Genomic DNA, 57671 nt, shown 5'->3' on the forward strand with positions numbered 1-57671 from the left:
CAGTGACAGTCTTGATGGGCACATGATCTATTACGAGAACGAGGACGGACGCATCTGCATCCTGTTTCCCTATCTCGGCAAAGTTCTCGTCGGCTCGACGGATATCCGCGTCGACGATCCCGGCACCGTGCGCTGCGAGGCAGACGAACGGGACTACATTTTGCAATCGCTCGCTTTCGTGCTGCCAGAGATCAAAATACGTCCTGAGGAGATTGTCTTCCAGTTCGCAGGCGTGCGCCCGCTGCCAGCCAGCAACGACAGTTTTACGGGCCGTATCCCACGCGACCATTTCTGCACGGTGCTTGAAGGGCAGGATAACCGTCCTCCCGTACTCTGCATGATTGGCGGAAAATGGACAACTTTTCGCTCCTTTGGCGAAATGGCTGCTGACATGGCGTTGAAGCGGCTGGGGTTGTCGCGACGGATCGACACGACGGAACGTGCCATAGGCGGTGGACGCGCATTCCCGAAAGATCGTGCAATCTGGATCGAAAAATTGACTACCGCCACCAGACTTCCCGCAGACCGCGTTGAAATACTTTTCAAGCGCTACGGTACGGGTGCCACCGAAATCGCCCACTTTATCGCGGAGGGGTCGGATTATGCCTTGCCCAATGCCGCCTACAGCAGGCGGGAGCTTTCATATCTTATCCGTACCGAAGCGATCGAGCATCTCGATGACTTGCTTTTGCGGCGCACGACATTGGCGATTTCCGGCGAACTGTCTCTCGCCATGACCGAGGCCGTGCTTGATTTGCTGGCGACGGAGAAAAACTGGTCGCCAAAGTACCGCGACGCAGAGTTGATGCGATTTCTAACCCTCATGCGCGAGCGCCACGGCGTCGCCGCAGAAACCCTTTCCGCAAGGAACGAACAAAGGAGTGAATTATGCGAGAAAACCGCAAAGTCCGGATGAACCGGCTGTTCGGCAACGGTCGCTGTCTGGATGTGGCTGTCGACCACGGCGTGTGCAATGAGCCCTCTTTTCTCGACGGCTTGGAGAATATGCCAGCTGTCATCAAGGCATTGATCGACGCAAAGCCTGATGCCATCCAGATGAACTATGGTCAGGCCGATCTGCTGCAGGATGTTCCCGGCAAGGATAAACCGGCTCTGGTTATGCGTCTCGATATGGGCAATCCCTATAACCGCATTCGCCATCGCGACATGTGGGCTGTGCTGCAGAACGAGGCCGATCCGCTGATCGGAGCGTTGCAGATGGATGCGGCCTGCGTGGTGGTGAACCTCTTCATGCTGCCGGACGAGCCAGACCTCTTTCGTCAATGCGTGCAGAACATTTCCCGCGTCCGGGCAGATTGCGAAAAATACGGTATGCCGCTGATGATCGAACCGCTCGTCATGCAGCCAGTCACAGAGCGCGGCGGCTACATGGTCGATGGTGACGCCGACAAGATCGTGACGCTTACGCGGCTTGCCCGCGAAATGGGAGCTGACATCATCAAGGCAGATCCGACAACAAATGCAGAGGATTTCCATCGTGTCGTAGAGACGGCGCGCTGTCCGGTGCTGGTGCGTGGCGGCGGTAAGGAAGATCTCTCCGCAGTGTTTGCAAAATCTGCAGCCTTGATGCAGCAAGGTGCAATGGGCATGGTCTATGGACGCAACATATATCAGCATGCCAATCCAAGCGCCGTGGTGCGTGGGTTGATGGCGATTATTCATAAGAATGCGAGTGGCGAGGAGGCCTACTCGCTTTATCAGCAGGGCTGAGTTACTGGATTAGTTGGACCTTGGGAGGGGTTCTTCATGCAAAAATATCTGTTGGGGCTCGATGCGGGCAACACTGTCATCAAGGCGGTGGTTTTTGATCTTTCGGGACGGGAGCTCGCCCATGCAGGTGAAGAAGGACATAGCCGCATGCCACATCCCGGTCACGTCGAGCGTGACCTTGGCGAGCTCTGGTCCAATGCCAAGCGGGTTATTCGGGCTTGCCTTGATAAGGCGAGGATAACGGCGAGTGATATTGCCGCTATCGGCTGTGCCGGACACGGCAACGGGCTCTACGCGCTCGACCGGGAGGGAGATCCGCTCATAGGTATCCAGTCGCTCGACACCCGCGCGACCGGTCTCGTTGAAGAGTGGACGGCAAAAGGGGTGGGCGCAAAGACCTATCCGATAGCACGCCAGCGTCCATGGCCCTCCCAAACCCCGACGCTGCTTGCCTGGCTGAAGCGCTACCAGCCTGAACTGTTTGACCAGATAGGCACGGTATTTTTCTCCAAGGACTTCGTGGTCAATCGCTTGACGGGCAAACGTTTCAGCGAAGTTTCCGACATGTCGGGGGCGGGCTTGCTCGATCTTGCAACGCGCCGTTACGACAGTGCTTTGATGGAAGCTTACGGTTTGGGCGACTGTATGGATATCCTGCCACCGCTCATCGAAAGCGACAATATTGCAGGCAATGTAACTGAGGCTGTGGCGCGGGAGACCGGGCTTGCGGCGGGTACACCTGTTGTTGGAGGTCTCTTCGATGTCGTAGCTTCGGCGCTAGGTTCTGGTGTCTCACGCACAGGAAGTGCATCGATCATTGCGGGTACGTGGAGCATCAACCAGATTATTGTCGACGGCCCAGATCTCAAGGGGCCGGTCTTCATGACCTCTACTTTTGATCGCAGCCGTTACATGGCTATGGAAAACAGCGCTACCTCTGCGGCGAATCTTGAATGGCTGGTGCGGGAATTTTTTGAAGGAGACCATCATGCTGATGTCTCGCCATTTGATGTTTGTTGCAGTCTCGCCGCAGCCATCGAACCTGCAAGTGATGATCCGCTTTACCACCCTTATCTCTACGGAGCGCAACAGGACGGCCACGCCCGCGCAGGGTTTTACGGTATTGCGGGCTGGCATACGAAGGGGCATCTGATACGCGCTTTGCTTGAAGGCGTTGCCTTCGGTCATCGCCAGCATGTGGAAACCATCCGAAAAGCAGGCGCGACCTTCGAGGAGGCTGTGCTTTCCGGTGGCGGCTCACGCAGCCGTTTATGGCCCCAGATATTTGCCGATGTACTCGGCGTGCCAGTTTCTGTTGCCGTCTCACGAGAAACAGGCGCACTTGGCGCAGCCATTGCGGCGGGGACCGGTGTTGGGCTGTTCTTCGATTTCGCAGAAGGTGCCAATGCCATGGTGCGCACCGATCGGCATTACAAGCCGAACGCCGCGCTGGATGGACACTATAATCGCCGTTACGCGCTTTATGGAGACATCACAGCTGCAATGACGCCTCTATGGCGCCAGATACAGGCTAAACCGGTACAAAGCGTCCAGTTAGCGGAGACTGTTTAGTCAATCGTGAGTCAGGTGGGAATTGCCCAAGCTGCTTTACCCACCTCTTGGCTCGCCGAAACTGGTATAAATATCCGCTCTCGTCTGCGGCACAGCGGAAATGCCGCGTTTGCGTTTTGAAGCCACGGTCTGGTTAATCTGGACGGTGCCTCTCTCAAATGCCAGTGAACATCCCGCAAGATAGAGCAACCAGAGACGCGCTTTTGGATAACCGATTTCGGCAACGGCCTTGTCGAAATTGGAATAAAGTCGTTCGCACCATAACCGGCAGGTGCGGCCATAATGTTCGCGCAGATTTTCGACGTCGTGGACTTCGAACCCGCGCCCTTCGAGGTTTTCTACCGTCATCCCAAGATGATCGAGTTCCCCACCGGGGAAAATATACTTCACAAGCGCCTTATGTTCTGCACTTTTGCGTTTGAAGGATTTCTTGTCCTTCTTCATGCGCCGTGTGATTGCGTGGTGCATGTAAAGCCCACCGGGGCGCAGAAGCCGGTTCACGGCACTGAAATAGCTGTCGTAATTGGCGATACCAACATGCTCGAACATTCCAACAGACGAAATTTTGTCGAACTGCCCGTCAAGCTCTGCATAGGATTTGACGTGGATGGTGATCCTGTCTTCGAGACCTGCCTGCTTGATCCTCTCTCGGGCAAGTGCCGTTTGTGCCTCCGACAATGAAACGCCGGTTCCGATGACGCCAAAGTTTTGCACTGCATAGATCAGGAGGGCACCCCAACCGCAACCGATATCCAGAAGACGGTCACCTGGTTTCAATCGTAGTTTTCGGCAGATGAGTTCCAGCTTGTCCTTCTGGGCCTGATCGATATCATTGGCCCAGTCCGTGAAGTAGCCGCATGTGTAAACCATTCGCTCATCGAGGAATAAGCGATAGAACTCGTTGGACACATCGTAATGATGGGTAATTGCCTCCTTGCTCGACCCACTGACGAAAGGCTCCTTACCGTCAAGAACCTCGCGCGCATCGGTTTTGCCAGCGAGCAGAAGAGCCGGAAGATCCTTGAGTAGTTGCCATTTTGGCAGCTCTTTCAGCCTGTTCTTCACACTTCCATCGGTTTTGGCATTTGCGAGGTCGAAGATCGTACCATTGCTGATATCCACACGACCCGATGTCCAGATATCGATCAGAGAATCATAGTTGGGCTTGAGGAGAAGCTGTCGAACGATTGTCGGATCGTTGATTACCAATGATGGGCCATCGAATGCACCGATGCGCGTGCCGTCCCATAACTCCACGTTGAACTGTGGGCGCAGTGTTTCAACAACTGTCCGAATAATGCGAACGGACCTGGTTTCAACCGTCATGCCATGCCTCTCTATTGAGGTTTCAGAAGATAATCTTCCCGCGCTGACCCTAACCGAAGGCATCTGCGATTGCAGTCATAAAATCGTGACAGTTACTGCTATGCCTTCAACAGGAACAGCACCTGATATGCAGGATTGCTTGCGCGTTGCGTTTCGGTCAAAACAACGCCGTTGATTTACGATTCAGGAAAAGGAGCAGCCGATGGGTAAACGTTCGAATACAATTCGATGGCTTGTAATATTCTCGGCCATATCTTGTATTCTGAGTTTTCCAGCGGACTTGCACGCGCAACAGGCACCAGGTGCTGAGGTGTCGGCAGGGACTGAAGAGACATCGCATCATTCTGCACCGGCAACCGACACCTTTGGTCAGACCCAGTTCGTTCTGAGTGGCGATCCCGTTGTCCCCCCGCGCGATTATGCCAAAGGGCTGGAGATACCAAATCCTGATGAGTATGATCCTATCGAGTCCGGCACGATTTTTGACATCGTTTATTTGGGCGTCGCCGATGGCAGAATGTGTTTCGAGATTCGCGGTTATACCGCGACTGATCTGCAAAACCCGGATACGGGACAAACAGTCGATTTTCCGGTCGAGCAACAATCTATCGAAATCAGGAATATCCGGATTGACGTGGAGGCTGCCGAGTCGGGAAGCCTGATTTACAAGGCAAACAGGTTTTCTGAAACTTCAGGAAATTAGTTCTCTGATGTATCCCAACCTGGGTAGACGCCCGAACGTAAGTTGCCCCAGGTCGGATCAATGTCGTGATACTCGTGATAAAGTCTGATAATGATGGCAGTCACAAGGAAAACTGCGCATAAAGCCAGTATGATTTTAAAGAATAAGTCCGGCTTCAAGCTCTGCCTCGCCCATTGCTAAATGTAGCCCTCAGCGTTTTATATCCGTGCAGATCAATGTTTTCCGTTAACGGGTGCTGTCGAACGAAAATTTCGTTCAATGCGGCATTGTTGAGAAGTGCCTGCTATATTGAATTGTGAAACGATAGAAACAGCGGGTAACAGCTTGCGATTCGACGAGCCGAAATTTTTGCGCATTGAACCACGTGAAGAGGCAAACGGCATGGAATTTCCCCGTGATATTGAAGATGCGGCCAGAAATTTGTGGCTCGAAGTCTCAGAAGCGAACGAAAAAGTTGCACCCATCGATATAATCGCACTTGCTATCCTGAGGGAGAGGCAGCGATGTGCGACAATTGCGCTTTGCGTATTTGATGATGAAGAATGGTCGGATGAATACCGCATGGCAGGTGGATTGGCTGCGGATGCAATACTTGCAGGCAATAGCAATATTTCAGATTAAGCGGTGGCATCGCACGTGAAGCCTGTCGCATAAAGAAACGGAATGAAATGGTATTCGAACGTTTAGGGGCAGGGATTGCTGGCCTGCTGTCAATGACTTTGGTTGGATGCACGACATCGCCGCAGAATTATGCGTCTTCGCTTTCAATTCAGGATCCCAAATGGCAGTCGCCACAGTGCGAAGAAATTCGTGCGGAGGCCGCGAATTATGAGGCGAGAGAAAAGAAGGTTTCCGACCTGGCTCCCGGACTTCTCATCGGCCCGTATGGGCTGGGTATAGCGGCGGCAATAAAGGAGAATGACGAGAAGCGGCGAAAAGTGTTCGTTCGCGAGATGCACCTGCGCTGCTCAAGTTTGCCTCTTCCGAGAGAGCTCGAAAATACACAAAACGAAACGAACCAATCAAAACCAGCTGATACATTTCGATAGTTTGCGTACTTCTTCACATAATTCCGATCCGCAATAGCGACGTCAACAGCGAGTTAATGACGATGCCCGAATTTGTACCTGTCATCGCGTTGCATGGCGGCGCTGGAACCATTCTTAAAGCCAATATGACGCCAGAGAAGGAAGCAGCCTATCATGCCGGCCTGCGGGAATGCCTGCAGGCTGGACTGGATGTTTTGCGTAAAGGTGGCAAAGCACTCGATGCCGTGACGGCATCTGTGATTGCCTTGGAAGAAAATCCGCTTTTCAACGCCGGGCGTGGAGCCGTTTTCACGACGGATGAAACGCATGAGATGGATGCGGCCATCATGGATGGTGCAACGCGGGCATGCGGTGCCATCTCCGGAATTTGCGGGCCACGCAATCCTGTTCTGGCGGCACGTGCAGTCATGGAGCAGACCGAACACGTATTTTTCGCAGGCGAAGGGGCAAAGCGTTTTTGCGAAGCTGCCGGTCTGGAAATGATGGTGCCGGAATGGTTCTCGACGGAACAGCGTCGCAAGGCCTTGCACGACGAAATGGCACGTCGTCGCAGTGGTGTCGCCGACGATGGCGATCCTGCCCGCAAACATGGCACTGTCGGAGCAGTTGCACTGGATCGTTTCGGTCATCTGGCGGCAGCCACATCCACGGGCGGCATGACCGCCAAGACACCGGGACGCGTTGGCGACAGCCCGGTCATCGGTGCTGGAACCTGGGCGGATGACGAGACGGTAGCGCTTTCCGCCACAGGTCACGGAGAATATTTCATTCGCTGGGCGGTGGGTCACGAAGTGGATGCACGGATGCGCTGGGCAGGGCAATCGCTCAATGAAGCGGCTGGCGCGGTTGTCCGCGAGCTGGGTGAAATCGGTGGCTCTGGCGGTCTTGTTGCGGTGGATCGCAAAGGCAATGTCAGCCTGCCGTTCAACAGCCCAGGCATGTATCGTGCATGGTGCGGTTTGGACGGGGAGATAAATACGGGTATATATAGATAGGGTCGAAGCGCTTGCCTGTTTTTAACAGGGCTTGTTCAACAAGCGTCAGCTTTTCTATTCCATATTGGAATGGCAAGTCTAAAATTGCATTGGCCAAAGCCTAAATTTGCTGCCTATAAATTTCAAATAATAAAATTGACGGTCAAGGGAGATTACTCCTCGGCTTTTCTTCAAGCTCTTGAAAAAGCAAGAAGATTGGCTTCGGGTAACGATGGCTGGTGCGCCTTTCAAACGAGCGCGAAAATGGGGAAATGAATGACGGAAGCCAAGCGCGTTCTGGAGGGGAAGATTTACCCTTCTGACGAAAAGGCGCAGCTATTCAACAATATGGAGCCGCAAAGCAGTGCCAGTGGAGCGGCAAGTCTTGCGCAACCAGTGCAGGAATTTCGCTTGCCGGTCAGCGACCTGCATGAACTTTCCGTTTTGGAATATGGTAATCCAAAAGGGATCCCAGCTGTCTTTCTACATGGCGGTCCCGGTGCGGGTGTCTCGGCCAAGCAGATTGCCAGTTTCGATCTCAACACTTATCGTGTCATTACCTTCGATCAACGCGGTGCGGGCCGTTCCACCCCTATCGCGGAAATTGTTGAAAACACCACACAGCATCTGATCGCGGACATGGACACCCTGCGCAAAAAACTGGGTATCAAGCGCTGGCTTGTGGCCGGAGGCTCTTGGGGATCATGTCTTTCGCTTGCCTATGGAATAGCGCATCCGCAGCACTGTCTCGGGTTTCGGCTGCACGGAATATTTCTGTGCGGGCAGGAGGATGTTGACTGGTGGTTCCATGGCTGCCGTGCCATTTTCCCGGATCACTGGCAGGAATTCGCCGAATTCGTACAGGAAAGTGAGCGCGCCGACCTGCTCGCCGCCTACTATACGCGGCTAACGTCTGGGGATCCGGTACAAGAACAGACGGCGGCCCAGAGCCTGCGCGGATTTTCGGCGCGCACGCAGACCTTCGAACCGGACACGAACCACGTCTCCGAACTTCTGAAGCCGGAAGCGGCCTTGGCCGTATCACGCATTTTTACCCACTATTGCATCAACCGCGCTTTCTTGCCGGAGAATTATCTCATCGGGAGTATTGATCGTATTCGTCACCTGCCAGCCGAAATCGTGCAGGCGCGATACGATACGGTGACGCCGATGATGACGGCCTGGAAACTCAAGGAAGCCTGGCCGGAGGCCGGATTCACCATCGTCACACTTGCCAATCACCAGTCGACAATCGGCCCGATGGCTGATGCGCTAGCAGCTGCATCTGCCCGGCTGGCGCGGCAGTTGGTGTAATCCAATTCATCAATGCTTGGAATTGAGGACAATTCGATGTTCGATACAAGGACCGCCGATACATCGCTTTCGATGACGTACTACGTCGATATCTGCAAGGCGGTGAAGCCCGCCGTGTCGCCGGACGGTGAACTTCTGGTCTATCTCAGCGATGAAAGCGGTACGGCACAGGTTTGGGCGCGCTCGCTTGCAGGTGGCAAGCCACGCCAACTCACCAATCTGCCGGAACCGGTCGGCAATCTTGCCTTCAATCCCAAGAACCGTGATCTGCTGATCACCACAGACTGGGGTGGCGACGAACGTCACCAGCTGTGGCTGATCGAAGACGCCGAAGGTGAGCCGCGCCTCCTCACCACCGATACTACGGTGGTGCACGCCTGGGGCTGCTGGTCGCCGGATGGCACCCGGATCGCCTATAGCGCTAATTATCGCGACCGTTCGCACATGGATATTCATGTGATGACCGTTGCGACGGGCGAGACGAAATGCGTCTACGAGGGTATCGGCTGGCGCAGCCCGGCAGCTTTTGCGCCCGATGGCAAGTCGCTTCTGGTCAATGATTGCCAGCGTGCCATGACGGATCAGGACTTCTGCCGCCTCGATCTCGAAACAGGCGCCTATGAAAATATTCTGCCGCATGAAGGCCGGGCGCACTATCAGGCGCCGAAATTCTTCAAGGATGGCTCCGGTATTCTGTTGATTGCCGATCAGGAACGCGAATATCTCTCGGTCATGGTCAAGCCGCATGACGCGGCATGGCTGACCGAACTCGCCGCTTTTGAAGGGCAGGATGTTGAAGCGCTCGCAATCTCACCTGATCAGAACAGGATAGCACTCGTCCTGAACCGTCAGGGCTGGAATGATCTGGTTCTGATCGGTCGCGACGGAGCGGTGCTGAAACAGCTAGAGATGCCGGTTGTTGGGGTCGTTGCTTCGATTGCATGGACGCCCGATGGCATGTCGTTGATCATGCCTGTGGAAGGTGCTGCGACGTCGGGCGATATCTGGCGCTGCGATGTTGAAAGCGGTGTTTTTACACGCCTGACAGATGCGCCGAAAGCCAAGGTGAAATTACCGGCCTTTCTGGAACCAACGGTAACGAGCGTTGCAAGTTTCGACGGTCTGGACGTTCCGTATTTCGTCTACAAGCCGGAGCGTGCACCGGGTCGTGATGGTTATCCAGTTATGATCATTGTGCATGGCGGTCCTGAAGCCCAGTGGAGGCCGGATTTCCGGGCGGACATCCAGTACATGCTGGCACGGGGCATCATGGTCATCGCGCCGAATATTCGCGGCAGCACCGGTTATGGCCGCGACTACCAGCATCTCGACGACCGTGAACTACGCATGGACAGCGTCGCCGATCTCAAAGCGGTGCGCATGGCGGTCGCAGCACGTAGTGACGTAGATGAAAGTCGTATTGGCGTGTTTGGCCGGTCTTATGGTGGATTCATGGTCCTCTCGGCCATGACGGAATATCCCGACCTGTGGAAGCTTGGTGTCGAATATTACGGGATCGCCAATTTTCTCACTCTGCTGCAGACAACGGGACCGTGGCGCAAGGAACTGCGCGCCATCGAATATGGTGATGTCGAAACCATGCGGGATGAGCTGGAGCGGTTCTCGCCCATCAATCGCATAGGCAATATCGCCGCGCCATTGATGATCGCGCATGGTCTGGAAGACCCGCGTGTCACGCCGTGCGAAAGCGAGATGGTTTATTCGTGCCTGCGCGGCCTCGGCAAACCGATCGAATATCTGCGTGTACCGCATGAGGGCCATGGCTTCGCGCGTATCGAAAATCGGCGCCGCGTGTTTGGCGCGCTGGCCCGTTTCATTGACGAGAATCTTTAAGACATTGTTGGGAGAGAACACCGTGAAGAATGGTGAAGATATCTGGGATCTGGTGGACGCGAAGAAGGCTGATTTTGAAGCCTTGAGTGACCGCGTCTGGGGCATGCCGGAGATCGCTTATACCGAATATAAGTCCTGTGCCGAGCATACTGCAATGTTGAAGGAACAGGGGTTCCGTATTGCCGAGAACGTAGCGGGCATTCCCACCGCCGTGATGGGTGAAGCCGGGGATGGTGGACCGGTCATCGCAATCTTGGGTGAATACGATGCCCTTCCGGGCCTCAGCCAAGAAGCGGGTATTGCGGAACCCCGTCCGATCCCTGGCACGGGACATGGCCATGGTTGCGGCCACAATCTTCTGGGTTCCGCCGCCATTTTGGCTGCGACGGCGGTTAAGGACTGGCTGGAACAGACCGGCAAGAAGGGACGTGTACGCTATTACGGTTGCCCGGCGGAAGAAGGTGGGGCGGCGAAGTCGTTCATGGCGCGTGCTGGCGCTTTCGATGATGTCGACATTGCCATCTGCTGGCATCCGGCTTCGTTCACCCAGGTAGACGACGCGCAGTCGCTCGCCAATACGCGCATGGATTTCGAGTTTACCGGACGGGCCTCCCACGCCGCCGCGGCACCGCATCTGGGGCGCTCGGCTCTGGATGCGGTGGAGCTGATGAGCGTCGGTTGCAATTATTTACGTGAACACATCCCTTCTGATTGCCGTCTTCACTATGCCTATCTCAATGCGGGCGGTATCGCGCCGAATGTCGTTCAAGCCAAAGCCAAGGTGCGCTACGCCATCCGGGCAACCGATCTTCCGGGTATGTTCGCTCTCAACGACCGGGTGAAGAAGGTTGCAGAAGGCGCTGCGATGATGACGGAAACGACCGTCAACATCTCCATTATGAGCGCGGTGTCGAACTTGCTCGGTAATACGCCGCTGGAAATCGCGATGCATTCGAACATGGAACGTCTGGGCGGTGTGCCGTTTGACGATGTGGACCGTGCCTTCGCAGCCGAGATTCAGGCAACGCTTTCGAAGGAAGACATTGAAACCGATTACTTGCGCGTCGGCCAGCCGCTGGCAGCAAATGAACCTCTTTGCGACTACGTCTTGCCACGTGAACAGAAGGGCGTGCCGATGATCGGCTCCACCGATCTGGGCGATGTAAGCTGGGTCGTCCCGACCGTTCAGGCGCGCGTGGCAACACATGCGATCGGCTCGCCCGGTCATTCGTGGCAGATCACGGCACAAGGCAAGATGCCAGCCGCGCATAAGGGCATGGTCTACGCCGCCAAGGTGATGGCGGGCACTGCGCTTGATGTTCTTCAGAACGAGAAAACCCTGAACGACGCCAAGGCTGATCACAAGGCTCGTACGGCAACGACGCCCTATACCTGCCCGATCCCGTCAGACGTCAATCCGCCGCTCCAACCGCGTCCAGCAGACTGACTGGCTGAATAATTGCATTTCGTGCCGCGCGGACTCGCGCGGCACCTTTCGAAAATGCTCAACCATAAAAGGGGATAATAATGCAAAAACAAAAGACAACCATCTTGCGCCGTACCACAGCACTCGCACTTGTCGCCGGTATGAGTGCTGCGACGTTCCCTGCTGGGGCCGCGTCGCCACCGAACGCGCTTGTCATGGCGTGGAACATCGACGCTATCAGCACTTTTGACCCAGCACAGATCGGTGAGGCGGCTACCAACGAGATCATCCAGAATATCTGCGACCCAATGGTTGATTTCGATCCGGCTGACGAGACCAAGATCATGCCGCAACTCGCCAAAAGCTGGGACGTCTCGCAGGACGGTCTGCAGATCACGTTCCACATGCGCGATGACCTGAAGTTTGACAATGGCGACAAGGCGACGGCGGGCGATATGGCATGGTCGCTCCAGCGCGCAGTCAAGCTCGGTTTCGGCAATGCTGCGACACTGACGGAGTACGGTTTCACCAAGGAGAATGTGGATCAGACCATCTCGGCGCCAGATGACAACACGGTCGTTTTCAAGCTGGACAAGCCTTATCCGGTCAATCTCATTCTGGCGGCGATCGCCGCCAACCGGGTTGCCAGCCTTCTTAATCAGAAGGTGTTGATGGAGAACCAGGTCGATAATGACATGGGCAACAAATATCTGGCCACTCGGTCGGAATGCGTCGGCCCCTACAAGCTGGTGCGGTGGAACCCCGCCGAAGTGGTTATCCTTCAGGCGACCGACAATTACTGGGGAGAAGCACCGAAGCTTAAACAGGTGCTGATCCGCCATGTTTCAGAAGCGGGAACTCAACGGCTTCTGCTTGAAAAAGGTGACATAGACATTGCTCGAGATCTGACGCCGGAGGACCTGCGCGATCTCGAAGCCCAGCAAAAGGTGACCGCTTCACGCTCGCTAAAGCCTTCGCTGTTCTATTGGAATTTCAACAATGCCGATTCGATCTTCGCCAATGAAAAGGTGCGCCTCGCGATGCGCTATCTCATTGATTACGAGGGCCTCGGCAAGACGGTCATCAACAATGTCGGCGTGCCGCGTGCGAGCTTCGTGCAGCTAGGTGCTTTCGGTGCACTGGATGAGAAGGAAGGGCAGCCCTTCAAACTCGATGTGGAAAAGGCTCGTGAACTACTGAAGGAAGCCGGTTACGAGAAGGGCTTCGAGACGACGATGTTTATCAGTACTGCGCCTTATGCGGCTCCGATTGCCCAGAGCATTCAGGATGCCGCCACCAAGGTCGGCGTGAAGATCAAGATCGAACGCATGGCCAACGCGCAATTGTTCAGCCGCATTCGCGGTCGGGAGTTCCAGACGTCGCTGATGGGCTGGCAGACCACCGTTCCGGACGCGCATGGCAATGCTTCGCGTCAGATTTTCAATCCTGATAACCGGGCTGAGGCCAAGCAGACCATGTATCCGAGCTGGCGCGCGAGCTACTTCAACGAAGCCGTAAACAAGGAAGTCGACACGGCTTTGTTCGAGAAGGACGAGGCCAAACGCAAACAGATGTATATCGATCTGCAGAAGGAGATGATGGAGAAGGGGCCGCACGCCTTCATTTTCCAGATCTATAATGTCGCTGGCGTTAACAAGGCTATGAAGAACTGGAGCTGGAACGGCTTCCGCGTCTACTACGATCTGGCCGCGAAATAGCGAGAATAGCGTTCCCGGTGGCTTCCTCGTAGTCGCCGGGCGTTCTTCGCTTCGATGGATGACCGTGTGACCGCTTGTGGCTCGCAGTGCGATCCTGGCCCGGCATCCCGTTTTTCTCTTTTGGGAATTTGCAGATGACGACGCACGAAATCATGGAAGACGTGGAGGAGGCGGACCGCGACAGGGAAGCCGGTCCGGTGCTTCAGTTTCTCGCCGCCACAGTGCGCCTGATCATTTCAGTGGCGATTACGCTTCTGGGACTGGTCACACTGACCTTTTTCATCAGCCGCCTTTTGCCGCTCGATCCGGTTATTGCCATGCTGGGGGACAATGTTTCCCAAGAAGCCTATGACACGATGTATCGTAAGTTGGGTCTCGACCAGCCGTTGATCGTGCAATACGGCCTATACCTCAAGAATGCGCTTATGTTTGATTTTGGCAACGCGCTGACTTCCGGTCGTCCGGTACTGGAAGATATTGCACGCGTCTTCCCCGCCACCATCGAACTGGCGACCGTGGCCATCGCCATCGGTACCACGCTTGGTATTCCGCTTGGTGTTTTCTCGGCCATGTATCGCAATTCGCCGCTGGACCATGCTGTGCGTATGGTCAGTTTGCTTGGTTATTCTACGCCGAACTTCTGGCTCGGTTTGATGGCGCTGCTGATCTTCTACGCCACGTTGGGTTGGATCGGTGGGCCGGGGCGGATCGACTTCATCTACGAATATTCCGTCGAACCGACGACCGGATTCTTGCTTCTCGACAGCGCAATGCAGGGGCAGTGGGATGCTTTTTGGAACGCTGTAAGCCATATCATCATGCCGGCCCTGATCCTCGCTTTTGGTTCTATGGCTTATATCAGCCGCATGACGCGTGGCTTCATGATCGAGCAGCTCAATCAGGAATATATTATCACTGCGCGCGTCAAGGGGCTGTCCTGGGCGCGCACCGTTTGGGGTCATGCATTCCGCAATGTTGCGGTTCAGGTCGTGACGGTCGTGGCGCTATCCTATGCCTTTCTGCTGGAAGGCGCTGTGCTGACTGAAACGGTGTTCGCATGGCCGGGTTTTGGGCGCTACCTCACCAATGCGCTTCTGGCTGGTGACATGAACGCGGTGGTCGGCTGCACGCTGATTGTTGGCATCCTGTTCGTCGGTATCAACCTGATCAGCGATCTTCTGTATCGCGTTTTTGATCCTCGCACACGATAGGACACTGCCGATGAACACCCACACCAGCACATCGTCGGCCCAAACTTCCAATTCTCTGCGGGGTTGGCTGACTGCCCCCGTGCCTACTTCCGCTTTTCAGGCCAATATCCAGCAGTTACGCCGTTCCTGGTTCAAGCTGATGGCCAATACGTCCGCCGTGTTCGGTCTGGCCGTAATCGTACTTTTGGTACTGGTAGCTATTTTTGCGCCTCTAATCGCCACGCACGACATTGGTGCCAACAATCTCGCTAACCGGCTTCAACCACCGTCATGGGGGCATTTCTTTGGTACGGACGAACTGGGGCGCGATATTTTCAGCCGCCTTGTCTATGGCTCGCGCATCACGCTTTACATCGTGACGCTGACTGCTGTCATCGCTGCGCCTATTGGTCTCGTCGTTGGCACCACCGCAGGCTATATGGGCGGCTGGGTTGATACGGCACTGATGCGTATTGTCGATATCTTTCTTGCTTTTCCTAGTCTCGTGCTCGCGCTGTCCTTTGCTGCAGCGCTTGGGCCAGGCATCGAAAATGCCGTTATCGCCATTTCGCTCGCCGCATGGCCACCGATAGCCCGTCTTGCACGTGCCGAAACACTGACCATCCGCTCGTCTGACTATGTGGCCGTCATTCGTCTGCAGGGGGCTTCCACGATGCGGGTGATTACGAAACATGTCGTGCCGATGTGCATTCCGTCGGTGGTGATCCGCATTACGCTCAACATGTCTTCGATCATTCTGACGGCCGCCGGCCTTGGCTTTCTCGGTCTTGGCGCACAGCCGCCAAGCCCGGAATGGGGCGCGATGCTTTCCAGTGGTCGCGAATTCATGATGACTTCGTGGTGGCTTGCCGCTGTACCCGGCACTGCAATCTTGATCGCGAGCCTCGCCTTCAACTTGTTCGGCGACGGTTTGCGCGACGTTCTCGACCCCAGAAACGGATAAGATCAATGACAAAACCATTGCTTGAAGTTGACGATCTTTGGGTGTCGTTTCCCGGTGCCGATCACAACATCGATGTCGTTCGCGGCATCAGCTTTTCCATAGGGCGTGAAAAAGTCGGTATTGTAGGCGAATCCGGTTCCGGTAAGTCGATGACTGGGCGCTCGATCCTCAAGCTGACACCAAAGGCGGCACAAATCCGCGCCAAGAGCCTGCGTTTCGGCGAGATTGACCTGCTGTCAGCCAGCGAACGTCAGATGCGCGGTGTACGTGGCAACCGCATTTCGATGATCCTTCAGGACCCGAAATATTCGCTCAACCCGCTGATCCGTATCGGTGATCAGATCATGGAAGCCTATCGGCTACACCATCGGGTGAAATCGGCGGCGGCACGACAGAAGACAATTGCCATGCTGGAGGCCGTGCATATTCGCGATCCCGAGCGTGTCATGCGTCTGTTCCCGCATGAGATTTCCGGTGGCATGGGCCAGCGGGTGATGATCGCCATGATGCTGATCCCTGAACCGGACATGATTATTGCTGACGAACCGACCTCCGCGCTCGACGTGACTGTGCGGCGTCAGGTTTTGACTGTGCTCGATGAATTGGTCAGCCGTTCAGGTACTGGGTTGATGTTCATCAGCCATGACCTCAACCTGGTGGCGGACTTCTGCGACCGGGTACTGGTTATGTATGCGGGGCGCATCATGGAAGATCTGCCGGCCAAGGACCTACACAAGGCCCGCCATCCCTACACGCAGGCGCTTCTGGCAAGTCTTCCTCGGCTGGATCAGCCGGTCGATATGCTGAAGGTGCCCGAACGCGACAAAAGCTGGCTCACCGAGCCGACGCTGGTGGGAGAAAACTCATGACACATGCCGCCAACTCTCCATTTGTGGATGTTTCAGACCTTTCCATCAGCTTCGGCAAAGGGCGCAAGCGCGCCACTGTCGTCAGGAAGGTAAAGTTTCATATCGAGCGCGGCGAGGCTTATGGCCTGATCGGTGAATCCGGTTGTGGCAAGTCCACGATCCTGCGCGCTCTCGCAGGCCTCATCCCGCACCATCAAGGCAATTTCGTTTTTGATGAACAGAAGATGGGCGGCGAGCGCGACAAAGCGTTTTTCCGTCGTGTCCAGATGGTGTTTCAGGACCCTTATGCTTCGCTGCACCCGCGCAAGCAGGTGCACAAGGTGTTGGCAGAATCGCTTGCCATTCACGACATGGATCGCAAAGACGAGCGTATTCGTGACGTATTGCAGGCGGTCGGTCTCGGCCCAAGTTTCCTTTATCGCTATCCGCATGAATTGTCCGGTGGTCAGCGTCAGCGCGTCGCAATAGCGCGTGCGCTTATCATCGAACCGGATGTGCTGCTTCTCGATGAACCGACATCCGCGCTTGATGTTTCCGTGCAGGCGGAAATTCTCAATCTGCTCAAGGTACTGCGCCGCGAGCGCAATCTCACTTATCTCATGGTTTCGCATGACCTCGCCGTAGTGGCGCATATCTGCGAGCGTGTCGGGGTCATGCACAAGGGCATCATTCTGGAAGAACTGACGGCAGACGATCTTCGTCATTTGCGCGCCAAGGCTGAATATACGCAGGAATTCCTGCAGGCCAGCGTGGAAGCCGTCGCACATAATCAGGCTGGGGAAATACGGGTATGAACTATCATTCGGTGGCCAATCCTGGACAGGAATGGGAACGTTTGAAGAGTCCTGCTGCGGCGGGTTGGTCGGGAGCTGGACTTCGTGCTGTTGATGCTTGCGCGGACCAACAGGAAACCGATGCATTGATGGTCGTCCAAGGTAATAAGATCGTCCACACATATGGTGACATCACACACAAATATCTCTGCCATTCCATTCGCAAGAGCATCCTTGCTGCACTGATGGGGCAGGATGTGGCTGATGGCACCATCGACCTCAGTCTGACGCTGGAACAGCTAGGTATTGATGACAGTGAAGGCTTGAGCGAAGTCGAGAAGCAGGCGACGGTTTATGATCTCCTGACTGCGCGTTCCGGCGTCTATCATCCCGCGGGCTACGAGACGCCTTGGATGCGGATGATCAAGGAAAAGCGCCATTCCCATGCGCCAGGCACCTTCTGGTGTTACAACAACTGGGATTTCAATGCGCTCGGCACTATTTTCGCGCAGTTGACCGGCAAGACCGTACACCAGGCTTTCGATGAGCGTATCGCAAAACCGCTCGGGCTTGAAGATTTCAGACTGGATGGTGACAAGCCGGATGGCTGGCATGATCGCTTTACGGAAAGCCGGCATGCCGCCTACCCGTTCCGTCTGTCGACACGCGATCTGGCGCGCTTCGGCCAGCTTTATCTGCGCAATGGCCGCTGGAACGGTGTATCCGTTCTACCTGACGGGTGGGCGCAGGAATGTGTGATGCCTTACTCTCATGCTGGTGCACGTGGCGCTTATGGCTATATGTGGTGGCTGGAGCGAGACGGCGTGTTCTTCCCCGGTGTGGTGACACCGAAAGGCAGCTATGCAGGCTTCGGCGCTGGCGGCCATTTCTGCATCATATTGCCCGCGCTTGATATGGTGATCGTGCATCGCGTGGATACCGACATTGCTGGGCGCCAGCTCAATCGACACAAGTTCGGGCGTCTTTTGAAGCTCATTCTTGATGCTTTTCAGGGGTAACGTCATGCAGCAGAAGGAGATGACAGTCGCACTGGCGATTGCTTCGGCATGTGCAAAACCAGTGTTGAGTGCCAATGCGCGGGAACTGGCGCGCGATGCCATTTTAGATACCTTGGCCTGTATGGTGGCAGGCCGTGACGACGTCAGCACGAAAAGCGTTGTGAAAGCCTTTGCAGAATTCAGCGCTGGTGGAACTGCTTTGTTGGTTGCGGGAGGAACAGGCAGCCCGATGTTCGCTGCGCTGGTCAATGGTACAGCAGCGCATGCGCTCGATTTCGACGATAATTTCCTGCCCGGTATGAGCCATGCCTCGGCGGTGATCGTGCCCGCTATCCTGGCGCTGACCGATTTAGATGAAACCGCAGGGGGGCGTCTGATCGACGCCTATCTGGCAGGACTGCAGGCGCAGGCGCTGGTAGGCGAGGGCCTGGGACAGGCACATTACACAGCTGGCTGGCACGGAACCTCAACCGTGGGGAGTATTGGCACTGCTGTCGCCACGGCTCATATGCTCGGTCTCGACATCGACACGACCACACAGGCGATCACTATCGCTGCCAGTTTCGCATCCGGCACGAAAGGTCAGTTCGGCACGCTGATCAAGCCGTTTCATGCGGGCATGGCCGCACGCAATGCTGTTGAGGCTGTATTGCTCGCAAAAGCTGGAATGGAGGCACGGCACGATATTCTGGAAGGGGAGCAGGGTATTCGTGAGTTATTTGCAGGGGATCCACGTCTCGGTTGGGATATCGATGATATCCTCACCGATAAGGCGCATGTGATTGAAACGGCCGGTGTCATGCCGAAACGGCACCCTTGCTGTGGGTCAACCCATATGATCGTCGACTCATTGCTTGATCTTAAGGAAGAGCACGGGTTTGATGCCGAGGATGTTGTGGCTGTAGATACATTGGTTGGGATCGCGAACTATCGCAATCTCGCATATACGCAGCCGACCGACCAGATGCAGGCACGCTTCTCAATGCAATATTGCGTCGCACGCGCCTTGCGGCAGGGACATCTGGCACTTGCAGATTTCACCCCAGAGGCTGTGGTTGCTTTCCGGGACGATCCACTGCTCGATGTTATCGCCATGCAAAGTTATTCGATGGAGGAAGAACGGGTATCAGCGGAAAAGCTGCCGCATGTCGCAACCGTTACACTGAAAAACGGACGTGTTTTGCAGGCGTCGCGCAGCTTCGCTGTTGGTACTCTGCAGCAACCTTTCAGTGCCGATGACCGGACGCGGAAATTTCTGGATTGTTGTGCGGCGATTCCGGCCGCAGATAAGATCTTTTTGGATTTGCACGGTCTTGACGATGCGGCAAACCTGAAAGCTGCCGCGGCACTTTTTCCTCGGCCTTGATGTCTTAACTCGGCGCAAGACTTCCGGCGTCGTGGCCACTTTTCTGGGAAACCAGTTGTGAGGCGCGGCGCCAGAAGAGTTCCGCCTGTTTGTTCCTGAATTGGAGTGTTCGGTAAACACGGATTTCGATCAACAAATCGGTGTTTGTTTCACCGGCGCGGACCAGTACGCCGCGCTTCAATTCATCGTCGACAAGGCTTTCCGGTATCCATGCAACACCGTGTCCGGAGACCGCCATTGCCTTGAGCGCAACAGACATTCCGTTTTCGTAAACAGTGTTCAATTGGAAGCCATGTTTCTCAAACAGCCAGGGCAGAGCGAGAGAAAAGAACGAGTTGCCACGATAGCTGAGGAAGTCGATCGGTAGCGACTTTTCCTTCAGGCTATGCAGGGCCTGTCCATTCGGCGTGGGGGCAGAGACCGGAATGACCCTTTCGGTTCCTAATGATAGGAAGGGGTAGTTGCCAAGATCGTCCATCTGCGGAACAGCGGGATGCGCATAAGTCAGGAAGAAGTCGCAATGCCCGCTGACGAGTGTGGAGATATTACCGACGAACGATGAATGCGGATCGGCAAAACGGGCACGGAATGAAGCCCCAGAAGCTTCAATCTGTGCCATCCAATGCGGGAAGAATGTGAGCGACAACGTGTTGAGTGTTGCGAAAGAAATGATTTCCCACGTTGCGCTGTAGCCATCGCTGACACTCTTGCGAGCACTGAGCAACATTTCGAGAGCATCTTGTGCCCGCGGAAGAAAGCATTCTCCTGCCTTTGTCAGGCTTATTGGGTTGGATGACCGATCGACTAGTGGCAGACCAACCCAGTCTTCCAGTTGCTTGATGCGCTTGCTGAGAGCGGACTGCGTGATATTGCGGTCACCTGCAGCACGGGAGTAGCTCCTGTGTTCCGCGAGGCTGACGAAATCTTCCAGCCATTTTAGTTCCATAGTCTGTACCAATGCATCGGATAAGCGAAAATGATCCCGCCCTGATCTGTAACGCGATCCGGCTCGATTAAGTTAGAACCCATCCGATGTTCTTGATCAAACGATAATCTGACTGATAGTAATAAACAGATAGAATTACCCACCTGATTGCCTTTACATCGAGTCGCGTACGCGCTCCCATGCCTTGGTCAAATGGCGTCCCAATACTTCAGACAGTCGGGTCGCGTCGCGGGCTTCCAGCGCCTCGATCATTTCTCGGTGCTCAGATACAGCCGCCGCCCATTTCTCGGCGCCTTCGTGGCCGACGAAACGAATCCGTTTCAATCTCGTCTGCAGCATCTGGTGAATGTCAGCCAGCGTGGGGTTCTGGGCAAGGCGAACGATGGCGAGATGAATCTGCTGGTTCAGTTTGTAATATTGCAGTCGGTCAGCATGCTTGTAGCGTTCGATCATTTCATCGTGCAGCGAACGAACCTCGGCGATTTCCTTGTCGGTCGCAAGCTCGCAGGCGAGTTTCCCAGCAAGTTCTTCCAGAGTACGCAGGACGGTGAGCATGTCCCTGACATCAGCTGCACTGAACCGTTTCACAACAGCACCGCGGCTTGGAACAAGCTCGACGAGTCCCTCGCTGGCCAGATACTTGATCGCCTCACGCAACGGTGTCCGGGACACGCCGAGTTGTTCTCCGAGCTGGCCTTCATGCAGGCGCGTGCCTGGCTCCAGCTGCCCTTCGATAATCATGTCGCGCAGATGGTTGACGAGCATATCGTGCAAGGCAGTGCGGCGGAACGCTTGTGAGCCGTTGTCGGCTTGCCCGGTTTTCTGAATTTCGTCCATCGGCCTTTTTCTCAAAGAGTGGTTTCGAATCCTCATCGCACCAACTGAGGCGAAGATGGCTGGCCAGCTTTCAACCGTCAACATAAAATGCTGCATACAGAATACAAAATGCTTGCGTCGTACGGAGGGCTGTCCTATGAATGCTGTATACAGAATGCAGACGAGGAGGATGCTAATGACCGTTACTGGCGCTGAACCGAGCGTGATCGCGCTTGCAATGGGGGATCCAGCTGGTGTCAGTCCAGAGCTGACAGCCCGTCTGCTCGCTTTGCCGGATGTCAGAAAAGAAGCGCATATCATCGTCTTCGGTGATCGCCGCATTCTGGACGAAGGTGCGTATATCGCAGGTGTTAAACTTGATCTGCAGGATGCCAACCTCGAAAATGCACCTAACATGCCGGTCGGCAAACACGTCTTCGTTGACTTGAAGAATCTCGATCCGAAGGATGTTGTGCGTAGCGAAGCCACGCTGGTTGGCGGAACTTTCGCAACCCAGAACTTTCGTACCGCACTGAAATTTGCCGATGCTGGACATGCGCAGGCTGTTTGTTTTACGCCGTTCAACAAGCAGGCGATGCGGTTCGCTTATCCGGGTTACGACGACGAAATCCGCTTTGTTGCCGATGTGCTGAGCTTCACAGGCAAGGTGCGTGAGTTCAACGTTCTGGAGAAAGTCTGGAACGCGCGCGTGACGTCGCATATTCCGCTCAAGGATGTAGCCTCGACCCTGACTGTTGAAGGAATTCTCGCCGAGCTGGAACTGGCTTGGGCGTGCCTGAAGAAAGCGGGATACGACAATCCGAAGATTGCAGTGGCCGGGCTCAACCCACATGCCGGTGATGGCGGCAGCTTTGGCATGGAAGAAATCGACATTATTGAGCCTGCTGTAAGGGCAGCGAAGGCCAAGGGTTTCGACGTCGATGGCCCGTTTCCGGCTGACACAGTGTTCCTGCGTGCGCTGAAAGATGATTTTCAGGCGGTGCTGACCATGTATCACGATCAGGGTCAGATCGCGATGAAGCTGATGGGCTTCGACAAAGGTGTGACAATGATGGGCGGATTGCCATTCCCGCTTTGCACGCCGGCCCATGGAACAGCGTACGATATTGCTGGAAAGGGCATCGCCGACGTGGGAGCCACGCGCGAAGCGATCCTGCTCGCGGCACGAATGGCGAAAAGAGCAGCAGCACTTTCAGACGCTGCCTGATTTTTGTCATTTTGACACTATCGGCATGGGGGGAGGCCCATGCCGCTTAACTGGGAGGATAGACCATGAAGAAGTCTTTGCACATTGCCTGCCTGGCAGCAGGAGTGGCAATAATCGCATCATCCGCTCTGGCATTCGAGCCGACACGGCCGGTGGAGTTTGTCGTGACTGCAGGACCGGGCGGCGGCACAGATATTTTCGCGCGTACGATCCAGTCGATCATCGGCAAGTATGACCTGATGAGTGCGCCAATCGTCGTCACAAACAAGGGCAGCGCGGGCGGAGCAGAAGGTTTTGTCTACACTGCCGGCTATAAGGGCGATCCATACAAGCTCGCTTTCGGCACGAACAACGCCTATCTTTTGCCGGTGCGCGCAAAGGTTCCTTATAAATCGGCAGATCTGGTCCCAGTTTCGGCACTGGCTTCGGATGAATTCATTCTTTGGGTCAACGGAAAGTCTGAATTCAAGACAGCCGCAGAGTTCATCGCCAAGGCGAAAGATGATGCGGGCCTGAAGGTTGGCGGCAGCCAGTCCAAGGACGTTGACCAGATTTTGACATCCATGATCAACGATGCCACGGGCTCGAAACTCGGCTACATCCCGTTCAAAAGCGGTGGCGAAGCTGCCGTCCAGCTCGCGGGGGAGCACATTGCTGCCAACGTCAACAATCCCAGCGAGAATCTTGGCCAATGGCAGGCAGGCATGGTGAAGCCGCTTTGCGTTTTCAAGGGCGAAAAGCTCAAAGGTGACGGCAAGATTGCTGGCGATATGGGGTGGAGCGATATCCCAACCTGCAAGGAAGCGGGGATTACAATCGAAAATTACGCCATGCCGCGTACTGTATGGCTTCCTGCGGGCGTTGATCAGGACGTCGTTGATTACTATGCAGGCGTACTCAAGAAGGTTGCCGAAACACCTGAATGGGCGAAGTATCTTGCCGATAGTTCGCAATCTGCCGCCTATATGAGCGGTAATGAACTCTCATCCTTTATCAAGAACGATGAAACAGCGGTAACGGCCGTGCTGAAGCGTGAAGGCTGGCTTGCCAACTGACGTTTCGTGTATTTGTGCAGACGCCGCCGGCGTCTGCACCATTCATTGAAGGAGCTTATCCAATGAGTGACAAAGGCGAGGCCGGAATTTCCCGCTTCATCGTCGAGGCGAGCGTAGCTCTTTTGACGGGTGGGTTGGGAGCGGTGGTCTGTTATGGCTCACTACAGGCTGGTACAGGCTGGACGGAAATGGGCCCGGATGCAGGTTATTTTCCGTTCTACATCGGGCTACTGATCATGTTCGGAAGCACGGTCAATCTCGTTCTGGCATTTGTAAAACATCGTGGTAGCGGAGAAGTATTCGTTGAACTCTCTCGGTTGAAACCTGTTCTCGGTTTCGCCTTGCCGCTGGTTGCCTTCGCTGCCATATCGACGGTTCTCGGACTATATGTCGGTACCGCGCTCTACATCGCTGCAGCGATGATGTTTCAGGGGCGCTACAAATGGTGGGCTTCATTGCCAGCCGGTATTGCCGTTTCCCTCTTCTTTTTCGTCATTTTTGAAATCGGCTTCAAGGTTCCGCTCCTTAAAGGTCCGGTGGAGGCTTTCTTCGGCATTTATTGATACCGGAAAGTCCGATGTCTTGGGAGGAAAGACATGGAAAACTTCAGTCTCCTGATGGATGGCTTCGCCCACATACTCAGTTTCAATCATGTTTTGCTGATGATGCTGGGTGTAACGCTTGGAATTTTGGTTGGTGTCCTGCCGGGATTGGGTGCGCCCAATGGTGTTTCCCTGCTTTTGCCACTGACTTTTACAATGGACCCCATCTCCGCGATCATTCTGTTGTCCTGTATGTATTGGGGGGCATTGTTCGGTGGATCAACCACGTCCATTCTTTTCAATATTCCGGGCGAGCCTTCGTCCGTTGCCACCACTTTCGATGGATATCCGATGGCGAAGGCCGGACATGCGAGCCGCGCCCTGACGCTGGCATTCGTTTCGGCTGGCATCGGCGCGCTGGCTGGTGTGGTGATGATTACACTGCTCTCTAGTTGGGTTGCCAATTTCGCCCTGCGATTTTCATCGCCAGAGTATTTCGCTGTTTATTTTCTGGCTTTCGCCAGCTTTATATCCATGGGTGCTCAATCGCCCTTCAAGACGCTCGTTTCCATGATGATCGGTTTTGCCTTTGCCTCGGTGGGCATGGACACTATCTCCGGCAATTTGCGCCTGACATTTGAAATACCGGAACTCATCAAGGGTATCTCCTTTCTGATTGCAGTGATGGGCCTGTTCGGGATCGGCGAACTGTTGCTGACGACGGAGGAGGGGCTGCGCTTTGATGGCATCAAGGCACGGGTGCGTCTCGGTGAGATCGGGCGCACGCTACTGGAGATACCGCGTTACTGGTTCACGCTTGCACGCTCAACGCTGATCGGTATCTGGATGGGCATAACGCCCGCCGGACCAACGGCTGCATCCTTTATGAGCTATGGCGTGGCTCGTCGTTCTGCCCGCGATAAATCGAAGTTCGGCAAGGGGGACCCGCGCGGTATCGTGGCTCCGGAAACCGCTGACCATTCTGCCGGTACATCTGCGCTTCTCCCCATGCTGGCACTTGGTGTTCCGGGTTCGGCTACCGCTGCTGTGATGATGGGCGGCCTAATGATCTGGGGCCTCACTCCCGGCCCGACATTGTTCACGGATCGCCCGGATTTCGTCTGGGGTCTGATTGCATCCATGTATCTCGGCAATATTGTCGCCGTTATTCTGGTCATTGCGACCGTGCCGCTCTACGCATCTATTCTGCGCGTGCCGTTCTCGATCATCGGGCCGATCATTGTCGCGGTCATTTTCTCCGGCGCTTATCAGGTCGCCAACTCGATAACCGACGTCTGGCTGGTGATCGCATTTGGCGTGCTGGGCTATATCTTCAAGAAACTCGACTATCCGCTGGCACCGTTGGTTCTAGCCATGGTTCTCGGAGACAAGGCAGAAGATGCATTCCGTCAGTCGATGATGATGTCCAGCGGTCAGCTTTCGATATTCTGGTCGAATGGCCTGGTTGCATCGCTGATGACGCTCGGCGTCTTCCTGCTTGTTTCACCCGCCATCTTCTGGGGCATTGGCAAACTGCGTAGCCGGAAACCCGAAATTCCCTCCGGTAACGGCAACGTGGCCTGATGTCGATGGATCACGCAAAAGAACAGGAATGTAAGTTGCAACAGACGATTTCCAAATGGACACGCGAAACCTGGCCAATTGCAGCAGCGATGATCCAGTATCCCAATATGCTGCCGGACGGCAGTTCGGTGCAGGATCAGTCGGTGGAAGATTGGGCCCGCACTTTGTCCGATGTTGCGGATGCAGGGTTTACCGAACTTGATCCGACCGACAGCTGGCTGCGACTGGCTGACTTGTCATCGATTCGTCTCAGTGAATTTATGGCGGTCGTCAAATCGCTCGGCTTTACTATTCCTGCAATTTCGACGTCGCGACGCAGCGTGATCGACGCACAACACGGCGACGAATATCTGGCTTATGGTCACAGGGTCATCGACACCGCTAAGGAAATTGGCGCGAGCTGCGTTTCCTTCGGGCTTTTTGAACCGCTGACGGACGCTCAAAAACAGGCATTGTGGTTCTGGACGGTCGATGGTGCTAAGAACCCGGACGATCCGGCTGTGTGGAACAAGGCTGTTGAGCGAATTCGTGAACTCGGTCGCCATGCGGATGAGCTTGGTATAGAGCTGTCGCTTGAAATGTACGAAGATACCTATCTTGGCACTGCGGACAGTTCAGTCCGTTTCGTTGAGGAAGTTGGCCTCGACAATGTCGGGATCAATGCCGATCTTGGCAATCTCATCCGTCTGCACCGTCCGGTCGAACATTGGCAGAAGATGATGGAGAAGGTGGCGCCTTACGCAAAGTTCTGGCACGTCAAGAATTACACCCGTACGGAAGACCCAGCATCCGGTGTGACCGTCACGCATCCAGCTCCCCTTGAAAGCGGGATCATCAATTATCGCACAGCTATCAGGATGGCGCTGGATCACGGTTTTGCCAGCCCCTTCTTATGCGAACATTATGGTGGCGACGGGCTCTCCGTTTCGGCTACAAATCGTGACTACCTGCGCCGCATCCTGCCACGCGGCTAATGACCCAGACCAAGGACTGTTTCAATGACGACGATTTTCGACGCGCCGGAGGAGTTTGCCTCGACCGCTCTTGCCGGGTTTGCCAGTATCTATAACCGCTATGTTCGCCACGTGCGTGGCGGCGTTGTTCGTTCCACAAAGGTGCCTCAAGGTAAAGTTGCTGTGGTTGTCGGAGGTGGCTCGGGTCATTACCCGGCATTTGCTGGTTACGTCGGGCCGGGCTTGGCGGATGCAGCAGTTGCTGGTGACGTATTTGCTTCGCCTTCCACTGCGGCAGTGGCGCGCGTCTGCCGACAGGCGCACAAGGGCGGCGGTATTCTGCTGGGATTCGGCAATTACGCCGGAGACGTTCTTAATTTCGGCGTTGCTGCCGAACGCTTGCGTGCCGAAGGTATTGATGTCCGTATCGTACCCGTAACCGACGATGTGGCTAGCGCTCCGGCTGATATGCATGAGAAGCGGCGCGGCATTGCCGGAGATCTGGTTGTGTTCAAAATCGCGGGTGCCGCTGCCGAAGCCGGTCTGTCACTGGACGAAGTCGAACGGCTGTCACGCCACGCGAACGCGAACACTGTCTCCTTTGGCGTTGCCTTCAAAGGCTGCACCTTGCCGGGCGCACCGCACCCGCTCTTTACGGTACCGGAAGGCCAGATGGCGCTTGGTCTCGGCATTCACGGCGAACCGGGGATCAAGGAGGAGGCGATCCTGCCTGCCTCCGGTCTGGCAAGCCTGCTGGTGGAAAAACTTCTGGCGGAACGTCCAAAAGGAACGCAAAAAGTTGGCGTTATCCTGAATGGCCTCGGTGCGACCAAATACGAAGAACTGTTTGTCCTGTGGACGGCGATCGCATCGCTGCTGGAAAAAGCCGGTCTCGATACTGTAGCACCGGAAGCGGGTGAATTTGTCACCAGCCTTGATATGCAGGGCTGTTCACTGACCCTTCTTTGGCTCGATGACGAACTCGAGCGCTACTGGACCGCAGCTTGCGATACTCCGGTTCTACGTCGCGGCGAAGCGATCGCAGTCGAGCCTGCGAACAATGTCATTGCCAACGAGGATGCAGCCCCCGATTTTGCTAAGGCGGATGAAGCCGGGCGTGCCGGTGGCGTTTGCATTCAGGGAATTTTGCACGCCGTCGCAGACGTGTTGGTCGAGGCTGAAGAAGAACTGGGCCGCATCGATGCCTTCGCCGGCGACGGTGATCACGGTCAGGGCATGCGACGTGGCTCTGCAGCTGCAAAAGATGCAGCTGATCAGGCCGTCAAGGCTGGGGCCGGGACCGCAAGCGTATTGGCTGTTGCAGGCGATGCCTGGGCAGATCGGGCCGGAGGGACCTCCGGAGCTCTGTGGGGGCTTCTGTTGCGCTCGTGGAGCGCGGAGCTCTCCGATAATGGCAACATTGATGATGGTGCAGTCGTTCGCGGTGGCAGGCGCGCGCTTGATGCCGTAACAACCCTCGGCCGCGCGAAACCCGGCGACAAGACATTGGTGGATGCATTTGTGCCTTTCGTGGAAACGCTCGAAAACGCATTTGCATCGGGAAAACCACTTGCTGATGCATGGAAACAAGCCGCTGAAGTCGCCAAGGTGGCTGCGGAAGCGACAGCTCCGCTTACTCCGAAACTCGGTCGGGCAAGACCGTTGGCAGAAAAGAGCATTGGCCATCCCGACGCAGGCGCCATTTCACTGGCTCTGGTCGCAGAAATCGTCGGCAAGAAACTGAAAAGCTGAATTGTCAATCAGGCGGGCTGGTTCGAAGCCGGCCCACCTGACAGGCATTAAATGATTGTCTAAATAGCAATCAGGACGGGAGGATCTGGTAGAAATTATCAAGTTTTCCCGGCTTTGAGTGGGCTACCAGCATGACCAGTTTTTCCTGATCGAACACGCGAAACCAATCTTCCCATTCCACGACTTCAAGACCGCCAGCATCCAAGGGTCGTTCGACATCGGCGACGAATTCCGGTTCGAAAACAATTCGCAAAACGGGCACTGCATCGGGGTCTATGGAAGTGCTGACAAAAGCCGGGTTTCCATTGCGAGCGGCCACCCAGTCCCGAATGGCTTCATGCGTATCTAGGGTGATCGTTTCACTCATCGGGAGCATTCCTCTGGTTGCTATCATTAAGGGCATCTTTGGCTCGGCTGGCGGACGAGTCAAATGCAAGCTTTCGTAATGTGCCATGATATTCAGATAGGTCCGCCCAGGTTTCTGAAAAGACACTGCTCCGTTCACTTTCTTCATGAATCTGCAATCGGGGTGAAATCTTTCAGTCCATCCTGTTGACGACGGCTGTGCGTTCATTCATGTCGTAAACCGACTATCTGCTGTTACAGCTTGGAAATCCCCAAAATGACTGAACGTCTCTCTCTCGCACGCGACCGCATCAATGTTCTTCTACTGGAGGGCATCAATCAAACGGCCGTCGATTACTTCAAAGCTTCCGGTTACACCAATGTCACGCATCTGCCGAAGGCGCTGGATAAAGCCGATCTGATTGAAGCGATTTCGTCTGCGCATATCGTCGGAATTCGTTCGCGGACGCAGCTGACTGAAGAGATTTTTGCCGCGGCTAACCGCCTGATTGCAGTGGGTTGCTTCTCGGTTGGAACTAATCAGGTTGAATTGAAAGCTGCCCGCAAGCGCGGCATTCCGGTCTTCAACGCACCATTTTCGAATACCCGTTCGGTCGCAGAACTGGTGATTGGCGAAATCATCATGCTGATGCGCCGGATTTTCCCACGCTCCGTCTCCGCACATGCAGGCGGTTGGGACAAAACGGCAAACGGCAGCCGCGAAGTGCGCGGCAAGACGCTTGGTATCATCGGTTATGGCAATATCGGTTCGCAGGTCGGCAATCTGGCCGAAAGCCTCGGCATGACGGTGCGCTACTTCGATACTTCCGACAAGCTGCAATATGGTAATGTCAAACCGGCTGCGAGCCTCGATGAGCTGCTGAAGATTTCGGATGTCGTCAGCCTGCACGTGCCGTCCAACAAGTCGACTTCGAAGCTGATTACCGAAGCGAAACTGCGCAAGATGAAGAAGGAAGCCTTTCTCATCAACAATGCGCGCGGTACGGTTGTTGATCTGGAGGCTCTGGCGAAGGTTCTGCAGGAAGGTCACCTTGCAGGCGCTGCCATTGACGTGTTCCCGGTTGAACCAGCCTCCAACAACGACAGGTTTGTCTCCCCGATTCAGGGGCTGGAGAACGTCATTCTCACACCGCACATCGGCGGATCGACAGAAGAAGCGCAGGAACGTATCGGTTTGGAAGTCACCAGAAAACTGGTCGAATATTCTGATGTCGGTTCCACGCTGGGCGCTGTCAACTTCCCGCAAGTCCAACTGCCGCCGCGTCCCACAGGTACGCGCTTCATGCACGTGCATGAAAACCGCCCGGGCATCCTCAACAGCCTCGTGAATGTTTTCTCGACGCATAACATCAACATCGCCAGTCAGTTTCTGCAAACCGATGGCGAAGTGGGTTATCTTGTGATGGAAGCAGACGGCGTCGGTGAGGCCAGCGAAACGGTTCTGCAAGCCATTCGCGAAATTCCCGGCACGATCCGGGCCCGTCTGCTCTATTGAGTGTATTTCGCAGCGCCAACTATCTCTGGCGCTGCGATTTCTCAAAACGTTTGATGAGGCGGTCTCGACGCAATCGCGAGAGGCGCTGAATCCAGAAAATACCGTCGAGCTGGTCTATTTCGTGCTGATGGCAAACGGCGAGCAAGCCTTCCGATTCCTCGGTTTGCTCGGTGCCACTCAGGTCTTGATGGCGAATTTTGATGCGGGCGTGGCGCTCGACGTCGTCGACTACGCCCGGCATCGAAACGCTACCTTCCTGATGATGGATTTTTTCGTCCGAAGCCCAGACTATTTCCGGATTCACATAGAATTTCGGGCTTGGCTCGGTCGGTAGTTCTAAAACCACCAAACGTTTCGATATGCCGACATGTGGCGCGGTGATACCGATGCCCGGTGCTGCGCGCATTGTATCGAGAAGATCGGTGCCTAATTCCTGCAAAGCGCTGTCGAACAGGGTGATCGGCTCGGCAATAGCGCGCAGTCGTTTATCCGGATAGCATACAATCGGGCGAACAGTCATCGGACCTCACATTCTGCACGCGGATAGACCTCGTATCCGCACACGATCTTTTGGCCGATTTTCACTGTGACTTGCAAACACTATCGCAGGTGACCGTCACAATCCTCGCGCTATAACGAGACGCTGTACGTCGCTGGTGCCTTCGTAAATCTGGCACACGCGAACATCGCGATAAATGCGCTCAACCGGATAATCAGCAAGGTAACCGTAGCCGCCATGAATCTGGATCGCGGCGGAGCAGACCTGTTCTGCCATTTCGGAGGCGACGAGTTTGGCCATTGATGCTTCGGTCAAGCAGGGTTTGCCCGCCTCGCGCAGCGCAGCTGCATGGAGAACCATCTGACGGGCTGTCTCAATCTTCGTTGCCATGTCGGCGAGTCTGAAAGCGACGGCCTGATGCTCGATAATCGGCTTACCGAATGTAATGCGCTCTTTGGCGTAAGCGCATGCAGCTTCGAACGCTGCGCGAGCCATACCGACTGATTGTGCCGCAATGCCGATGCGTCCGCCTTCCAGATTGGCAAGCGCGATTTTGTAGCCCTGGCCCTCATCGCCCAGTCGGTTCTCTACTGGGATGCGCATGTTGGTGAAAGCGAGCGCACAGGTATCCGACGAATGCTGGCCGAGCTTGTGTTCCACGGAAACAACTTCGTAGCCCGGAGTATCGGTCGGCACGATGAAAGCCGAAATGCCTTTCTTGCCTGCCGATGGATCGGTGATGGCAAAAGCGATCACCACGCTGCCATTCTTGCCCGATGTGATGAACTGCTTGGAACCGTCGATCACGTAATGATCGCCGTCGCGGCGTGCACGGGTTTTAAGCGCAGACGCATCCGAGCCGGCCTGTGGTTCGGTCAACGCGAACCCGCCGATCCATTCACCGGCTGCCATCTTGGGCAAAAAACGCTTTTTCTGTTCTTCGGTGCCGAAACGCAGGATCGGAACGCAGCCGACGGATGAATGGACCGAAACGATGGTCGAACATGCCCCATCGCCCGCAGCAATCTCTTCCAGCGCCAGAGCGTAGGCAACCGTACCGAGATTGGAACCACCCCATTCTTCCGGCACCAACATTCCGAGAAAACCAAGCTCGCCCATTTCGGCGAGCTCCGCGCGTGGAAAAGCGTGCTCCCTGTCACGTGCGGCGGCACCCGGCGCGAGCCGTTCCTGCACGAACTGCCGGGCGGCATCGCGAATCTGCTCCTGCGTATCGCTCAAGAGCATCAGACGATCCTCTCGATACCAACCGCAGTCGCTTCGCCACCGCCCAGACAGATGCCAGCAACACCGCGCTTCAGACCATGGGTTTCAAGGGCTGAAAGCAGGGTGACAAGTATGCGCGCCCCTGACGCGCCGATGGGATGGCCAAGGGCGCAAGCGCCACCATGAATGTTGACTTTGTCGTGCGGTAGATCAAGATCACGCATGGCCGCCATGGTTACCACCGCAAAAGCTTCATTGATCTCAAAGAGATCGACATCTTTCAGGTTCCAGCCGATTTTCGCTGAAAGCTTGTTTATGGCGCCGATCGGGGCGGTCGGGTAGAGATTCGGCTTGTCGGCATGGGTCGCATGGCCGACCAGAACCGCACGTGGGGTGAGGCCGCGCTTTTCCGCTTCGGAAGCGCGCATGAGGACAAGGGCTGCCGCCCCGTCCGAAATCGAGGAGGAGTTGGCAGCCGTCACGGTGCCGGCGTCACGAAATGCCGGGCGAAGGGTGGGAATTTTGTCCAGTTTCGCCTTGCCGGGCTGCTCATCAATGGAAATTTCAACTTCACTACGTCCAGCTTTCACTGAAACGGGGGTAATTTCGGCGGCGAAAAGGCCGTTCGTGATAGCATTCTGCGCACGTGTCAGAGAGGCAATGGCGAACTCATCCTGAGCTTCGCGAGTAAACTGGTAGGCTTCCGCGCAGTCTTCGGCAAAGGTGCCCATCAGACGACCTTTGTCATAGGCATCTTCAAGCCCATCGAGGAACATATGGTCGATAATCTGGCCGTGTCCCATACGATACCCACCACGTGCCTTTGGCAGCAGATAGGGGGAGTTCGTCATGCTCTCCATGCCGCCGGACACGATGACATCGGCAGAACCTGCCAGCAGCAGATCGTGCGCCAGCATGGTTGCCTTCATGCCTGAGCCGCACATCTTGTTGACCGTCGTTGCGCCGGTGGAAACAGGTATCCCGGCCTTGATCGAAGCCTGACGCGCCGGAGCCTGTCCCTGACCCGCAGGCAGGACGCAGCCCATATAGACATCCTCTACTGCTTCTGGTGCAAGACCCGCGCCCGCAAGTGCGCCGCGAATGGCGGCGGCACCAAGATCGGTCGCCTGGGCGTTGGCAAAATCGCCCTGAAAGCCGCCCATGGGAGTACGCGAAGCACCGACAATGACAATAGGATCGCTGTTGGACATGATTGTTCCTCGTTACTTTGCTGCCATGCGAAGTGCGCCATCCAGACGGATGACTTCACCGTTGAGCATCTGGTTTTCCACGATGTGGCGGGCAAGAGCCGCATATTCGTCCGGGCGACCGAGGCGAGGCGGGAAAGGCACGGAAGCGCCGAGGGCATCCTGCACTTCCTGCGGCATGCCCGCCATCATCGGCGTGGCGAAAATTCCAGGCGCAATGGTCATGACGCGGATGCCATATCGCGCAAGCTCGCGCGCCACAGGCAAGGTCATGGCAGCAACGCCGCCCTTGGAAGCGGAATAGGCAGCTTGCCCAATCTGGCCGTCAAAGGCTGCAACCGACGCCGTGTTGATGATGACGCCACGTTCTCCGCCTTCACCGGGCTCGTTCTTTGCCATAGCTTCGGCAGCAAGGCGCAGCATGTTGAATGTGCCAATCAGATTGATCGAAATTGCGCGCGTGAAGCTTTCCAGCTTATGTGCGCCGTCGCGACCGAGAACTTTTTCGCCCGGTGCCACACCCGCACAATTGATGAGTATATCGACGTGCCCGAAAGCCTCAAGCGCAGCCGCGATGGCAGCCTTGCCATCCGCATCGCTGGTGACGTCGGTGCGATGAAAGTTCGCCGCCGAACCAAGCGTCTTGGCCTGCGCTTCGCCAGCTTCCGCATTTACATCGAGAAGCATGACTTTGCCACCGGCATTGACGGCCATTTTCGCAACTGCTGCACCGAGGCCAGAGCTTGCGCCAGTAATCAGAAATACCCGATCCTTAATCTGCATAATCTTGTCCTCAGGCCTTCGTCTGTTGCTGTTTGTCGATTTCCGCCTTGCGCAGGAGGAACCGTTGGATTTTTCCGCTTGGTGTCTTGGGAAGCTCGTTCACGAAATCGATTTCGCGCGGATAGGAATGGGCGGAGAGCCGCTTCTTCACGTGCAACGCCAGCTCATCCTTCAGTTCATGCGTACCTTCGAAACCGGGTGCAAGAATAACGAATGCCTTCACAATTTCCGTTCGTTGCGGGTCAGGTACGCCGACGACCGCTGCTTCGTTGACGGCTGCGTGTTCAAGAAGGGCGCTTTCGACATCGAAGGGTCCAATGCGATAACCTGATGATGTTATAACGTCATCGGCACGGCCTATGAAGCTGATCGAACCATCCGGCTCGAATTCCACTGTATCTCCGGTGCGATAGTAACCGTCCGCAATGGCTGGTGTTTCCTGCTTGTAATAGCCGGAAAACCAGAGAAGCGGCGATTTTGCAATATCGACAGCAAGAATGCCGGGCTGATTAGGACCGAGCTCATTGCTCTGTTCATCCAGAACGGCGATGCGATAGCCGGGCATTGCATAGCCAGCCGAACCGTGTCGAACGGAATGTTCAAGGCCGTGATGATTATTCACCACCATGCCGAGTTCGGTCTGGCCGTAATGATCGTAAATCGGTGCGCCAAGATATGCGTCGAACCAGCGAATGACTTCCGGGTTAAGCGGTTCTCCGGCACTCGACACCACACGCAGGCGACCTTTGACACGTTTCGCAGCTTCCGGTCCCTCGGCCATTAACAGACGGAAGGCAGTCGGCGAACCGGCAAGGCTGGTGACGCCAAGACGCTCGATAATGTCGTAGGTGCTTTCGGCGGTGAAACCACCTTCGTAAAGCGTGGTTGCCATGCCAAGCTGCAACGGACCAGTCACAGCATAGTAAAGGCCATAGGCCCAGCCCGGATCGGCAATGTTCCAGAAGATATCGTCGGAACGCAGGCCGATGGCTTCGCGCATATAGGCACCGAACGCCGATAGCGCATAAAGCGGGACCGGTACGCCTTTGGGCAGGCCAGCGGTGCCGGAAGTCGACATCATCATGAACAGATCGCTGCCCTTGCGAAGCACCGGCGCGCAGTCAACTGAAGCAGAAGCCGCTGCCGCGCGAAAATCGATGTCGCCGGCTGGTAAGTCTTCGCCGGGTGCCAGCACGATTGCGACTTTGGAGCAGTTTTCAACTTCTGTCAGCTTGGAGCGGTTAGCCGTGTTGGTGACGACCAGTTTTGCGCCGCTGGTTTTCAGGCGGTGTTCGATTGCTTTTGGGCCGAAAGCGGTGAAAAGCGGCTGATAAATAGCGCCGATACGCCATGCGCCGAGAATGGTTGCAATGAGTTCTGGTGTGCGCGGCAACAGGCCGGCGACCACGTCACCAGCGCCGACACCTGCATCTTTCAGTACATTGCCGACACGAGCGGCCATATCGCGCAGGTTCTCGAAGGTAAATTCGGAAAGTTCGCCATTGGCTGCAATCGCGCGCAGGGCTACGCGATTATCACCCGTATGCCGGTCGCAGCATTCAATACAGGCATTCATGCCTGTTTCAGGATTGCCGTGAAGCTTTGCAATGGCATCTTCGATGCGAAATTGCGCGACGGCATCATCATAACGCATCAATCGCGCTGAAACGGACGTTTCAGTCATCCAGTATAACCTCCCTGACCGCCACCTCCTCGTGGCCAACCATGCCTAAAGGTTAACGCGTCACGCATTGCAAACAATGACATTAGATGCATTAATGTGTGATCGATTTTGCAACATAGAGAAGCCATGGAACGCCATAATATTGCACCGGGCTTTGTCGAGGATGCGCTCGAAAGCGTGCGTGTCCGGGGCATGGATACGGCTGCCCTGATGGCGAAGATTGGCCTGCCGGAGACAGTGACAGAACCCGTCACTAATGTGGAATATGGTCGTTTGTGGTGGCTGATTGCCGAAACGATCAACGACGAATTCTTTGGGCTGGCTGCAAGGCCGATGCGCCCCGGCAGCTTCAATCTGCTTTGTCATGCCGTGCTGCATGCTGGCACGCTGGAACGGGCTTTGCGACGGGCTTTGCAGTTTCTCAATGTAGTGCTGGATGATCCGCGGGGCGAATTGCGGATCCGCGATGGCATGGCCCATGTCGTTCTGACCGATGCCGGGCACCCGAGACCTGCCTTTGCTTATCGTGCCTATTGGCTGATCCTGATGGGTGTGGTCTGCTGGCTGATCGGGCGACGTATTCCGTTGCGGACGCTCGACTTTGCTTGTCCGGCACCGGTCCACCGTCAAGACTATCACAAGTTCTTCGGAGCGCCGGTCCTGTTCGACCAGCCGGTGACGCGACTGGTTTTTTCATCGTCTTATCTATCACTGCCGATCATTCGCAGCGATGTAGCGCTGGACAGTTTTTTACGAGAAGCTCCCGCCAATATTCTGATCCGCTATCGTCATGATAATGATCTTTCCGCAAGGGTACGCGCACAATTGAATGCTTTGCCAATCACAGATTGGCCTTCTTTTGAAGAGCTCGCGAAGGGACTTGGCATGTCCGTACCGACCTTGCGACGCAGGCTGCGCGGGGAGGGGCAGAGCTTCGGCACGATCAAGGATGAGTTGCGGTTCGTTATTGCTGAAAGGCTTTTGCAGGAAAACAGGTTGAGCGTGGCGGAGGTGGCTGCCGAACTTGGCTACAGTGAGCCGAGCGCCTTTTATCGCGCCTTCCATAAATGGATGGGGCAAAGCCCTGGGCGGTTTCGGACAGTACAACAGGAGGAATAAAAATGCCGGACGTTAAGTCCGGCATTTTGTCGCTTGGGAGGCAGTATCAGTCTTCCTTGATCATGCTGTCCTTGCTCGTATCCCGCATACGCAGATAAACGATAAGGGAAATGCCGATCATGATGGTGACGTACCAGTAGAAGCCGCGTTCCCAGCCACCATTCTTGAAGCTTAGTGCAACATATTCGGCAGTACCACCGAAGAGAGTGTTGGCCAGTGCGTAGGGCAGGGCTACGCCGAGTGCACGGATATGCGCCGGGAAAAGTTCCGCCTTCACCACAGCGTTGATGGAGGTGTAGCCGGTGACGATGATGAGCGCACCCATGACCAGCAGACCAGCCGTGATCGGGTCGCGGGTCTGTTCCAGCGTCGTGAAAATCGGATAGGTGAAAAGAACACCTGCGGCGCCGAACGCGATCATCAATGGCTTACGACCAATCCTGTCTGACAAAGCGCCAGCGATGGGCTGCAGGCACATGAAGACGAAAAGGGTCACGGCATTGATCTGGCTCGCTACTTCACGGCTGAAGCCGGATGTATTCACTAGGAATTTCTGCATATAGATCGAGTAAGCGTAGAATGCGAGCGTACCGCCGGCAGTCAGAAGCATGACGAGAGCGGTTTCCTTCGGATGATGCTTGATAAGCGTCCAGAAACCGGACTTTGGAGTGTCTTTGGTCTTGGCGTTCTTGAAGCTTTCGGTTTCCGCAAGGCCGCGACGCAGCCAGAATACTACAACGGCAAGCAGTGCGCCGATGAAGAACGGAATACGCCAGCCCCAGGCCTCCAGTGCCGGGGTTTCCATGGTCGACTGAAGCACAATCAAAAGCAAGATTGCGAGAAGCTGGCCTGAAATGAGCGTGACATACTGGAACGAGGAGAAGAAGCCGCGACGATCCTTGCCCGCCATTTCCGACAGATAGGTGGCGCTAGCGCCATATTCGCCGCCGACTGACAGGCCCTGCATCAAACGTGCGAGCACGAGAAGGGCCGGAGCTGCGAGGCCGATGGTCTGGTAATCGGGCGTCAGTGCGATGATGAGCGAACCTGCACACATCAGCGTCACGGACAGTGCAAGACCCGCCTTGCGACCCTTGCGGTCGGCGTAAATACCCATGATCCACGCACCGATGGGGCGCATGACAAAGCCGACTGCAAAGACTGCGGCAGCACTCATAAGCTGCGCGGTCTGGCTTTCAGACGGGAAGAAGTGCGGTGCAAAATAGAGCGCGAATGCTGCGTAAACATACCAGTCGAACCATTCGACCAGATTACCGGTCGAGCCACCGATGATGGATTTCAGGCGGCTATTGGTGCTTTGCACTTCACTCCGTTCACTTGTAATTGAGACCATGGGTTGCTCCTTCCAATCTCTGGATTTTTGAATTTCACCCCTTGTTGTGGAACCGGATCAGCGAAACGGTTTCAGGGTGTTTTTCCGTCGCCATCAACTCGTCTCTCTGCACTTCCACTTGGGTTCGTGAGAGAAGGCTTGCTTGGCGCTGGTGAATAATCTCATTCCGCGCTCCGCTTCAGCTTCGAGCACGCAATATCAGTGACCCGGTCGATAAGAGCGGCTCTGGAAGTGATTGCGATGCGGGTGCTATATTGATGCGGTTCACGGTTAAGCTCCTCCCTTCGAAACTCCCTTTTCGAAGTAGCGCTAACATGCGGTAGCTGAACAATGATCACCAGAGAGCGAATTTAAAAAGATTAAAATATTGAAATTAAATGATTTTCTGCAGATTTCGATTTACTTTCGTGCGGGTCTTGTGCAAGATTCTGCGTGACTATTCGTTTGAATTTGCATAAATATGCACAAATGAAGGTGCCATCGAAGATTACAAAATTCCTTTTGGTTGCCCTCGCTTTCTTACTGGCAATCGGTGTGTGGTTTTCCGCCCGGCTGTGGGCGGAAAACGAGGCGCTTGATGGACTTCGGCAAAATGCGACGCTTGTAGCGCGTCAACAGACCCGCCTGATAGACAGTGAACTGGCAAAGTTCCGGTTGTTGCCTGTGGTTTTGAAGGAGTATAGCGATCTGCGTGATGTGCTTGCTGGCAGATCGGAGGACGCGACCACTCGTCTGAACCAAAAGCTTGAACTTCTTGCACATCAGATCGGTTCGCCAATCATCTATGTGATCGCTCGTGACGGAACTGTTATTGCGTCATCGAATGCTAATACGCCGGAGAGCTTTGTCGGACGCAATTACGATTTCCGGCCTTATTTCAAGGGCGCGATGGCAGGAGGTTCGGCAGAATATTATGCCATAGGTGATTTGAGTGGGCGTTTCGGCCTTTTTTTGGCGCGGCGCATCGGTGATCAGGCTAATCCGGTTGGTGTGGTCGTCATCAAATTTGAATTCCACAGACTGGTGCAAACATGGGCAAATGACCCCGGCCAGACCTTCGTTGTTGATCCTCGCGGGATCATACTGGCCTCCACTGATAAGGCCGAAGACCTTCGCTCTTTTCAGACTATATCAACTACAGAACGCACAAAGATTATCGAGAGTGGACAGTTCAATGCTGCGGATATGAAGCCGAGCAATTATCGTTTTGCGCCGGATGGGATGATGATCGGGCCGTCCGGCCAATATTCAGTTGCGGTCGACGAGCCGATTGCCGAAACGTCTCTGAAACTGGTTCATATCGAACCTATGGGGCGGGCGCTACGCGCTGCCAACGACCTTGCGCGCCTGATAACGGTGGCAGTTATGCTCGTTTTTGTCATGATCGCCGGTGCCGTTTACTGGCGAGTGAGCCGCGCAGCGCGTGCGGCAGCCTATCGTGCCGAACTCGAGACTGCAGTTGAACAGCGCACTGCCGCATTGAGCGCGGAAATGGCGGAACGTGAACTGGCTGACAAACGCTTTCGTGATGCGCGGGAAGAGCTCGCCCAGGCGAACAGGCTTGCTTCCCTCGGATCGATCACCGCAGGGCTGGTGCATGAAATCAACCAACCCGTCGCGACCATTCGGACGCTCACCGAAAACGCACAGCATCATCTAGCACATGGCAAGCTCGATAAGGTCGCCCAAAACCTCAATACATCTGTGGAACTGACAGCGCGCATAGGCTCTATCACACAGGAAATGCGCCGGTTTGCGCGCCGTCGCAGCGGTGTCGTTCGCTCGCTCCCGCTGAATGAGCTTGTGGATGGCACAATGCTGCTGATGGGAGACCGGTTCCGCAACGCCAAGGTTCAACTGGATATACCGGAACGTTCCGACGTGGTGATACTTGCCTGCCGCGTCCGATCAGAGCAGGTGCTGGTGAATTTGCTGCAGAACGCATTGGATGCGGTCGTGAACATCGAGAATCCACGTGTTTCGTTCAGCGTCCGCGACGAGGGCGACCAGATTTCCCTTGTCGTGGACGATAACGGACCCGGCATTGATCCCCAATTGGCTGACGAGATTTTTGGCCCATTTGTTACAGGAAAAGCGGATGGCCTCGGTCTGGGGCTGGGCATCGCGAGAGACCTCATGACCGAATTAGAAGGAACGCTACGCGTCGTTCCATCGCAGCTTGGCGGTGCAGCTTTTGCGGCAACCTTGAAGCGGGCGAAAGAGGAGGGTGGCCTTGACGGAAAGTGAGCCTTTGCGCGTGATGCTGGTCGATGACGATGCAGCATTTCGTACGGCCTTGGCCGATTCATTTGAAATCGCAGGTCTTGATATTGAAGTGCACGGTGACGGTCAGTCCGCTTTGACCAGTTTGACGCCTGACTATCCGGGAATCGTTGTGACCGATATCCGCATGCCGCGGGTTGATGGACATGCGGTGATGGAAACATTGTTGACGCGTGACCCGGAACTGCCGGTTATTTTGATGACTGGACATGGCGACATTGGAATGGCTGTGGCCTCGCTCAAGAAAGGCGCCTTCGATTTCATAGCCAAACCATTTGCTGCTGATCATCTGATATCGAGCGTTCGCCGCGCCCTGGAAATGCGCCGACTGGTGCTGGAAAATCGCCGCCTTCGCCGGGCTGCGGCAGATGCCGAGCAGGATTATCCTCTACTTGGTGAAACTCCGGTGATGGTGCGATTGCGTGACACGATCCGCCAGCTTGCCAGTGTCGATGTCGATGTGTTGATAGAAGGCGAAACCGGGACCGGAAAAGAATTGGTGGCTCGCCTCCTGCACCGCTGGAGCGCACGACATGCCCGCAGTTTTGTTGCTATCGATTGTGCCGCCTTGCCCGACGTCATTGCCGATGAGGTTCTGTTCGGCAGTCGCATCCAGCGCGGGAGAATAGCCGACGCGGATCGCGGCACGTTATTTCTCGACGAAATTGACAGCATGTCACTGACCGTTCAGGGTAAGCTTCTCCGTGTTGTCGAAGAGCGTGAATTGCCTTCGCTTTCAGGAGAGCCTCGCGCGGTCAATCTCAGGATCATAGCGGCTGCGAAAGGTAATCTGGAGGAAGCTGTGACTTCCGGTCGCTTTCGTTCCGATTTGTTTTATCGCCTTGAAACGGTCAGGCTCCGTGTTCCGCCTCTGCGCGAGCGGCGGAAGGATATCGGTCTGCTTTTCTCTTATTTCCTTAATGAAGCAGCTGTCCAATTCGGCCAATCGCGACCTGCGATCGATGCAGTCATGGAAGCACGATTGAACTCGGACGAATGGTCGGGAAATGTCCGCGAACTGCGCAATTATGCCAAGCAGGTCGTGTTGGGATTGCGCCACGATCCAATCACGGAACCCAGTCCGCTTTCGCTGTCGGAGCAGATGGACCGTTTTGAAGACGGCGTTATTCGCGCGACGCTGGATCGTTGCAACGGTGATGTGGGGGGTGCTGCAGTTCTGCTGCAATTGCCGCGGCGCAGTCTCTACGCTCGCCTACAAAAGCTTGCAATTGACGCTTCGACCTTCAGAAAGCGTGATTGATGTTTTCATTACGGGGTTGGTTTGATAACGATGCCAGCGAACCCGCTGATATTGACGCCAAGTTTTTGCCAGACGACGGTCTGGCAATGAGGATGTGATGGCTACCCCCCTTGATAAAACACAGATCCGCTCCCTGTCGGTCTTTGCCGGCATGGATGATGCGGGTTTTGATCAGTTTCTTGGTCTGGCTACTCGGCGCGCTGTTCCGAAAGGAGCCGCCGTCTTCAATCAAGGTGACGATGCAAGCCACTTTTTTGTGTTGTTGCATGGACGGTTGAAAGTCATGCAAGTTACTGCCGATGGGCAGCAGATTATTGTGCGGGTCGTCAATCCCGGAGAACTTTTCGGCTTCGCGGTAGCGTTGGGGCGCAAAGACTATCCCGGTACGCCTCTGGCCGCGGTCGATAGTTCCGTCCTTGCCTGGCCGATGGAAATGATGACTGATTTCATGGCGCGCAGCCCCGCACTCGCTGTGAATACGATGCAGATGATTGGGCGCAGACTGGATGCCGCGCACAATCGCATCAGAGAGATATCAACGCAAGAAGTCGAACCGCGCGTGGCACATGCAGTGCTGAGACTTGTTCGTGAAGCTGGGGTAAAAGAAAGTGGCGGTGTGCGTATCGATTTTCCGGTTTCGCGACAGGATATCGCTGAACTGACCGGAACAACTTTGCACACGGTTTCGCGTATTATCAGCCAGTGGCAGACTAAGGGCTGGGTGGAAGGTGGCAGACAATCGTTGCTCGTTCGCGACCTCCGGCATCTGAAATCGATTGCCGAAGGCGAGAGCTAGAGTTCTTCCGATAGAAGTAAGAACGGTCTCGATCTAGTTTGCAGTCGCCGACCGCTGACGGCTGATCCATGCAGCCCCGATGTTCCCATGCAAGAACCCGTTGGAGAGCGGGACGCCCGGATAGACAGTTCTCAAGCGCGCAATGCCGTCGTCAGGGCTGATAGATCGGTTTAGCACCTCGTCATGGATATGGGCTACTTCCACCATGTCGCAGTCCTGCGGTGACAGTCTAAAACGCCTGATCCCTGCTTCTTGCAGCTCAGGCAGGTCCTCAATCAGTGACTGACAGGTATGAGAGAGCGTCTGCACACCGTTCAGTGCCAGAAATGGTTGGCTATCCAGGGTCTTGACTGGCAGTCCGTCGGGCTCTTCACCGCAAACAAATTGGCAGTTGTCCTTTATGTGGCCCTTGGATCGCGCATGCGCACAACGAGCTGAAATGGCGAGCGGCACTCGTCCGAACGTGAATACTTCAAACGCAATCTCAGGCGCGGCTTTGACGATCTCCCGGATTGAACTGATTGATAACTCTGGCGGCAGGCAGATAGACTGTGCACCACGGGCCGCAAGAACCTTGGCAGTCGCAGCATTATAAACATTGACCAGTGGACCGACTATATGCGGCACACCGGACAACAGCCCCAGTGCCGACAGATCGTTTGCCTCCACCGGTAGTGTCGCCTCCTTGATCGTGTGACGAACCTGTTTTGCTTCCCGTTCAAGCATGACAAGCGCCAGCGAACCGACGTTCACCGTTTTTCCTGCGCGTTGCAGCCGCTCGATCACAGCATCCATATAAGGTGTCAGGAAATGGAACCGTTTGGAGCAGACGATTTCACCGACGGTGACGCGGTCGATCGGGGCTTCATCGGCGATACGAAAATAAAAATCCCGCCATTTTGGGCCGTCCCACAGGAAGAGAACGGGACCAAGGCTGAGGCTGGGTGCTGACATATCTATCTCCAGCGTTTGTCGTAAGCGCCCGAAGTCGTTTGCTGGCCTTCGCTCAGCAGACGGAGGCGGGACAGAAGGGCGGCGCGGCTTTCGGGACTTGCTGCGAGTGTCTGACGCAGTGTGGAGACGACTTCACCAACATAAGCCTTGCCGCGTTGGCGACCCTCAATCTTGAGCGCTGAGACGCCTGCCGCTCGCAACTCATCGATATGATTCATGACATCGAGTGAAACCGGATCTTCAAATGCATAACCTTGATCGTCTGCGATATTGAACCGGCCTTTACAGAGTGTCGGATAGCCGGTGGGCTCGCCCAAAGGGAAACGATTGATCGTGTAATCGCCGAGTTCGGAGACGAGTTCCTCTCCGTCTTGCCGGTAGCGGACGTGGCTGGCCGGTGAGCAAACACCGTTCATGTTGGGCGATCTGCCAGTGGCGTAGGACGACAGAGAGCATCGTCCTTCTGCCATCACGCATAGTCCACCGAATACGAATACTTCCATTTCGCAGCCGATCTTGCGGCCGAGTTTCGCAATATCAGCGATGGTCAGTACGCGTGGCAACACGACGCGCTTTGCCTTGAATGCATCGACGAGAAACTGAATCGCGTCTGCGTTGGAAGCTGAGGCCTGTACGGATACGTGGAGCCGCTGTGTTGGATGCTTCTCGGCAGTATAGGCCATGAGCCCGAAATCGGCGAGAATGACTGCGTCTGCACCAAGGGAGGACGCATCGTCTACGGCTTGATACCAAATGTGCTCATCGCCTGCGCGCATGAACGTATTGATGGCAACGAAAACCTGTGTTTTGCGGGCATGGGCGAACTGGATTGCATCGCGCAGTTCGTCACGGCTGAAGTTAAGGCCGGGAAAGTTGCGTGCATTCGTTTCGTCGCGAAAGCCGCAATAGACCGCATCCGCTCCAGCACCCACTGCTTCACGCAAGGCCGATGGCGTTCCTGCAGGACAAATCAGTTCCATCCGGTAGCTTCCTTGCCGAGGGCCTTGCTGCGTACGTAGTTTGCAATGCCGCGGACCATCGGGGCAAACGGTCCTGCACTTGTGCCGAGGTCGGATGGAAGGTCTATATTGCAGTCATCCAGCGCATTGCGAAGCGCCAGCATGGCCTCCATGTCGCCCGTCACGGTAATATCCCTGGAGAAGAACAGCGCATCTCCATCAAGCTTACCTTCGAGAAGCGCGAGCAGCATAACCAGTGGTCCTTCGATGCCTGCGTCGACCTCCGTCGCTTCGTCCTCGCGCACGATTGTGATGCGCGGCTTATCCGGCTCGATCACAAAAGCAAATGGTATGTCGGACGGGCGAAAACGGAACCGCTTCGTCGCATAGTCTCCGAGACGCTCGAAGAGGCCCGGATGCGCGCGCATTACTTGAAAGAAAATGCGCGAGACAAAAGGGGCGATCAGAAAAGGCGGAACAAGCCGGGCTGGAACAGCCACAGCCGGAGGTATCTTCATCATCACTCAGCTCCGGTGAGCTTTACAAGGTGAGTTCAGAACTAGGCGATTCAATACAATGACAGTTTGATTCAGATCAAAGACGGCGAAAGAATTCGATATTCAAAACTAGGGGCATGAAAACGGCTCGCTCTCTTCCGTCACATTACGACTGCCTGCAAAGCTTTTTGTCGGAGCTTGAACGGGGCAACGATCTCATTCGGATCAAACGTCCGGTCTCACTCGTCCAGGAAATAACAGAAATCCACAAGCGTGTGCTCGAAGTGGATGGTCCGGCATTACTCTTCGAACAACCGGTCGATGCAGACGGTCATCAACATTCAATTCCACTCGTGGCCAATCTTTTTGGTTCCGCGCGACGTATTGCATTGGGACTTGGTCGTGTCGTCGAGGAAATTCCAGATCTTGCGGAGATGCTTGCGGAACTGCGTGCACCAAAGCCGCCCCGTTCAGCAGGGGAAATATGGAGCAAGCTGCCTTTGGCAAAGGCAGCATTGAATATGCGTCCTCGGCAGGTCCGACGCGCATCGGTGCAGGCGACGATATTGGAAGGCGAAGCAGTCAACCTCGATCTACTACCGATCCAGTGGTGTTGGCCGGGAGAGCCTGCGCCGCTTGTTACCTGGCCGCTGGTTATCACACGGGCACCAGACGATCCATCCGACGTAAATGTCGGAATTTACCGGATGCAGAAGCTTGGCCGGGATAAGTTGATCATGCGCTGGCTCGCCCATCGCGGCGGTGCGCGTCATCACCGCATGTGGCAAAAGCGAGGCGAGGATATGCCTGTTGCTGTTGCTATCGGGGCCGATCCGGCGACAATCCTTGCAGCCGTTATGCCCTTGCCTGAAGGGATGAGCGAACTGGCCTTCTCGGGCCTGCTTGCTGAACGCAGGCCTTCCGTCGTTGATGCGCACACTGTGCCGCTCTCCGTGCCCGCTAACGCTGAAATCATTCTGGAAGGACGAGTTTCTGCATCAGTGACAGCGCCAGAGGGGCCTTATGGTGATCACACGGGCTATTACAATAGCGTTGAGGAATTTCCGGTCATGCAGGTCGCAGCGATGACCATGCGGAAAAACCCGGTCTATCTTTCGACCTATACTGGTCGCCCGCCGGATGAACCCTCAAGACTTGGCGAAGTGATGAACGAGCTGTTCGTGCCAATTGTACGAAAGCAGTTCCCGGAAATCGCCGATCTGTGGCTGCCTCCAGCGGCCTGTTCCTATCGGGCAATAGTCGTTTCGATTGACAAGCGCTATCCCGGTCAGGCGCGGCGGGTGATGATGGGGCTTTGGTCGATGCTGCCACAGTTCAGTTACACGAAGCTCATAATCGCCGTCGATCCCGACATAAATGTTCGCAACTGGGATGACGTCATGTGGGCACTTGCCACACGCTTCGATGCCAGTCGCGATGTCATCACGCTTACCGACACACCAGTGGATTATCTCGATTTCGCGTCGCCGCGCTCAGGTCTGGGCGGGAAGCTCGGACTTGATGCGACCAACAAAATCGGTACGGAAACTGACCGGGAATGGGGTGCGGTGCTGAAGATGAGCGACGATGTAATCGCCTGCGTGGATGCAATGTGGGGCGAGCTTGGGTTGAGTAAGGAAAGCATACGATGAAACGGGTTGTTGTTGGCATTTCCGGCGCATCGGGCGCTCTCATCCCGCTCAAACTGCTGGAACAGCTTTCTGCTTTAAGCGATGTCGAGACCCATTTGGTCGTATCGGACGCAGCGCAACACACATTGCGCCACGAGTTGGGTCCTGACGGCTATGCGCTTCTGCACAGGCTGGCGCACAGAAGTTATTCCGTCAGCGATATAGGTGCACTGATTGCAAGCGGATCAGTCGCAACGGCCGGTATGATCGTTGCGCCGTGCTCCATGCGGACGCTCGCGGCGATCGCAACGGGGCACAGCGACAGTCTGTTAACCCGCGCTGCGGACGTTCATTTGAAGGAGCGGCGCAGGCTGGTCCTGATCGCGCGGGAAACGCCGCTGCATCTGGTCCACCTGCGCAACATGTGCACGGTGACAGAAATGGGCGCGATTGTGATGCCGCCGGTTCCGGCCTTTTACTTCAAACCCCAATCGGTCGATGAAGTAGCCGATCAGATCGCGGCACGAGCCATTGATCTGATCGGTATTGGCGAAAAGCAATCGGAAAGCTGGGCGGGAATACCCGGCAATCGATAGCAGTAGTTACGGCATTATGTGAAAGGTTCGGTTGGGCCTTTCGCTGGTTGGGTGAACCATTTTGGTCCGGTCGCCGTCATATGGATATGGTCTTCCAGACGAATACCGAACTGGTCCGGGACTACGATCATCGGTTCGTTGGAAAAGCACATGCCTTCAGCGAGCGGGAGCGAATTGCCACGAACGATGTATGGGGCCTCATGAATTTCCAGACCAAGGCCGTGACCGGCTCGATGCGGAAGGCCGGGTAGCGCATAATCCGGTCCCAATCCATGCTTCACGAGCGTAGCGCGTGCTGCATCGTCAAGGGTTGAACAAGCCGCACCAAGCTTTGCTGCGTCAAAAACGGCTTGCTGTGCTTCGCGTTCAATTGCCCATATGCGCGAAAACTCTGCGCTTGGATCGTCCAGCATGTAGGTGCGCGTGAGATCGGAGTGATAGCCATCAATCCGGCACCCGGTATCCACAAGGATAACGTCGCCGGGCTGATAGAACTGTTCGCCATCTGCGCCATGTGGCAACGAAGTCGCCGTTCCGAACGAGACGATGCAGAATGTCGAGCCGCCTGCGGCGCCGAGGGCACGGTGCTGTTCATCGATAAAGCGCACCACTTCGCTTGCGGCAATGCCGGGCTTGATCAGTGCATGCGCGCGGCGATGAACTTCAAGCGTCAGATCCATCGCGTACTGAATAATAGCGATTTCATTGGTTGACTTGCAGATGCGCTGTTCACGGATCAGTTCGCCGCCGTCAAGCAAGCGCTCCGGCGAGATTTCCTGTTTAAGGGCATTATAGACGAACAGCGGCACGGCATCGTCCACGGCAAGTGTAGCACTTGCCGGAATGAGTGATGCTATCAGCGCTGCGCTACTTTCTTCCTCCTGCCAAACACGGATTTCTCCTGGCAGATGCGGCAGGCTTTCGACGCGGCTCTGTTCAAAGCCGGGAACGATATAAATGACTTCCGACGGTGTGACGAGGGCACCCAGAAAACGTTCGCTGATGTGCCAAACAAGCCCGGTATAATAACGCAAACTTGCCGTTGGCCCAAGGAGAAGGCCGCCAATCCCGCGCTCTCTCAACTTGCCTTGCAACAATGCCAGTCGTTCCAGGCGCTCTTCCTGTTCGATCCGCGGAGGAGATGACGGTGAAGTCATAATGCATACCTTTGTGATTTTGTTTGTGCGCAAGCCTGTGTCTGAAAGCAGCTCGCTTGTCGCCAGATATATCACGGCTTGCGCCGTCTGAAAGTAATCTCTCTGCTCTTGTGTTCAAAAATGCAGGACTGCATGGACGATCGGCGAAACACGATGTCGAGTTCGTTTTTCAGCATTTATTGCGACAGATGCGAGACCATTCCCGCAACAGCATGAGAGAGGTAAGCGATCACAAATTGATGATTACCGGACTAAACGTCCTATGGTACATTGCAGGCTTGAATGTGAAACATTAAGTGACATCACACTGTAGTAATAATGTTTTGATATAATTCGCGCAGTTTCAAAATGAGTTCAGCGTTTGTGAGGTTTCATGTCCGAGATATGGCAGTGGGTTTCCGCTTTCGGTTTTTCGATTGTCATCATCGTCGCTGCGTTGGTCTATCTCAACATGTCCAACCGTGAAACGCCTGGCGACATGTTCAATCTTTTCACAAAGGTCGGTGCTGTCGCAGTGGCATTCCTTGCTGCCTTCGCGAGCCTCGCCGCAGCAGCTATTATTGATTGATCCAACCGCTTATATTTTCAGCGAAGACACTGCCGCTTCGCTTTTATGTACGTAGTCATTGGCATCCTGTTGTCGCTGAAATAGCAGGATAAAAAGCAAATCGGTCAGAACCAGTTGTGCATCGCGTGCGGTGATCGATGATGAGCGAACGCGTTCTTCGTCTGCGACTGTGTACAGACGAATGTCGGCGATCTTATTGAGCGGGTTCTCGTTGAGGCCTGTGACGGCAATCACAGTCGCTCCCCATTTTTTAGCCTGTTCAGCAATGCGAAGGGTTTCAATGCTCGTTCCTGAATAGGAAAGGGCAAACAGAACGTCACCCTCGTGCAATGTGGAAACATTGGCCATCTGGATGTGACTATCGCTGTCGTGCATCACATTGCGACCGAGCTTCATCAGCTTGTAAGAAAAATCGCGTGCGACGAGTGACGATGCGCCGACGCCGGCGAGGTGGATACGCCGGGCGCTGATCAGGGCTTGCAAAGCGCCGTCGATACCTTGTTCATTGTTGGCGGAAATCGTCTGCTGCATGGATTGCAGTTTACTGCCGATAAGCTTCTGCAGAACCGTGATATAGCTGTCCCCGGTCTCAATGCTGCCATGGACCATGCCTGCCGGAACCTGCCATTCCTTGGCGCGCGCCTCACTAACGGCGAGTTTAAGTTCTTGATATCCGTTAAACCCGAACTTCTGACTGAACTTGACGACACTGGATTGACTCCGACCGGTTGCGACCGCGAGCGCGGAAGAGGAAAGCTTCAATACCTGTTCTGGATGATCGACGATGAACTGGCCGATCTTTCGGTCTGCAACAGTCAATTCGTTCAGTTTGGCGTTGATCTTTTGCAGGATCGACATGCGCGATTATTCCCCATTCCGGCGCCGGAGGGCTCGATATTCGGTTGCCTTGCCTCATAAGACAACCGAAATTGATTTGGAATATAAAATTCCAATCTTTTAAAATTTACGGAATGAGCTAACAATCCGCAAGAGAGGACATGGTGGAGAGACATGGAACGATTGCGAATTGTCGGTGGACGACCATTGCAGGGAGCAGTCAATATCTCCGGTGCAAAAAACGCCGCGCTGCCTCAGATCGCGGCCTCCTTGTTAAGCCCTCACCCTGTTGAACTTACCAACCTCCCAGCGGTGAGTGATGTCGAAAACATGCTCAATGTCGTGCAGTCACATGGAGTACAGGTCTCCCGCGCGCCGCACTCGACGACAATAACCGCCACAGATGTTGTCGGAGGAGAAACTCCTTATGACACTGTAAGACGAATGCGTGCGACGGTTCTGGTGCTGGCACCCTTGTTGGCGAGACTGGGCAAGGTTCGTGTTTCCTTGCCGGGCGGGTGTGCCATCGGTGCGCGTCCCGTGGATATGCACTTGAAAGCGCTCGCAACACTTGGCGCAGATGTGTCCATTGATCGCGGCTGGATCGTGGCTTCGACTGATAACGGCCTGATCGGAAGCCGGATTGTTTTGCCAACGCCTTCTGTTGGCGCGACGGCGACGGCGATGATGGCGGCAACTTCCGCTCGTGGCGAAACGGAAATATTGAACGCGGCTCGTGAGCCGGAAATTGGCGACCTCGCCGCATGTCTCGGGGGCATGGGTGCGCAGATTGAAGGAGCGGGTACGCATCGCATTCTGATCCAGGGCGATACATCTTGGCGGACTGCCCGCCACCACGGCATACCGGATCGTATCGAGGCCGGAACTTACGCTGTTGCTGCCGCCATTACAGGCGGCACGCTCGAACTCACGCATGCCCGTCTTGAACATCTCGCGTCTGTTGTGCAGGTGCTTGAAACGATGGGCGTCAGCGTTTGGCCAAGCGATCGCGGTCTGGTTGTTTCGCGCAACGGCTCCTTGCGTGGCGCAGATCTGACGACCGAACCCTATCCGGGTTTCCCGACGGATTTGCAGGCCCAGTTCATGGCGCTGACGGCTTGTGCCGAAGGAGCATCGCTCATTCGCGAAACGGTGTTCGAAAGCCGGTTCATGCATGTGCCGGAACTGATGCGGCTTGGCGTCGACATCAAACTGCAGGGAACAACTGCGCTGGTACGCGGCGGACGCCCGCTGCATGGCGCACAGGTTATGGCAACGGATTTGCGGGCGTCCGTGTCACTTGTTCTTGCAGCACTCGTGGCCGACGGAGAAACTGTCGTTAATCGTATCTATCATCTGGATCGTGGATATGAACAGCTTGACCGCAAACTGAAGCTTTGCGGTGCAGATATAGAACGGCTGTCAGAATGACGTCGGACAGGGTTGGGAAAGATCAGTTCTATCTTGGTGTGGATGGCGGCGGTACGGGCTGTCGAGCCCGGCTGGAAAATGAGACCGGCAATGTGCTGGGACAAGGATTGTCTGGCCCGGCAACTACACGGCTCGGGATAGACAAGGCGTGGGAATCCATCGCACGTGCGTTTGACGCAGCAATCAGCGAGGCGGGCCTGGGTGCTGAAGAGTTGGCCAGAACACATGCAGGCGTTGGGCTGGCGGGCATAGGCAGGCAAGGTGCGCTCGAAGCACTTCAGGCTATACAGCATCCCTTTTCGAGTATTCATTTCATGAGTGACGGCAAAGGCGCATGTCTCGGTGCACATTCGGGTAGTGATGGGGCTATCGTTATTGCCGGGACCGGCTCAATTGGTCTCGGCTTCGTGAATGGTATCGACATTCGCGTCGGAGGCTACGGCTTTCCAATTTCCGACGAGGGTAGTGGTGCTTTTCTGGGGCTGTCAGCGATTCAACAGGCCCTTCAGGCTTATGATGATCGGATCGAGCGTACGCCGCTTCTCTACGAGGTTATGGAGCGCTTTAATCAGACCCCGATGGACGCTGTGGCGTGGATGGACCGCGCAACCGCTACAGAATATGCGTCTCTGGCGCCTATGGTCATGCGTCATGCGGACCAGGGAGATGCAGCGGCACGCCGTATCGTTCAGGCGGCTGCGGGCCACATAGATACTATCGTACGCGCGCTTTTCGAAAAGGGGGCGCCGCGCGTGACCTTGCTTGGCGGGCTTGCTTCCCCACTTGAACCGTGGTTGGCGCCAGACGTCCGCCGACGGTTGAAACCTGCCGACGGTGATGCGGTTTCCGGTGCGATCATTCTTGCGCGAAACATGGCTTCTGCAAATAAGGAATAATTTATTCCTTATTTTGATTGACTGATGGAATTTATAATCCTAACATTTGTTAACCATAAGGCGGCGCGTTTTGAACGCTGCTCGATAAGCAGGCAGAGGCATGACGGAACAGGCGTTGTTATCTGAACTGGATAGGCTGGTTTCTGAAGAGCGAAACCCACGCACGATGGATATCGATCTCTTGTCGAGCCTTGCTATCGTACGCCGCATCAACGACGAGGATCATCTGGTTCCCGCTGCTGTTGAGCAGGTGCTGCCTCAGGTCGCCCAGGCCGTCGATAAGATCGTCGACGCATTTCGGGTTGGCGGCCGGCTGATTTATTTGGGCGCAGGAACAAGCGGACGTCTTGGCGTTCTCGATGCATCGGAATGTCCGCCGACTTTCAGCGTACCGGAAGGCATGGTGATCGGGCTGATTGCAGGCGGCGTGGATGCATTGCAACATGCAATCGAAGGGGCAGAAGATGATCCGTCGCTCGGGGAATCTGATCTGCGCAACATAGGTCTAACTTCGCGCGATGTTGTCGTGGGAATCGCCGTTAGCGGGCGAACGCCCTATGTAATAGGCGGTCTCGCCTACGCAGCATCGATCGGCGCTACGACCGTGGCGCTCTCCTGCAATCCCGATTCGACCATTGCGACCATGGCTGAAATCGCGATATCGCCGGTTGTCGGGCCAGAAATACTGACGGGCTCGACGCGGCTCAAGTCCGGTACGGCGCAGAAGCTCGTTCTTAATATGCTGACGACGGCGAGCATGATCCGAATAGGGAAGACATACGAGAATCTCATGGTGGACGTCAGTGCCACCAACAATAAGCTTGTCGCGCGGGCATCGCGAATTGTCATGCAGGCAACCGGTTGCGGGGCGGGGGAGGCAAAACGCGTTCTCGCTTTGACGGATAATGAGGTCAAGCTTGCGATCCTCATCACGATCACCGGAATGCCAGTGGATGAGGCAAGAAAGGCATTAAAGAATGCTGGGGGATTTCTTAGACAGGCAATAAATGCCAATAAAGCGTGAGCCGAAGCGGGGAAGCAGTCGGACATTAGCATTGCAGTCATTTGCGAGGGAAGAAAATGGGAGCGAGTTTCAAGAAAAGCCTTATTGCAGGCGCGGCCGCAATAGCGTTGAGCATTGGAAGCTTTGGTGGATTAGGTGTTTCGACGGCTTTTGCCGCGACGCTCCGAATGGCTTGGTCGCAGGATGCCACGGGCCTCGATCCGCATAAGCAGCCAGCATTCTCATCGATTCGTCTGCTCGAGCTCATCTATGAGCCGCTCGTCCGTCTTGGTTCCGACCTTCAGATCGCGCCTGCCATTGCCAAAAGCTGGGAATTTTCCGAAGGCGGAAAGGTTCTCACATTCAAGCTCGACAAGAATGCGAAATTTCAGAACGGTCAGCCGGTAACGCCAGCCGATGTGAAGGCCTCCTTCGAGCGCATTCTGGATGAAAAGACAGGCGCCGTCGCGCGTGCGAATTTCGGTTCCATTTCTGCTATTGAAACGCCGGATGCTGAAACGGTCGTCTTCAAACTCTCCCAGCCTGACGTTCCGCTATTGGCTGCAATCGCCAGCATCAATGCGGCAGTCGTTCCAGAAAGCGAGATCAAGGCTGGAACTATAGGTACGAAAACTGTTGGGTCGGGTCCATTCATCCTTGAGCGCTGGGAACCGAATTCCAAGGAAGTGCTGAAAGCCAATCCCGACTGGGCGGGCGGTAAAATAGCGATCGACGGGATCAATATCAGTGTCCTGCCGGACGAAACAGCAATTCTTGCGGCGCTTCGCGCCAAGCAGATCGACTTTGCGCTCCTCAACGACCCGCTGGTCGCAACGATGGTGCCAAACGAAAGCGCTCTGGAACTGGTGCGCACTCCGGCTCTTGCTTATCATGTCCTGCAGTTGAACCCGTCGCGCAAGCCGATGACGGAACTGGCCGTGCGTCAGGCAATCTCCTGCGCTGTTGATCGTCAAGATGTGCTCGATACAGCCTTGCTCGGTGAAGGCAAGGTAACGGGCCCGCTGACAATGCCCGCCTATGCGAGCGATCCAAACACGCTCTTCTGCTACAAGCGCGATGTCGAAAAAGCGAAGAAGCTGATGGCGGATGCCGGTTATGCGGATGGTTTTTCGGCAACTATCATTGCTGCGAATGGAGAACCTGCAACCGCTGCGGCTGAAGCCCAAGTTCTCCAGTCGCAACTCGCCGAGATCGGTATCAAGCTCGATATCCGCATGATGGAACTCAACGTCTATGTTGATACGTGGTTGAAGGGCGACTTCGACATGGCGGTGGCGCTTAACGGTGGTTCGGCTGATCCCTATACAATGTATGGCCGTTACTGGACAAAGGCAGGTAACCTGCAGAAAGTCGCACAGTATATTGACGATACGCTTGACGATCTGATGCAAAAGGGAAGAGCTGAAACTGATCCTGAAAAACGCAAGCTTATCTTCTCTGATTTCGAAAAGCACATAACAGAAGTTTCTCCTTGGATATGGCTTTATACGGCCAACAACTACGTCGCCTACCAGAAGAACGTTACCGGTTTTGAGCCTCGCGCTACCGGTTCGCTGTTCGGCGTAACCAAGCTGCAGATCGGGCAGTGACGTCATGAAATCCGCCACGTCTTCAATATGGAGGCGTGGCTTTCCAGTGCCTTCCTTGACGGCAGGCCGTGAGTAATCTGACATGAATTATCTGACACGTCGGCTGCTGACATTTCCCCTGGTTATGCTGGGGGTGTCGATCCTTGTCTTCGTCGCGATCCGTATGGTTCCAGGTGATTCCATTACGGCTATGCTTGGAACGGAAGCAGGGCTGCTGACGCCGGAACAGCGGCAGTCTCTGGCGCAATATTTTGGTATCGACCAAAACTGGACCACACAGTACTGGCGTTGGCTCGGTGACGTAGTGCAAGGTAATCTGGGCGTCTCGGTCACATTCGGGAAGCCAGTTCTGACAGTTATTTTGGAACGCTTCCCGCTGACACTGCAGCTGGCATTGATGTCGATGATTATTGCCTTGCTCATCGGCCTCCCGGCCGGGGTTTATGCAGCAACGCGCAACGAGAAAATGTCCGATCTCGTGGTCCGCATTTTTGCAATGATCGGGCAGTCGACTCCGAGCTTCGTTCTTGGTCTCCTCTTCATTTATATTCTTTCGGCAGGGTTCGGTGTGTTGCCGACTATGGGCGAATTCACGCCGCTATGGGTAAATCCGTGGCAGAATTTTCTACAGATGATTTTGCCCGCCATAACGCTCGGCTGTGCATTTGCGGCGTCGGTCACACGTATATCGCGTTCGGCTATGCTGGATGTTCTAAGTGATGATTATGTTCGCACTGCCCGCAGCAAGGGTGCCTCGGCTCGCTCTGTCATCTGGCGACACGCATTGCCGAACGCACTCATCCCTGTGGTGACGCTGAGTGGTGTAGAATTCGGTTACCTTCTGGGCGGAGCTGTGCTGGTCGAGCAGATCTATGCTCTGCCGGGGCTCGGACGCATGGTGCTGGATGCCATATTGCAGCGCGACTATGCGCTGGTACAGGGTAGTATTCTCTTCATCGCGTTCAACTTCATGATCGTCAATCTGCTTGTTGATCTTCTTTACGTTGCGCTCGATCCGCGCATTCGTCTGGGGGAAAACTAATGCAGATATTGCGTTCCGTTTTTGCTCATCCGAGTGGTCGTATCGGCGGGTTCATCGTATTGATCTATCTGATCGTCGCGTTTCTGGGGTATTTCGGTTTTACGCCGCATGACCCGTTGATGCAGTACCGGATAGACAGGCTGCGTCCTCCAAGTGCTGCCCACTGGATGGGAACTGACCTGTTCGGTCGTGACGTCATGAGCCGCCTGATGGCAGGCATCGCGCAATCCTTCATCGTTGGCTTTTCTGCGGTCGGAATTGCCGCCATCACGGGCACCGTTCTGGGATTGACTGCGGCATGGTTTGGGCGGTGGTGGGATGGAACTGTCATGCGCGTCATGGACGTGCTTCTGGCATTCCCGGCAATCTTGCTTGCGCTTCTGATCATCGCCGTTGTCGGACCGGGAACAGGAACAAGTATCGCCGCCATCGCCATCGTCTACACCCCGATTTTTACGCGGGTTGTGCGTGGTCCGGCTTTGTCGATCAAAACACGTGAATTTGTTGATGCAGCGCGTACGTTCCACAGTGGCAACCGTTATATCCTTTCGCGCCATCTGCTGCTTAATCTGGTCGCGCCTCTGACCGTCCAGATCACCTTGGCGCTTGCTTGGTCGCTGCTGACTGAAGCAGGCTTGAGCTTCCTCGGTCTCGGCACGCAGCCGCCGGCTTCGTCGCTTGGTCTCATGCTGGCAGATGCGCGCAATCTCATGGAAACCGCGCCATGGCTGCTGGCATTTCCGGGACTGGCGATCATGATCGGTATACTTGGCTTCAACCTTCTGGGTGATGCTCTGCGCGACATTCTCGATCCCAGAATGCGGAGGGTAGCGGCATGAACAAGCTTCTGTCCGTCTCAAACCTTCGTGTCGGTTTCGGGCGCAATCCTGAAGCCAATGAGATTGTGCGCGGTGTGAGTTTCGATCTCGCCGCCGGGGAAACGCTGGCGATTGTCGGGGAAAGCGGTTCCGGTAAATCTGTAACGGCCTTGTCGATCAATCGTCTTGTGGACTTTGGCGGCGGGCACATTATCGATGGAACGATCGAGTTGAATCGCGCGAACGGTATTACCATCGATCTTGCGACCGCGAATGAAGCTGAGCTGACGAAAGTCCGTGGCGCGGAAATCGGCATGATTTTTCAGGAGCCCATGACGTCACTCAATCCAGTGCTCACTATCGGGACACAGATTGAGGAATCGTTTCGTCTTCACCGTGGACTTACCGGCAAGCAGGCAGCTTCCGCTGCCAAGGACGTACTTGATCGCGTACGCATTCCGGATGCTGCACGGCGTCTCAAATACTGCCCGAACCAGCTTTCCGGCGGTATGCTGCAACGGGTGATGATTGCAACGGCGCTTGCCTGCAATCCGCGCCTCATGATCGCCGATGAGCCGACCACAGCGCTCGATGTTACGGTACAGGCACAGATCATGGCACTTCTGGCAGAGCTGAAGCGCGAAACCGGCATGGCGATGATCTTTATCACTCATGACATTGGTCTGGTCGCAGGTATGGCCGACAAGATCATGGTCATGCAACACGGCGAGGCAGTGGAGCAAGGTGAACTGAATGTCGTTCTCGATCAGCCTCAGCATCCTTACACGCAGCATCTCCTGAAGGCTGTGCCACATTTTGAAAGCGGCAAGGCGGTACGAACGGATAACGTACGAGCGGCCAAACCCGGAACGAACC

Annotated in this window: 53 protein-coding genes (2 of these 53 only partly in view); 38 read left to right on the forward strand and 15 right to left on the reverse strand. The window is 55.3% G+C overall.

The annotated features are described in order from the left end of the window. The 3 genes in view from FG152_RS11340 to FG152_RS11350 are tightly spaced (at most 36 nt apart) and all read left to right on the forward strand, a layout consistent with a single transcriptional unit that may run on beyond the window. Nucleotides 1-916, forward strand: partial view of a glycerol-3-phosphate dehydrogenase/oxidase gene (locus FG152_RS11340; protein WP_010661041.1) — the 3' portion only. It extends 833 nt beyond the left edge of the window; the window shows 916 of its 1749 coding nt (coding positions 834-1749); its start codon lies off the left edge, out of view; it ends in the stop codon at nt 914-916. Continuing rightward, nucleotides 889-1731, forward strand: a complete 843-nt coding sequence (locus tag FG152_RS11345; RefSeq protein WP_010661042.1) for a class I fructose-bisphosphate aldolase — start codon at nt 889-891, stop codon at nt 1729-1731. The genes FG152_RS11340 and FG152_RS11345 overlap by 28 nt, the downstream gene beginning before the upstream one ends. Before the next feature lie 36 nt (nt 1732-1767). After that, complete coding sequence (locus tag FG152_RS11350) at nt 1768-3303, forward strand: FGGY-family carbohydrate kinase (RefSeq protein ID WP_010661043.1); 1536 nt, start codon at nt 1768-1770, stop codon at nt 3301-3303. 36 nt (nt 3304-3339) lie between these two features. Here FG152_RS11350 and FG152_RS11355 read toward each other — a convergent pair whose 3' ends face one another. Beyond that, complete coding sequence (locus tag FG152_RS11355; RefSeq protein WP_010661044.1) at nt 3340-4629, reverse strand: SAM-dependent methyltransferase; 1290 nt, start codon at nt 4627-4629, stop codon at nt 3340-3342. A 202-nt stretch (nt 4630-4831) separates the two neighbouring features. On the opposite strand from FG152_RS11355, the gene FG152_RS11360 reads away from it, so the two are divergent. The 14 genes from FG152_RS11360 to FG152_RS11425 all read left to right on the forward strand — a co-directional run bounded on the left by FG152_RS11360 (nt 4832) and on the right by FG152_RS11425 (nt 19848). Beyond that, complete coding sequence (locus FG152_RS11360; RefSeq protein ID WP_010661045.1) at nt 4832-5332, forward strand: hypothetical protein; 501 nt, start codon at nt 4832-4834, stop codon at nt 5330-5332. A gap of 288 nt (nt 5333-5620) precedes the next feature. Further along, nucleotides 5621-5953 (forward strand): hypothetical protein, encoded by a 333-nt coding sequence (locus FG152_RS11365; RefSeq protein ID WP_010661046.1) that lies wholly within the window; start codon nt 5621-5623, stop codon nt 5951-5953. Between the two features lie 47 nt (nt 5954-6000). Continuing rightward, entirely contained in the window at nt 6001-6381 is a 381-nt protein-coding gene (locus FG152_RS11370) for a hypothetical protein (protein WP_010661047.1), read from the forward strand. Between the two features lie 62 nt (nt 6382-6443). Then, a complete protein-coding gene (locus tag FG152_RS11375) occupies nt 6444-7376 on the forward strand; it encodes an isoaspartyl peptidase/L-asparaginase family protein (protein WP_105529419.1) in 933 nt (310 codons plus the stop codon). A gap of 255 nt (nt 7377-7631) precedes the next feature. Further along, a complete protein-coding gene (pip, locus tag FG152_RS11380; RefSeq protein WP_010661717.1) occupies nt 7632-8669 on the forward strand; it encodes a prolyl aminopeptidase in 1038 nt (345 codons plus the stop codon). Nucleotides 8670-8705: 36 nt separating this feature from the next. Then, the gene (locus tag FG152_RS11385) at nt 8706-10523 is read left to right on the forward strand and encodes a S9 family peptidase (protein WP_151577130.1); all 1818 of its coding nucleotides are present in this window, start codon (nt 8706-8708) and stop codon (nt 10521-10523) included. Between the two features lie 22 nt (nt 10524-10545). Then, nucleotides 10546-11970: a M20 family metallopeptidase gene (locus FG152_RS11390; protein WP_010661719.1), complete on the forward strand. Its 1425-nt coding sequence runs from the start codon at nt 10546-10548 to the stop codon at nt 11968-11970. 80 nt (nt 11971-12050) lie between these two features. Then, the gene (locus tag FG152_RS11395) at nt 12051-13667 is read left to right on the forward strand and encodes an ABC transporter substrate-binding protein (protein WP_010661720.1); all 1617 of its coding nucleotides are present in this window, start codon (nt 12051-12053) and stop codon (nt 13665-13667) included. Nucleotides 13668-13801: 134 nt separating this feature from the next. Beyond that, nucleotides 13802-14878 carry an ABC transporter permease gene (locus FG152_RS11400; RefSeq protein ID WP_010661721.1) on the forward strand — a complete coding sequence of 359 codons (1077 nt, stop codon included), beginning with the start codon at nt 13802-13804 and terminating at the stop codon, nt 14876-14878. 10 nt (nt 14879-14888) lie between these two features. Further along, a complete protein-coding gene (gene nikC / locus FG152_RS11405) occupies nt 14889-15821 on the forward strand; it encodes a nickel transporter permease (RefSeq protein WP_010661722.1) in 933 nt (310 codons plus the stop codon). Between the two features lie 5 nt (nt 15822-15826). Further along, on the forward strand, nt 15827-16690 hold the full coding sequence (locus FG152_RS11410; RefSeq protein ID WP_010661723.1) for an ABC transporter ATP-binding protein: 864 nt from the start codon (nt 15827-15829) through the stop codon (nt 16688-16690). Then, complete coding sequence (locus FG152_RS11415) at nt 16687-17484, forward strand: ABC transporter ATP-binding protein (protein WP_010661724.1); 798 nt, start codon at nt 16687-16689, stop codon at nt 17482-17484. Before FG152_RS11410 ends, FG152_RS11415 begins: the two co-directional genes overlap by 4 nt. Beyond that, nucleotides 17481-18482 (forward strand): serine hydrolase domain-containing protein, encoded by a 1002-nt coding sequence (locus FG152_RS11420; RefSeq protein WP_010661725.1) that lies wholly within the window; start codon nt 17481-17483, stop codon nt 18480-18482. The genes FG152_RS11415 and FG152_RS11420 overlap by 4 nt, the downstream gene beginning before the upstream one ends. Before the next feature lie 4 nt (nt 18483-18486). After that, nucleotides 18487-19848, forward strand: a complete 1362-nt coding sequence (locus FG152_RS11425; RefSeq protein WP_010661726.1) for an MmgE/PrpD family protein — start codon at nt 18487-18489, stop codon at nt 19846-19848. Nucleotides 19849-19852: 4 nt separating this feature from the next. Here FG152_RS11425 and FG152_RS11430 read toward each other — a convergent pair whose 3' ends face one another. Together FG152_RS11430 and FG152_RS11435 are read right to left on the reverse strand one after the other, a co-directional pair. Then, entirely contained in the window at nt 19853-20794 is a 942-nt protein-coding gene (locus FG152_RS11430; RefSeq protein WP_010661727.1) for a LysR family transcriptional regulator, read from the reverse strand. A 153-nt stretch (nt 20795-20947) separates the two neighbouring features. After that, complete coding sequence (locus FG152_RS11435; RefSeq protein WP_010661728.1) at nt 20948-21631, reverse strand: GntR family transcriptional regulator; 684 nt, start codon at nt 21629-21631, stop codon at nt 20948-20950. Between the two features lie 175 nt (nt 21632-21806). Between FG152_RS11435 and FG152_RS11440 the strand changes: the two genes are divergently transcribed. From FG152_RS11440 to FG152_RS11465, 6 genes are all read left to right on the forward strand, one after another. Continuing rightward, nucleotides 21807-22838: a 4-hydroxythreonine-4-phosphate dehydrogenase PdxA gene (locus tag FG152_RS11440; protein ID WP_010661729.1), complete on the forward strand. Its 1032-nt coding sequence runs from the start codon at nt 21807-21809 to the stop codon at nt 22836-22838. Nucleotides 22839-22903: 65 nt separating this feature from the next. After that, the gene (locus tag FG152_RS11445; RefSeq protein WP_010661730.1) at nt 22904-23893 is read left to right on the forward strand and encodes a Bug family tripartite tricarboxylate transporter substrate binding protein; all 990 of its coding nucleotides are present in this window, start codon (nt 22904-22906) and stop codon (nt 23891-23893) included. Between the two features lie 62 nt (nt 23894-23955). After that, nucleotides 23956-24456 carry a tripartite tricarboxylate transporter TctB family protein gene (locus FG152_RS11450; RefSeq protein WP_010661731.1) on the forward strand — a complete coding sequence of 167 codons (501 nt, stop codon included), beginning with the start codon at nt 23956-23958 and terminating at the stop codon, nt 24454-24456. A 33-nt stretch (nt 24457-24489) separates the two neighbouring features. Next, nucleotides 24490-26019, forward strand: coding sequence for a tripartite tricarboxylate transporter permease (locus FG152_RS11455; RefSeq protein WP_010661732.1), 1530 nt, complete (start codon nt 24490-24492; stop codon nt 26017-26019). Next, on the forward strand, nt 26019-26993 hold the full coding sequence (locus tag FG152_RS11460; RefSeq protein WP_010661733.1) for a sugar phosphate isomerase/epimerase family protein: 975 nt from the start codon (nt 26019-26021) through the stop codon (nt 26991-26993). Before FG152_RS11455 ends, FG152_RS11460 begins: the two co-directional genes overlap by 1 nt. 24 nt (nt 26994-27017) lie before the next feature. Next, a complete protein-coding gene (locus FG152_RS11465; protein WP_010661734.1) occupies nt 27018-28724 on the forward strand; it encodes a dihydroxyacetone kinase family protein in 1707 nt (568 codons plus the stop codon). Nucleotides 28725-28794: 70 nt separating this feature from the next. Here FG152_RS11465 and FG152_RS11470 read toward each other — a convergent pair whose 3' ends face one another. Beyond that, nucleotides 28795-29091 carry a hypothetical protein gene (locus FG152_RS11470; protein ID WP_010661735.1) on the reverse strand — a complete coding sequence of 99 codons (297 nt, stop codon included), beginning with the start codon at nt 29089-29091 and terminating at the stop codon, nt 28795-28797. 255 nt (nt 29092-29346) lie between these two features. On the opposite strand from FG152_RS11470, the gene serA reads away from it, so the two are divergent. Next, the gene (gene serA / locus FG152_RS11475) at nt 29347-30585 is read left to right on the forward strand and encodes a phosphoglycerate dehydrogenase (RefSeq protein ID WP_010661736.1); all 1239 of its coding nucleotides are present in this window, start codon (nt 29347-29349) and stop codon (nt 30583-30585) included. Between the two features lie 19 nt (nt 30586-30604). On the opposite strand, the gene FG152_RS11480 is transcribed toward serA, so the two are convergent. The 5 genes from FG152_RS11480 to FG152_RS11500 form a co-directional block, all read right to left on the reverse strand. Next, on the reverse strand, nt 30605-31105 hold the full coding sequence (locus tag FG152_RS11480) for a peptide deformylase (protein WP_010661737.1): 501 nt from the start codon (nt 31103-31105) through the stop codon (nt 30605-30607). Nucleotides 31106-31201: 96 nt separating this feature from the next. Further along, complete coding sequence (locus tag FG152_RS11485; protein ID WP_010661738.1) at nt 31202-32329, reverse strand: acyl-CoA dehydrogenase family protein; 1128 nt, start codon at nt 32327-32329, stop codon at nt 31202-31204. Next, nucleotides 32329-33519, reverse strand: coding sequence for an acetyl-CoA C-acyltransferase (locus tag FG152_RS11490; protein WP_010661739.1), 1191 nt, complete (start codon nt 33517-33519; stop codon nt 32329-32331). Before FG152_RS11490 ends, FG152_RS11485 begins: the two co-directional genes overlap by 1 nt. A 12-nt stretch (nt 33520-33531) precedes the next feature. Next, the gene (locus FG152_RS11495) at nt 33532-34299 is read right to left on the reverse strand and encodes a 3-hydroxyacyl-CoA dehydrogenase (protein ID WP_010661740.1); all 768 of its coding nucleotides are present in this window, start codon (nt 34297-34299) and stop codon (nt 33532-33534) included. A gap of 10 nt (nt 34300-34309) precedes the next feature. Beyond that, the gene (locus FG152_RS11500; RefSeq protein WP_010661741.1) at nt 34310-35983 is read right to left on the reverse strand and encodes an acyl-CoA synthetase; all 1674 of its coding nucleotides are present in this window, start codon (nt 35981-35983) and stop codon (nt 34310-34312) included. A gap of 126 nt (nt 35984-36109) precedes the next feature. Here FG152_RS11500 and FG152_RS11505 point away from each other — a divergent pair, with 126 nt between their 5' ends. Next, complete coding sequence (locus FG152_RS11505) at nt 36110-37102, forward strand: AraC family transcriptional regulator (RefSeq protein ID WP_010661742.1); 993 nt, start codon at nt 36110-36112, stop codon at nt 37100-37102. A gap of 46 nt (nt 37103-37148) precedes the next feature. Here FG152_RS11505 and FG152_RS11510 read toward each other — a convergent pair whose 3' ends face one another. Further along, nucleotides 37149-38456, reverse strand: coding sequence for an MFS transporter (locus FG152_RS11510; protein ID WP_010661743.1), 1308 nt, complete (start codon nt 38454-38456; stop codon nt 37149-37151). Nucleotides 38457-38924: 468 nt separating this feature from the next. Here FG152_RS11510 and FG152_RS11515 point away from each other — a divergent pair, with 468 nt between their 5' ends. The 3 genes from FG152_RS11515 (at nt 38925) to FG152_RS11525 (ending at nt 42796) form a co-directional block, all read left to right on the forward strand. Continuing rightward, complete coding sequence (locus tag FG152_RS11515; protein ID WP_010661744.1) at nt 38925-40703, forward strand: sensor histidine kinase; 1779 nt, start codon at nt 38925-38927, stop codon at nt 40701-40703. After that, nucleotides 40690-42000, forward strand: a complete 1311-nt coding sequence (locus FG152_RS11520; protein ID WP_029376325.1) for a sigma-54-dependent transcriptional regulator — start codon at nt 40690-40692, stop codon at nt 41998-42000. The genes FG152_RS11515 and FG152_RS11520 overlap by 14 nt, the downstream gene beginning before the upstream one ends. A gap of 97 nt (nt 42001-42097) precedes the next feature. Then, on the forward strand, nt 42098-42796 hold the full coding sequence (locus FG152_RS11525; protein ID WP_010661746.1) for a Crp/Fnr family transcriptional regulator: 699 nt from the start codon (nt 42098-42100) through the stop codon (nt 42794-42796). A gap of 33 nt (nt 42797-42829) precedes the next feature. Here FG152_RS11525 and FG152_RS11530 read toward each other — a convergent pair whose 3' ends face one another. From FG152_RS11530 to ubiT, 3 genes are read right to left on the reverse strand one after another with little or no spacing between them, the layout of a single operon-like run. After that, a complete protein-coding gene (locus FG152_RS11530) occupies nt 42830-43750 on the reverse strand; it encodes a U32 family peptidase (protein ID WP_010661747.1) in 921 nt (306 codons plus the stop codon). Between the two features lie 2 nt (nt 43751-43752). Continuing rightward, the gene (gene ubiU / locus FG152_RS11535; protein ID WP_010661748.1) at nt 43753-44730 is read right to left on the reverse strand and encodes a ubiquinone anaerobic biosynthesis protein UbiU; all 978 of its coding nucleotides are present in this window, start codon (nt 44728-44730) and stop codon (nt 43753-43755) included. Next, entirely contained in the window at nt 44721-45230 is a 510-nt protein-coding gene (gene ubiT / locus FG152_RS11540) for a ubiquinone anaerobic biosynthesis accessory factor UbiT (protein ID WP_010661749.1), read from the reverse strand. The genes ubiU and ubiT overlap by 10 nt, the downstream gene beginning before the upstream one ends. 113 nt (nt 45231-45343) lie before the next feature. Here ubiT and FG152_RS11545 point away from each other — a divergent pair, with 113 nt between their 5' ends. Both FG152_RS11545 and FG152_RS11550 read left to right on the forward strand, forming a co-directional pair. Continuing rightward, nucleotides 45344-46858, forward strand: coding sequence for a UbiD family decarboxylase (locus FG152_RS11545; RefSeq protein WP_010661750.1), 1515 nt, complete (start codon nt 45344-45346; stop codon nt 46856-46858). After that, the gene (locus FG152_RS11550) at nt 46855-47433 is read left to right on the forward strand and encodes a UbiX family flavin prenyltransferase (RefSeq protein WP_010661751.1); all 579 of its coding nucleotides are present in this window, start codon (nt 46855-46857) and stop codon (nt 47431-47433) included. The genes FG152_RS11545 and FG152_RS11550 overlap by 4 nt, the downstream gene beginning before the upstream one ends. Nucleotides 47434-47447: 14 nt before the next feature. Here FG152_RS11550 and FG152_RS11555 read toward each other — a convergent pair whose 3' ends face one another. Further along, complete coding sequence (locus tag FG152_RS11555; protein WP_105529418.1) at nt 47448-48590, reverse strand: M24 family metallopeptidase; 1143 nt, start codon at nt 48588-48590, stop codon at nt 47448-47450. A 373-nt stretch (nt 48591-48963) separates the two neighbouring features. Between FG152_RS11555 and FG152_RS11560 the strand changes: the two genes are divergently transcribed. Further along, on the forward strand, nt 48964-49158 hold the full coding sequence (locus FG152_RS11560) for a hypothetical protein (RefSeq protein ID WP_010661753.1): 195 nt from the start codon (nt 48964-48966) through the stop codon (nt 49156-49158). A 9-nt stretch (nt 49159-49167) separates the two neighbouring features. Here FG152_RS11560 and FG152_RS11565 read toward each other — a convergent pair whose 3' ends face one another. Then, the gene (locus tag FG152_RS11565; RefSeq protein WP_010661754.1) at nt 49168-50016 is read right to left on the reverse strand and encodes a MurR/RpiR family transcriptional regulator; all 849 of its coding nucleotides are present in this window, start codon (nt 50014-50016) and stop codon (nt 49168-49170) included. A 153-nt stretch (nt 50017-50169) separates the two neighbouring features. Here FG152_RS11565 and murA point away from each other — a divergent pair, with 153 nt between their 5' ends. The 7 genes from murA to FG152_RS11600 form a co-directional block, all read left to right on the forward strand. Then, nucleotides 50170-51426, forward strand: a complete 1257-nt coding sequence (gene murA / locus FG152_RS11570) for a UDP-N-acetylglucosamine 1-carboxyvinyltransferase (protein ID WP_029376327.1) — start codon at nt 50170-50172, stop codon at nt 51424-51426. Further along, nucleotides 51423-52322 carry a glucosamine kinase nucleotide-binding domain-containing protein gene (locus FG152_RS11575; RefSeq protein ID WP_010661756.1) on the forward strand — a complete coding sequence of 300 codons (900 nt, stop codon included), beginning with the start codon at nt 51423-51425 and terminating at the stop codon, nt 52320-52322. The genes murA and FG152_RS11575 overlap by 4 nt, the downstream gene beginning before the upstream one ends. 100 nt (nt 52323-52422) lie before the next feature. After that, nucleotides 52423-53346 (forward strand): N-acetylmuramic acid 6-phosphate etherase, encoded by a 924-nt coding sequence (gene murQ, locus FG152_RS11580; RefSeq protein WP_010661757.1) that lies wholly within the window; start codon nt 52423-52425, stop codon nt 53344-53346. Nucleotides 53347-53402: 56 nt separating this feature from the next. After that, nucleotides 53403-54935, forward strand: a complete 1533-nt coding sequence (locus FG152_RS11585; protein ID WP_010661758.1) for an ABC transporter substrate-binding protein — start codon at nt 53403-53405, stop codon at nt 54933-54935. 82 nt (nt 54936-55017) lie between these two features. Further along, nucleotides 55018-55977: an ABC transporter permease gene (locus FG152_RS11590; protein WP_010661759.1), complete on the forward strand. Its 960-nt coding sequence runs from the start codon at nt 55018-55020 to the stop codon at nt 55975-55977. After that, nucleotides 55977-56816 carry an ABC transporter permease gene (locus tag FG152_RS11595; protein ID WP_010661760.1) on the forward strand — a complete coding sequence of 280 codons (840 nt, stop codon included), beginning with the start codon at nt 55977-55979 and terminating at the stop codon, nt 56814-56816. The genes FG152_RS11590 and FG152_RS11595 overlap by 1 nt, the downstream gene beginning before the upstream one ends. Next, nucleotides 56813-57671: the start of an ABC transporter ATP-binding protein gene (locus tag FG152_RS11600; protein WP_010661761.1), read on the forward strand. Its footprint extends 890 nt past the window's final position; only the first 859 of its 1749 coding nucleotides appear in the window; its start codon is at nt 56813-56815; its stop codon lies beyond the right edge, outside the window. The genes FG152_RS11595 and FG152_RS11600 overlap by 4 nt, the downstream gene beginning before the upstream one ends.

This window comes from Ochrobactrum sp. XJ1, from assembly GCF_024701725.1.
Lineage (GTDB): Bacteria > Pseudomonadota > Alphaproteobacteria > Rhizobiales > Rhizobiaceae > Brucella > Brucella anthropi.

Bases quoted from the DNA above. Each gene is read 5' to 3' on its own strand.
- FG152_RS11345 (WP_010661042.1), top strand. From the start codon at position 889: ATGCGAGAAAACCGCAAAGTCCGGATGAACCGGCTGTTCGGCAACGGT.
- FG152_RS11350 (WP_010661043.1), top strand. From the start codon at position 1,768: ATGCAAAAATATCTGTTGGGGCTCGATGCGGGCAACACTGTCATCAAG.
- FG152_RS11355 (WP_010661044.1), bottom strand. From the start codon at position 4,629: ATGACGGTTGAAACCAGGTCCGTTCGCATTATTCGGACAGTTGTTGAA.
- FG152_RS11360 (WP_010661045.1), top strand. From the start codon at position 4,832: ATGGGTAAACGTTCGAATACAATTCGATGGCTTGTAATATTCTCGGCC.
- FG152_RS11370 (WP_010661047.1), top strand. From the start codon at position 6,001: ATGGTATTCGAACGTTTAGGGGCAGGGATTGCTGGCCTGCTGTCAATG.
- FG152_RS11375 (WP_105529419.1), top strand. From the start codon at position 6,444: ATGCCCGAATTTGTACCTGTCATCGCGTTGCATGGCGGCGCTGGAACC.
- pip (WP_010661717.1), top strand. From the start codon at position 7,632: ATGACGGAAGCCAAGCGCGTTCTGGAGGGGAAGATTTACCCTTCTGAC.
- FG152_RS11385 (WP_151577130.1), top strand. From the start codon at position 8,706: ATGTTCGATACAAGGACCGCCGATACATCGCTTTCGATGACGTACTAC.
- FG152_RS11395 (WP_010661720.1), top strand. From the start codon at position 12,051: ATGCAAAAACAAAAGACAACCATCTTGCGCCGTACCACAGCACTCGCA.
- FG152_RS11400 (WP_010661721.1), top strand. From the start codon at position 13,802: ATGACGACGCACGAAATCATGGAAGACGTGGAGGAGGCGGACCGCGAC.
- nikC (WP_010661722.1), top strand. From the start codon at position 14,889: ATGAACACCCACACCAGCACATCGTCGGCCCAAACTTCCAATTCTCTG.
- FG152_RS11410 (WP_010661723.1), top strand. From the start codon at position 15,827: ATGACAAAACCATTGCTTGAAGTTGACGATCTTTGGGTGTCGTTTCCC.
- FG152_RS11415 (WP_010661724.1), top strand. From the start codon at position 16,687: ATGACACATGCCGCCAACTCTCCATTTGTGGATGTTTCAGACCTTTCC.
- FG152_RS11420 (WP_010661725.1), top strand. From the start codon at position 17,481: ATGAACTATCATTCGGTGGCCAATCCTGGACAGGAATGGGAACGTTTG.
- FG152_RS11425 (WP_010661726.1), top strand. From the start codon at position 18,487: ATGCAGCAGAAGGAGATGACAGTCGCACTGGCGATTGCTTCGGCATGT.
- FG152_RS11430 (WP_010661727.1), bottom strand. From the start codon at position 20,794: ATGGAACTAAAATGGCTGGAAGATTTCGTCAGCCTCGCGGAACACAGG.
- FG152_RS11435 (WP_010661728.1), bottom strand. From the start codon at position 21,631: ATGGACGAAATTCAGAAAACCGGGCAAGCCGACAACGGCTCACAAGCG.
- FG152_RS11440 (WP_010661729.1), top strand. From the start codon at position 21,807: ATGACCGTTACTGGCGCTGAACCGAGCGTGATCGCGCTTGCAATGGGG.
- FG152_RS11445 (WP_010661730.1), top strand. From the start codon at position 22,904: ATGAAGAAGTCTTTGCACATTGCCTGCCTGGCAGCAGGAGTGGCAATA.
- FG152_RS11450 (WP_010661731.1), top strand. From the start codon at position 23,956: ATGAGTGACAAAGGCGAGGCCGGAATTTCCCGCTTCATCGTCGAGGCG.
- FG152_RS11455 (WP_010661732.1), top strand. From the start codon at position 24,490: ATGGAAAACTTCAGTCTCCTGATGGATGGCTTCGCCCACATACTCAGT.
- FG152_RS11460 (WP_010661733.1), top strand. From the start codon at position 26,019: ATGTCGATGGATCACGCAAAAGAACAGGAATGTAAGTTGCAACAGACG.
- FG152_RS11465 (WP_010661734.1), top strand. From the start codon at position 27,018: ATGACGACGATTTTCGACGCGCCGGAGGAGTTTGCCTCGACCGCTCTT.
- FG152_RS11470 (WP_010661735.1), bottom strand. From the start codon at position 29,091: ATGAGTGAAACGATCACCCTAGATACGCATGAAGCCATTCGGGACTGG.
- serA (WP_010661736.1), top strand. From the start codon at position 29,347: ATGACTGAACGTCTCTCTCTCGCACGCGACCGCATCAATGTTCTTCTA.
- FG152_RS11480 (WP_010661737.1), bottom strand. From the start codon at position 31,105: ATGACTGTTCGCCCGATTGTATGCTATCCGGATAAACGACTGCGCGCT.
- FG152_RS11485 (WP_010661738.1), bottom strand. From the start codon at position 32,329: ATGCTCTTGAGCGATACGCAGGAGCAGATTCGCGATGCCGCCCGGCAG.
- FG152_RS11490 (WP_010661739.1), bottom strand. From the start codon at position 33,519: ATGTCCAACAGCGATCCTATTGTCATTGTCGGTGCTTCGCGTACTCCC.
- FG152_RS11495 (WP_010661740.1), bottom strand. From the start codon at position 34,299: ATGCAGATTAAGGATCGGGTATTTCTGATTACTGGCGCAAGCTCTGGC.
- FG152_RS11500 (WP_010661741.1), bottom strand. From the start codon at position 35,983: ATGACTGAAACGTCCGTTTCAGCGCGATTGATGCGTTATGATGATGCC.
- FG152_RS11505 (WP_010661742.1), top strand. From the start codon at position 36,110: ATGGAACGCCATAATATTGCACCGGGCTTTGTCGAGGATGCGCTCGAA.
- FG152_RS11510 (WP_010661743.1), bottom strand. From the start codon at position 38,456: ATGGTCTCAATTACAAGTGAACGGAGTGAAGTGCAAAGCACCAATAGC.
- FG152_RS11515 (WP_010661744.1), top strand. From the start codon at position 38,925: ATGAAGGTGCCATCGAAGATTACAAAATTCCTTTTGGTTGCCCTCGCT.
- FG152_RS11525 (WP_010661746.1), top strand. From the start codon at position 42,098: ATGGCTACCCCCCTTGATAAAACACAGATCCGCTCCCTGTCGGTCTTT.
- FG152_RS11530 (WP_010661747.1), bottom strand. From the start codon at position 43,750: ATGTCAGCACCCAGCCTCAGCCTTGGTCCCGTTCTCTTCCTGTGGGAC.
- ubiU (WP_010661748.1), bottom strand. From the start codon at position 44,730: ATGGAACTGATTTGTCCTGCAGGAACGCCATCGGCCTTGCGTGAAGCA.
- ubiT (WP_010661749.1), bottom strand. From the start codon at position 45,230: ATGATGAAGATACCTCCGGCTGTGGCTGTTCCAGCCCGGCTTGTTCCG.
- FG152_RS11545 (WP_010661750.1), top strand. From the start codon at position 45,344: ATGAAAACGGCTCGCTCTCTTCCGTCACATTACGACTGCCTGCAAAGC.
- FG152_RS11550 (WP_010661751.1), top strand. From the start codon at position 46,855: ATGAAACGGGTTGTTGTTGGCATTTCCGGCGCATCGGGCGCTCTCATC.
- FG152_RS11555 (WP_105529418.1), bottom strand. From the start codon at position 48,590: ATGACTTCACCGTCATCTCCTCCGCGGATCGAACAGGAAGAGCGCCTG.
- FG152_RS11560 (WP_010661753.1), top strand. From the start codon at position 48,964: ATGTCCGAGATATGGCAGTGGGTTTCCGCTTTCGGTTTTTCGATTGTC.
- FG152_RS11565 (WP_010661754.1), bottom strand. From the start codon at position 50,016: ATGTCGATCCTGCAAAAGATCAACGCCAAACTGAACGAATTGACTGTT.
- murA (WP_029376327.1), top strand. From the start codon at position 50,170: ATGGAACGATTGCGAATTGTCGGTGGACGACCATTGCAGGGAGCAGTC.
- FG152_RS11575 (WP_010661756.1), top strand. From the start codon at position 51,423: ATGACGTCGGACAGGGTTGGGAAAGATCAGTTCTATCTTGGTGTGGAT.
- murQ (WP_010661757.1), top strand. From the start codon at position 52,423: ATGACGGAACAGGCGTTGTTATCTGAACTGGATAGGCTGGTTTCTGAA.
- FG152_RS11585 (WP_010661758.1), top strand. From the start codon at position 53,403: ATGGGAGCGAGTTTCAAGAAAAGCCTTATTGCAGGCGCGGCCGCAATA.
- FG152_RS11590 (WP_010661759.1), top strand. From the start codon at position 55,018: ATGAATTATCTGACACGTCGGCTGCTGACATTTCCCCTGGTTATGCTG.
- FG152_RS11595 (WP_010661760.1), top strand. From the start codon at position 55,977: ATGCAGATATTGCGTTCCGTTTTTGCTCATCCGAGTGGTCGTATCGGC.